Origin of the sequence: Tenacibaculum discolor, assembly GCF_003664185.1 — a bacterium.
In the GTDB taxonomy this organism is placed as follows: domain Bacteria; phylum Bacteroidota; class Bacteroidia; order Flavobacteriales; family Flavobacteriaceae; genus Polaribacter; species Polaribacter discolor.
The window spans coordinates 1-57,671 of the sequence record NZ_RCCS01000004.1; the positions used below are offsets into that span (position 1 = coordinate 1).

General features: G+C 31.3%; 60 protein-coding genes, 1 tRNA gene and 1 pseudogene (1 of these 62 running past the window's edge). 28 read left to right on the forward strand and 34 right to left on the reverse strand.

The window, feature by feature from the left end; genetic code table 11:
- Positions 1-426: 426 nt before the first annotated feature.
- Both C8N27_RS00345 and C8N27_RS00350 read right to left on the reverse strand, forming a co-directional pair.
- Complete coding sequence (locus C8N27_RS00345; RefSeq protein WP_121145696.1) at positions 427-1,491, reverse strand: PA0069 family radical SAM protein; 1,065 nt, start codon at positions 1,489-1,491, stop codon at positions 427-429.
- A gap of 176 nt (positions 1,492-1,667) precedes the next feature.
- The gene (locus C8N27_RS00350) at positions 1,668-4,418 is read right to left on the reverse strand and encodes a S8 family serine peptidase (RefSeq protein WP_167444703.1); all 2,751 of its coding nucleotides are present in this window, start codon (positions 4,416-4,418) and stop codon (positions 1,668-1,670) included.
- A 146-nt stretch (positions 4,419-4,564) separates the two neighbouring features.
- Here C8N27_RS00350 and C8N27_RS00355 point away from each other — a divergent pair, with 146 nt between their 5' ends.
- Positions 4,565-5,404 (forward strand): M57 family metalloprotease, encoded by an 840-nt coding sequence (locus C8N27_RS00355; RefSeq protein ID WP_121145701.1) that lies wholly within the window; start codon positions 4,565-4,567, stop codon positions 5,402-5,404.
- A gap of 59 nt (positions 5,405-5,463) precedes the next feature.
- Here C8N27_RS00355 and aroC read toward each other — a convergent pair whose 3' ends face one another.
- Positions 5,464-6,525 carry a chorismate synthase gene (gene aroC, locus C8N27_RS00360; protein WP_099215397.1) on the reverse strand — a complete coding sequence of 354 codons (1,062 nt, stop codon included), beginning with the start codon at positions 6,523-6,525 and terminating at the stop codon, positions 5,464-5,466.
- A 295-nt stretch (positions 6,526-6,820) separates the two neighbouring features.
- Here aroC and C8N27_RS00365 point away from each other — a divergent pair.
- Positions 6,821-6,905, forward strand: a tRNA-Ser gene (locus tag C8N27_RS00365).
- Positions 6,906-7,021: 116 nt separating this feature from the next.
- Here the strand turns inward: C8N27_RS00365 and C8N27_RS00370 are convergent.
- From C8N27_RS00370 to C8N27_RS00390, 5 genes are all read right to left on the reverse strand, one after another.
- On the reverse strand, positions 7,022-7,594 hold the full coding sequence (locus C8N27_RS00370) for a phosphatase PAP2 family protein (protein ID WP_237270834.1): 573 nt from the start codon (positions 7,592-7,594) through the stop codon (positions 7,022-7,024).
- 2 nt (positions 7,595-7,596) lie between these two features.
- On the reverse strand, positions 7,597-8,646 hold the full coding sequence (locus C8N27_RS00375; protein ID WP_121145703.1) for a peptidylprolyl isomerase: 1,050 nt from the start codon (positions 8,644-8,646) through the stop codon (positions 7,597-7,599).
- An 87-nt stretch (positions 8,647-8,733) separates the two neighbouring features.
- On the reverse strand, positions 8,734-9,459 hold the full coding sequence (locus C8N27_RS00380; protein WP_121145705.1) for a BamJ family beta-barrel-assembly machinery protein: 726 nt from the start codon (positions 9,457-9,459) through the stop codon (positions 8,734-8,736).
- A complete protein-coding gene (gene gldI, locus C8N27_RS00385; protein WP_121145707.1) occupies positions 9,456-9,995 on the reverse strand; it encodes a gliding motility-associated peptidyl-prolyl isomerase GldI in 540 nt (179 codons plus the stop codon). The genes C8N27_RS00380 and gldI overlap by 4 nt, the downstream gene beginning before the upstream one ends.
- Positions 9,985-11,013, reverse strand: coding sequence for a DHH family phosphoesterase (locus C8N27_RS00390; protein WP_099215393.1), 1,029 nt, complete (start codon positions 11,011-11,013; stop codon positions 9,985-9,987). The genes gldI and C8N27_RS00390 overlap by 11 nt, the downstream gene beginning before the upstream one ends.
- A 90-nt stretch (positions 11,014-11,103) precedes the next feature.
- Here C8N27_RS00390 and C8N27_RS00395 point away from each other — a divergent pair, with 90 nt between their 5' ends.
- The 4 genes from C8N27_RS00395 to C8N27_RS00410 all read left to right on the forward strand — a co-directional run bounded on the left by C8N27_RS00395 (position 11,104) and on the right by C8N27_RS00410 (position 14,297).
- Positions 11,104-12,102 carry an alkaline phosphatase D family protein gene (locus tag C8N27_RS00395; protein ID WP_121145709.1) on the forward strand — a complete coding sequence of 333 codons (999 nt, stop codon included), beginning with the start codon at positions 11,104-11,106 and terminating at the stop codon, positions 12,100-12,102.
- A gap of 108 nt (positions 12,103-12,210) precedes the next feature.
- Positions 12,211-12,630 carry a nucleoside-diphosphate kinase gene (locus tag C8N27_RS00400; protein ID WP_028892988.1) on the forward strand — a complete coding sequence of 140 codons (420 nt, stop codon included), beginning with the start codon at positions 12,211-12,213 and terminating at the stop codon, positions 12,628-12,630.
- Positions 12,631-12,888: 258 nt separating this feature from the next.
- Positions 12,889-13,296, forward strand: a complete 408-nt coding sequence (locus C8N27_RS00405) for a hypothetical protein (protein ID WP_099215391.1) — start codon at positions 12,889-12,891, stop codon at positions 13,294-13,296.
- A gap of 176 nt (positions 13,297-13,472) precedes the next feature.
- Positions 13,473-14,297, forward strand: coding sequence for an alpha/beta hydrolase (locus tag C8N27_RS00410; RefSeq protein WP_121146290.1), 825 nt, complete (start codon positions 13,473-13,475; stop codon positions 14,295-14,297).
- 185 nt (positions 14,298-14,482) lie between these two features.
- Here the strand turns inward: C8N27_RS00410 and C8N27_RS00415 are convergent, their stop codons facing one another.
- Positions 14,483-14,782, reverse strand: a complete 300-nt coding sequence (locus tag C8N27_RS00415) for a DciA family protein (protein ID WP_099215390.1) — start codon at positions 14,780-14,782, stop codon at positions 14,483-14,485.
- Between the two features lie 37 nt (positions 14,783-14,819).
- Positions 14,820-15,899: a DNA replication/repair protein RecF gene (recF, locus tag C8N27_RS00420; RefSeq protein WP_121145711.1), complete on the reverse strand. Its 1,080-nt coding sequence runs from the start codon at positions 15,897-15,899 to the stop codon at positions 14,820-14,822.
- Positions 15,900-16,013: 114 nt separating this feature from the next.
- On the opposite strand from recF, the gene C8N27_RS00425 reads away from it, so the two are divergent.
- From C8N27_RS00425 to C8N27_RS00470, 10 genes are all read left to right on the forward strand, one after another.
- Positions 16,014-16,796 carry a tetratricopeptide repeat protein gene (locus C8N27_RS00425; RefSeq protein WP_121145713.1) on the forward strand — a complete coding sequence of 261 codons (783 nt, stop codon included), beginning with the start codon at positions 16,014-16,016 and terminating at the stop codon, positions 16,794-16,796.
- Positions 16,796-17,302, forward strand: coding sequence for a 6,7-dimethyl-8-ribityllumazine synthase (gene ribH / locus C8N27_RS00430; protein WP_121145715.1), 507 nt, complete (start codon positions 16,796-16,798; stop codon positions 17,300-17,302). Before C8N27_RS00425 ends, ribH begins: the two co-directional genes overlap by 1 nt.
- Positions 17,303-17,479: 177 nt before the next feature.
- Entirely contained in the window at positions 17,480-17,758 is a 279-nt protein-coding gene (locus C8N27_RS00435) for a riboflavin synthase subunit beta (RefSeq protein WP_121145717.1), read from the forward strand.
- A 4-nt stretch (positions 17,759-17,762) separates the two neighbouring features.
- Positions 17,763-19,616, forward strand: a complete 1,854-nt coding sequence (mutL, locus tag C8N27_RS00440) for a DNA mismatch repair endonuclease MutL (RefSeq protein WP_121145719.1) — start codon at positions 17,763-17,765, stop codon at positions 19,614-19,616.
- An 8-nt stretch (positions 19,617-19,624) separates the two neighbouring features.
- Positions 19,625-20,362, forward strand: coding sequence for a rhomboid family intramembrane serine protease (locus C8N27_RS00445; RefSeq protein WP_099215384.1), 738 nt, complete (start codon positions 19,625-19,627; stop codon positions 20,360-20,362).
- A gap of 41 nt (positions 20,363-20,403) precedes the next feature.
- Positions 20,404-21,264, forward strand: coding sequence for a rhomboid family intramembrane serine protease (locus tag C8N27_RS00450; protein ID WP_099215383.1), 861 nt, complete (start codon positions 20,404-20,406; stop codon positions 21,262-21,264).
- On the forward strand, positions 21,265-22,278 hold the full coding sequence (locus C8N27_RS00455) for an endonuclease/exonuclease/phosphatase family protein (protein WP_121145721.1): 1,014 nt from the start codon (positions 21,265-21,267) through the stop codon (positions 22,276-22,278). It begins immediately after the preceding gene.
- 55 nt (positions 22,279-22,333) lie between these two features.
- Positions 22,334-23,476, forward strand: a complete 1,143-nt coding sequence (locus C8N27_RS00460) for a geranylgeranyl reductase family protein (RefSeq protein WP_099215381.1) — start codon at positions 22,334-22,336, stop codon at positions 23,474-23,476.
- Positions 23,477-23,631: 155 nt separating this feature from the next.
- Positions 23,632-24,357: an aspartyl/asparaginyl beta-hydroxylase domain-containing protein gene (locus C8N27_RS00465; protein WP_099215380.1), complete on the forward strand. Its 726-nt coding sequence runs from the start codon at positions 23,632-23,634 to the stop codon at positions 24,355-24,357.
- 19 nt (positions 24,358-24,376) lie between these two features.
- The gene (locus C8N27_RS00470) at positions 24,377-25,375 is read left to right on the forward strand and encodes an SAM-dependent methyltransferase (protein ID WP_121145723.1); all 999 of its coding nucleotides are present in this window, start codon (positions 24,377-24,379) and stop codon (positions 25,373-25,375) included.
- Here C8N27_RS00470 and C8N27_RS00475 read toward each other — a convergent pair.
- The 5 genes from C8N27_RS00475 to C8N27_RS00495 form a co-directional block, all read right to left on the reverse strand.
- Positions 25,372-25,914: a hypothetical protein gene (locus tag C8N27_RS00475; RefSeq protein WP_121145725.1), complete on the reverse strand. Its 543-nt coding sequence runs from the start codon at positions 25,912-25,914 to the stop codon at positions 25,372-25,374. The genes C8N27_RS00470 and C8N27_RS00475 overlap by 4 nt on opposite strands.
- 162 nt (positions 25,915-26,076) lie before the next feature.
- Positions 26,077-26,496 (reverse strand): hypothetical protein, encoded by a 420-nt coding sequence (locus C8N27_RS00480; protein ID WP_099215377.1) that lies wholly within the window; start codon positions 26,494-26,496, stop codon positions 26,077-26,079.
- 36 nt (positions 26,497-26,532) lie between these two features.
- Positions 26,533-26,874: a zinc ribbon domain-containing protein gene (locus tag C8N27_RS00485; protein WP_099215376.1), complete on the reverse strand. Its 342-nt coding sequence runs from the start codon at positions 26,872-26,874 to the stop codon at positions 26,533-26,535.
- Between the two features lie 109 nt (positions 26,875-26,983).
- Positions 26,984-27,628 carry a response regulator gene (locus tag C8N27_RS00490; RefSeq protein ID WP_121145727.1) on the reverse strand — a complete coding sequence of 215 codons (645 nt, stop codon included), beginning with the start codon at positions 27,626-27,628 and terminating at the stop codon, positions 26,984-26,986.
- A gap of 3 nt (positions 27,629-27,631) precedes the next feature.
- Positions 27,632-29,422: an ATP-binding protein gene (locus tag C8N27_RS00495; protein ID WP_167444704.1), complete on the reverse strand. Its 1,791-nt coding sequence runs from the start codon at positions 29,420-29,422 to the stop codon at positions 27,632-27,634.
- 310 nt (positions 29,423-29,732) lie between these two features.
- Between C8N27_RS00495 and C8N27_RS00500 the strand changes: the two genes are divergently transcribed.
- The 5 genes from C8N27_RS00500 (at position 29,733) to C8N27_RS00520 (ending at position 32,442) form a co-directional block, all read left to right on the forward strand.
- Complete coding sequence (locus tag C8N27_RS00500; protein ID WP_099215373.1) at positions 29,733-29,966, forward strand: thioredoxin domain-containing protein; 234 nt, start codon at positions 29,733-29,735, stop codon at positions 29,964-29,966.
- A 66-nt stretch (positions 29,967-30,032) separates the two neighbouring features.
- Positions 30,033-30,296, forward strand: coding sequence for a DUF2024 family protein (locus C8N27_RS00505; protein ID WP_121145731.1), 264 nt, complete (start codon positions 30,033-30,035; stop codon positions 30,294-30,296).
- The gene (locus C8N27_RS00510) at positions 30,296-30,898 is read left to right on the forward strand and encodes a MarR family winged helix-turn-helix transcriptional regulator (RefSeq protein ID WP_121145733.1); all 603 of its coding nucleotides are present in this window, start codon (positions 30,296-30,298) and stop codon (positions 30,896-30,898) included. Before C8N27_RS00505 ends, C8N27_RS00510 begins: the two co-directional genes overlap by 1 nt.
- Positions 30,899-30,989: 91 nt before the next feature.
- A complete protein-coding gene (locus C8N27_RS00515) occupies positions 30,990-31,715 on the forward strand; it encodes an AAA family ATPase (RefSeq protein ID WP_121145735.1) in 726 nt (241 codons plus the stop codon).
- Positions 31,708-32,442: a YggS family pyridoxal phosphate-dependent enzyme gene (locus C8N27_RS00520; protein ID WP_121145737.1), complete on the forward strand. Its 735-nt coding sequence runs from the start codon at positions 31,708-31,710 to the stop codon at positions 32,440-32,442. Before C8N27_RS00515 ends, C8N27_RS00520 begins: the two co-directional genes overlap by 8 nt.
- Here the strand turns inward: C8N27_RS00520 and C8N27_RS00525 are convergent.
- The 4 genes from C8N27_RS00525 to C8N27_RS00540 are packed head-to-tail and all read right to left on the reverse strand — an operon-like array spanning position 32,439 to position 35,379.
- Positions 32,439-34,073 (reverse strand): ABC transporter substrate-binding protein, encoded by a 1,635-nt coding sequence (locus C8N27_RS00525; protein ID WP_394342530.1) that lies wholly within the window; start codon positions 34,071-34,073, stop codon positions 32,439-32,441. The genes C8N27_RS00520 and C8N27_RS00525 overlap by 4 nt on opposite strands.
- Entirely contained in the window at positions 34,030-34,542 is a 513-nt protein-coding gene (locus tag C8N27_RS00530) for a DUF4442 domain-containing protein (protein ID WP_099215368.1), read from the reverse strand. The genes C8N27_RS00525 and C8N27_RS00530 overlap by 44 nt, the downstream gene beginning before the upstream one ends.
- A gap of 19 nt (positions 34,543-34,561) precedes the next feature.
- The gene (locus C8N27_RS00535; RefSeq protein WP_121145739.1) at positions 34,562-34,882 is read right to left on the reverse strand and encodes an antibiotic biosynthesis monooxygenase family protein; all 321 of its coding nucleotides are present in this window, start codon (positions 34,880-34,882) and stop codon (positions 34,562-34,564) included.
- Positions 34,879-35,379, reverse strand: coding sequence for a GNAT family N-acetyltransferase (locus tag C8N27_RS00540; RefSeq protein ID WP_121145741.1), 501 nt, complete (start codon positions 35,377-35,379; stop codon positions 34,879-34,881). The genes C8N27_RS00535 and C8N27_RS00540 overlap by 4 nt, the downstream gene beginning before the upstream one ends.
- Before the next feature lie 127 nt (positions 35,380-35,506).
- On the opposite strand from C8N27_RS00540, the gene mtaB reads away from it, so the two are divergent.
- From mtaB to C8N27_RS00560, 4 genes are read left to right on the forward strand one after another with little or no spacing between them, the layout of a single operon-like run.
- Positions 35,507-36,841, forward strand: coding sequence for a tRNA (N(6)-L-threonylcarbamoyladenosine(37)-C(2))-methylthiotransferase MtaB (mtaB, locus tag C8N27_RS00545; protein ID WP_121145743.1), 1,335 nt, complete (start codon positions 35,507-35,509; stop codon positions 36,839-36,841).
- Positions 36,842-36,877: 36 nt separating this feature from the next.
- Entirely contained in the window at positions 36,878-37,624 is a 747-nt protein-coding gene (locus tag C8N27_RS00550) for a DUF6438 domain-containing protein (protein WP_121145745.1), read from the forward strand.
- The gene (locus tag C8N27_RS00555) at positions 37,624-38,289 is read left to right on the forward strand and encodes a lipase family protein (protein ID WP_099215363.1); all 666 of its coding nucleotides are present in this window, start codon (positions 37,624-37,626) and stop codon (positions 38,287-38,289) included. The genes C8N27_RS00550 and C8N27_RS00555 overlap by 1 nt, the downstream gene beginning before the upstream one ends.
- Positions 38,290-38,324: 35 nt before the next feature.
- Positions 38,325-39,227 (forward strand): lytic transglycosylase domain-containing protein, encoded by a 903-nt coding sequence (locus tag C8N27_RS00560; protein WP_099215404.1) that lies wholly within the window; start codon positions 38,325-38,327, stop codon positions 39,225-39,227.
- A gap of 269 nt (positions 39,228-39,496) precedes the next feature.
- Here the strand turns inward: C8N27_RS00560 and folE are convergent, their stop codons facing one another.
- The 7 genes from folE to nadC all read right to left on the reverse strand — a co-directional run bounded on the left by folE (position 39,497) and on the right by nadC (position 46,426).
- Positions 39,497-40,165: a GTP cyclohydrolase I FolE gene (folE, locus tag C8N27_RS00565; protein WP_394342531.1), complete on the reverse strand. Its 669-nt coding sequence runs from the start codon at positions 40,163-40,165 to the stop codon at positions 39,497-39,499.
- A 71-nt stretch (positions 40,166-40,236) separates the two neighbouring features.
- Positions 40,237-41,601, reverse strand: coding sequence for a histidine--tRNA ligase (hisS, locus tag C8N27_RS00570; protein ID WP_121145747.1), 1,365 nt, complete (start codon positions 41,599-41,601; stop codon positions 40,237-40,239).
- A 116-nt stretch (positions 41,602-41,717) separates the two neighbouring features.
- Entirely contained in the window at positions 41,718-42,653 is a 936-nt protein-coding gene (locus C8N27_RS00575) for a YihY/virulence factor BrkB family protein (RefSeq protein WP_099215354.1), read from the reverse strand.
- Positions 42,654-42,725: 72 nt separating this feature from the next.
- Positions 42,726-42,926 carry a four helix bundle protein gene (locus tag C8N27_RS00580; RefSeq protein WP_121145749.1) on the reverse strand — a complete coding sequence of 67 codons (201 nt, stop codon included), beginning with the start codon at positions 42,924-42,926 and terminating at the stop codon, positions 42,726-42,728.
- On the reverse strand, positions 42,877-43,446 hold the full coding sequence (locus C8N27_RS00585) for a pentapeptide repeat-containing protein (RefSeq protein WP_121145751.1): 570 nt from the start codon (positions 43,444-43,446) through the stop codon (positions 42,877-42,879). Before C8N27_RS00585 ends, C8N27_RS00580 begins: the two co-directional genes overlap by 50 nt.
- Positions 43,447-45,549, reverse strand: a complete 2,103-nt coding sequence (locus C8N27_RS00590) for a M3 family metallopeptidase (RefSeq protein WP_121145753.1) — start codon at positions 45,547-45,549, stop codon at positions 43,447-43,449. It lies immediately after the preceding gene.
- A gap of 16 nt (positions 45,550-45,565) precedes the next feature.
- The gene (nadC, locus tag C8N27_RS00595) at positions 45,566-46,426 is read right to left on the reverse strand and encodes a carboxylating nicotinate-nucleotide diphosphorylase (protein ID WP_121145756.1); all 861 of its coding nucleotides are present in this window, start codon (positions 46,424-46,426) and stop codon (positions 45,566-45,568) included.
- Between the two features lie 362 nt (positions 46,427-46,788).
- On the opposite strand from nadC, the gene C8N27_RS00600 reads away from it, so the two are divergent.
- The 3 genes from C8N27_RS00600 to C8N27_RS00615 all read left to right on the forward strand — a co-directional run bounded on the left by C8N27_RS00600 (position 46,789) and on the right by C8N27_RS00615 (position 50,562).
- On the forward strand, positions 46,789-47,376 hold the full coding sequence (locus tag C8N27_RS00600; RefSeq protein WP_121145758.1) for a 2OG-Fe(II) oxygenase: 588 nt from the start codon (positions 46,789-46,791) through the stop codon (positions 47,374-47,376).
- Between the two features lie 716 nt (positions 47,377-48,092).
- The gene (locus C8N27_RS00610; protein WP_121145762.1) at positions 48,093-49,871 is read left to right on the forward strand and encodes an ATP-binding protein; all 1,779 of its coding nucleotides are present in this window, start codon (positions 48,093-48,095) and stop codon (positions 49,869-49,871) included.
- Between the two features lie 148 nt (positions 49,872-50,019).
- Entirely contained in the window at positions 50,020-50,562 is a 543-nt protein-coding gene (locus tag C8N27_RS00615; RefSeq protein WP_121145764.1) for a zinc ribbon domain-containing protein, read from the forward strand.
- 229 nt (positions 50,563-50,791) lie between these two features.
- Here C8N27_RS00615 and C8N27_RS00620 read toward each other — a convergent pair whose 3' ends face one another.
- The 8 genes and pseudogenes from C8N27_RS00620 to C8N27_RS00655 form a co-directional block, all read right to left on the reverse strand.
- Positions 50,792-51,433, reverse strand: a complete 642-nt coding sequence (locus C8N27_RS00620; protein ID WP_027885438.1) for a DUF6266 family protein — start codon at positions 51,431-51,433, stop codon at positions 50,792-50,794.
- Positions 51,434-51,521: 88 nt separating this feature from the next.
- Positions 51,522-51,995, reverse strand: coding sequence for a DUF6943 family protein (locus tag C8N27_RS00625; RefSeq protein ID WP_099215426.1), 474 nt, complete (start codon positions 51,993-51,995; stop codon positions 51,522-51,524).
- Between the two features lie 246 nt (positions 51,996-52,241).
- Positions 52,242-52,397: pseudogene (locus C8N27_RS16185) on the reverse strand (helix-turn-helix domain-containing protein); the annotation flags it as partial.
- Between the two features lie 1,008 nt (positions 52,398-53,405).
- Positions 53,406-54,653 carry a S41 family peptidase gene (locus C8N27_RS00635; RefSeq protein ID WP_121145766.1) on the reverse strand — a complete coding sequence of 416 codons (1,248 nt, stop codon included), beginning with the start codon at positions 54,651-54,653 and terminating at the stop codon, positions 53,406-53,408.
- A gap of 4 nt (positions 54,654-54,657) precedes the next feature.
- Complete coding sequence (locus C8N27_RS00640; protein WP_099215428.1) at positions 54,658-55,785, reverse strand: serine hydrolase domain-containing protein; 1,128 nt, start codon at positions 55,783-55,785, stop codon at positions 54,658-54,660.
- 50 nt (positions 55,786-55,835) lie between these two features.
- Complete coding sequence (locus C8N27_RS00645) at positions 55,836-56,441, reverse strand: hypothetical protein (protein WP_121145768.1); 606 nt, start codon at positions 56,439-56,441, stop codon at positions 55,836-55,838.
- Between the two features lie 31 nt (positions 56,442-56,472).
- Entirely contained in the window at positions 56,473-57,117 is a 645-nt protein-coding gene (locus tag C8N27_RS00650) for a hypothetical protein (RefSeq protein WP_099215422.1), read from the reverse strand.
- A gap of 120 nt (positions 57,118-57,237) precedes the next feature.
- On the reverse strand, positions 57,238-57,671 hold the 3' portion of the coding sequence (locus C8N27_RS00655; RefSeq protein ID WP_099215421.1) for an alpha/beta fold hydrolase. 541 nt of this gene lie beyond the right edge of the window; 434 of the gene's 975 nt are visible here — the last part of the coding sequence; its start codon lies off the right edge, out of view; its stop codon occupies positions 57,238-57,240.

A 57,671-nucleotide genomic window follows, 5' to 3' on the forward strand; every position in this document is an offset into this window, starting at 1 on the left:
CCGTTTGCGGGTGCAAATATAGATACCTTTTTCCATTCAACAAGCACTTTTCCAACCTTTTTTTTAAACTATTTTTTAATACGCTATACACTAATCAGTTACATACAAAAGTTTTTTATACCATACACATCTCCTTCCTTTTCCCCTTATATTTATGACTATTATACTCCTTCTAATATGGAGAAAGTTTACCTTTTTATACTACTATATACAATCTAATTGTTCGCGTTAGGGATTGAAGCGGCATCCTTTTGTTTAGGGTGCCTTTAGCAACCTAAACAAAAGATACAGCGGAAAGCCCGACACTTTATTATGTTATAGCGCAGCGAAAACAAACAATAAAGTGAAACGCCTACTCCAACAAATCACATCATTTGAAATACATTATATATATATTGTAGGAAAAATGGTTTTACAATATCTTATTTAAAATAGTGATGTTTGATTGGTTTGATATTTATCAAATTTGGTAAAATCTAAATGAGGAAGTTTTTTATCCTTTAAATACAGTTTTTTTGCCAACTTAAACTGCATGTCTATTTGTTCTGCTATCTTACCTTCTCCTCGCATTCTACTTACGTAACGAGAATCATTTAATGAACCGCCATGACAATCTTCTATTTGATGTAAAATTTTGTCCGCTCTATCAGGATATGTTTTTCTTACCCAATTGGTAAAAATTTCTCCTATCGCTCCATTTAAACGTACTATTGTATATGCAACTGAGGTTGCACCTAACTCACTTACCTTTTTTACTAATGGTAATATTTCGTGACTATTAATTGAAGGGATGATTGGTGCCATCATTACATTTACTGGTATATTATTCTCTGACAGGGTTTTGACTGTTTCTAATCTTTTTTTGATGGTCGCTGTTCTTGGCTCTACTACCCTTCTTGTTTCTTCTGATAGTGATGTGATAGATATACTTACCCTTAATAAATTTAAAGCTGCCATTTCTTTTAAAATATCTAAATCACGAAGAATTAATGCATTTTTTGTTATCATGCTTACCGGGTGCTTTAATTTTAATAGTACTTGCAGCATTTTTCGGGTAATTTCAAGTTTCTTTTCTATCGGTTGATAACAGTCTGTATTTCCAGAAAACATAATATTTTGTGGTTGCCAATTACGACTTCGTAGTTTTTTCTCTAATAGTTCTGGTGCATTTGCTTTGTACAATATTTTACGTTCGAAATCTAACCCTGCAGAATACCCCCAATATTCATGTGTGTTTCGCGCATAACAATAAATACATCCGTGCTCACAACCTTGATATGGATTCATTGAATATGAAAACCCAATATCTGGACTTGTCACTTTATTAAGAATTGTTTTAGGATAAATTTCTAAATATGTTGTTTTATTATTGTCTGCTGATTCGTTTTCAGCTTCGCAATAGTTTAAGAAATCATCCAACACTTCGTGTTGATGTTGTGTAAATTTATTGTGTGTGTTGTGTTGTGCACCACGTCCTTTAATGTAGTCCATAATCATATCTAAATAAAACGTTATAAAATTGTCTTTAGAATGACTTTATCGAGAACAGGTTCGTATAAACTTCTCGATACAATTTCGATAGGGTTCCGAAATCATCCGAAGTGACTTTGTAAAATTACAAAAAGTAACACAAAGGTTTTAGTGTTCTTAAATATTATTTATAGCTGTTAAGGTTTTACTAGTATTTTCTTTACCGCTACCTGTTGTCCATCTTTTAGTATACGCACAAACAATAAACCTGTTTTAAAATTTGGTATAGGAATGGTTTGCCTTATTTTTTGAATTTTGTTTGTATAAATTATTCTTCCTGTAACATCTACAATTTCTATACCTAAGTTGTTTCCTCTTGAATACACAAACATTCCTTCTGATGCTATTACTGGGTTTGGATATATTTTTAAGGTATTATCAAAAGGAAAATCAATTTTTATACTATCTGTATAAATTTCTGTTCCATCATCAAGGGTAATTTTAGCTCTATATTCGTTTTTTCCTCCTTTAACACTGATATCATCCGTTTGGAGTTCTTGAACATTGAGAGCTGTAAAAGTTTGAATAATTTCAGTTTCTCCATTGAGTGTTTTTTCAAAAACAACTGAAGCTACATTCGTCAAAGTACTCAAGCTTAATCGAACATCTACTACATTTTCATTTTTCACAAAGGCTAAAAAATTCTTATAATAACAGTTTACTCCTTGCGAATTGTAATTTATTGTTTGCCCTTTAACTCCTTGTTCTCCATTAAAAACTGGTGTTACTGATATATAAGGTGTTTTAAATGTACTTTTTGGAATTACAACATTCGTTTCGTTTACTATTGAATTTGTATACATATAAGTATCATCCAGCAGTTGCACATTATATGCTGTTGCATTCGGAACTGGCTCCCAGCTAAATTGAATACTTTCATCACAGTTAAAATCGACAATTGGTGTAATAATATCTGAAATTATAAATTCTTCTGAATTATAATATGTTCCATTTACTAAAGCCCTTAATTGAATGACTCCGTTAACTTCTGGAGTATTCCAAAGTAAGTATGGTTTTGTAACATTTGTAGCGTTTGCAATTTCTATCCAACTTCCTTTATTAATAGAGTATTCAATCTTACTTACTGGAAAACCCAAGTTATTTGTCCATCGTACATATTTATCTGTTACAGTTGGTAACTTGTCATCTTTATTAGGATAGTTCCATGTAAAAATATTTTTAGATTGATAAAAATAAGCGATCGAAAATGACTGTATTGGTGTTGCTAACGAATTTGCCTTTACCTTTATATTATATGTACCTGTTTCTGGATTGTCAATCGTAATTAATTCTACATTATTTAAGTGGTCTTCTCCATATACAGCTTCTTTTTCTAGCGAATTTTTGGATGGTGAAGCGTCTAAAATCCAAGGTAACCATGAATTTGCACCATTATTCACTTCTAAATCTAGATCGTTTACCAACGCTTTATTGTCATTAACATTAGCAGGAACATCGTTCCAAACTAATGCTATTCTTATTTCTTTTGAGCCTGTATTTATAGGGATTGAATATTCTTTAACTTCATTACTTGAAATTTCATCATTAATATATGTTCCTTTTTCTAAAATCTCCAGACTTTGATAACTGTTCACATTACCATAGCCACTTTTAAAGTCTATTCCTTTTGGACCGATATCATCAGCTCCAGCAATTAATACAGATTTTAATAATGCCGAAGAAGGAAATTTGTTTGTTTTCTCTTTGTATTTATGTTGTAGTAGCGTTGCTACCCCTGAAACTATCGCAGCAGCATCCGATGTTCCGTCTGGTCCATGAGCCACTAATTCAGGTTTTACTCTACCATCATAAGTAGGTCCTTTTGAACTTCTTGTATTTACTACTAGTTCTTTATTAACTCCTCCAACAACTAAAACATTTTTAGCCATTTTATAGTTTCCTGTCATATTAGCATATCCTTCTATTCCTTGGTAAGTTCCTTCATTAGATGCTACTTCTCCTGTATTACCTGAAGAAAATACATGAAGTAATTCAGGTACATCAATTGTGCTTTGATCATATGCATTCGCTTCAGCTCCATAAAAATTTTCTATTTCTGTTCCGTAAGAATGGTTTTGAACAAATATATTATTGTCAACATAGTAAGTATCTTTATCAGGTAATAGTGTACTAAAGTCTGAAGATGATAAATTACTATGATAAGCAACTCCTTTCGAATTATAAGCACTATTCCCAGCACCTCCAATTGTAGTAGCCATTAAAGTTGCATGACTAGAAACATCTTCTGCTTCATTTCCGTAAAGTTTTATTCTATTTCTTAAGTCTATATCGTTAACATCAAACAACAATTCTTTTACAGAAACAGTTAATCCCTCACCATTAATTGTTTTAAAATCATTTTGAAGTTTGTTTATATTATTTACGCTTAAATCTATTTTTTCAATCGGTATTTTTTCTGGACGAGGAGCTAGTTGAGTATCCAAATAAACTACCTGGTACATAGAGGCTATTTTATTTATTTCTGTTGGAGATACATTAAGCGTTAAAACATCCTTGTACCTATGCGTTACTTTAATATTTACATTCTTTTCTTCCGCTTCTTTCAAGAATAGTTTTGAGTTTACTGTTTTTACTACAATCCTGACTTCTTTATTCTTTTTATTTAACAACTGTGACAATCTATATGACAGCTTCCATTTATTATTTATCTCAAATAACTCCCCTTTAAAAGAAATCTCTTTCGTTTTTTCTTTTTTAGTTATTATTAGAAAGTTTTTATCTAATCTCCGTATTACATCTACTTCTTTATCGTTGGAAATCAGATCTTTTTTATTAATTAGATAATATTTTTTTTTCAATACTTTTTCCTGAAATATTTTTGGCTCTATTTTTTTTACATAATTAGGAAAATCAACTTGCGAGTACATATTCAATGTTAAAAATACTCCGCTAATAAAAAGAAAAAACAATCTCATAAAAATACATTATTAACACAAATAAAACACTTTTTTTGCATATTTCATTATAAAAACATACTTTCGTTAAAATTTTTTAATAAAATCCTTTCAAAAAAATGAAAAATTTAAATTCACAACTATTAAGCCTTTTGGCTTTTGCAGTTATTTTGTTTACTGCATGTAACTCTTCAGAAGAGACTATTCCAAACAACGAAACTAGCGAGATTACTCCTGAAATAGTTTCAAAACTACAAGCTGCTTATTTTGAAACTTCTTCAGCTAAAGTAACTACTTTTATGGGAGAAAAAGGTGTGGCTGTAGAAGACATGTTCTTTACTTTTGCTCAAATTGATGAGTTAGGTGAAGGTTCTAACATTCCAAACACTGAACATTACAGAACTACTAACTTAGTAACAGGTTTACCAAGAGTTATTACTGTAAGTGTTTCTCCTGATTTAGGAACTTTAGGTTCGGATGCTTTAGATAAAACTATTGTTATGTTAAACAACTTAGGTTCTCAATTAACTTACCAAAGAGTTTCTTATGGTGGTAAAGGTAAATCTAAGGCTGATATTGAAGTTAATGAGTTTTACGAATTAGAAAGTGGTGGTTTCATCACATTAGGTAGAGCTGCTGGTTTCCCAACTAGAAGAGGAGATCCTGCTAAAGGTTTTGGTATTAACAGTAGATGGTTTGAATTATCTATTGCACCTACTTCTAGCGAGCTTGCTGGTACTATGGCTCATGAAATTGGACACTGTATTGGTTTTCGTCATACTGATTATCAAACACGTGAAAGCTGTGGACAAAATGTTAATGAAGGTAGTGCTGGTGTAGGAGCTATTCATATTGCTGGTACTCCAACTGGATCTGACAATACTTCTATTATGCAATCTTGTGGACCTGCTACTACATTTAACAATAATGATAAAAATGCAATGTTAACTCTTTACTAGACATTTATATTTTTATGATATTTAAAAGCCCAGATACATGTATCTGGGCTTTTTATTTTTTAAACTTTTCTAGTTTTATTCATTAACCAAAAATCTGCGAGCACTAAAGCTGTTAACGCTTCAACAATAGGTACTGCTCTTGGTACTACGCAAGGATCATGTCGTCCTTTTCCATGTATTTCTGTAGCTTCACCTTTCGAGTTTGTCGTAGCTTGATTTTGCATTATCGTTGCTACGGGTTTAAAAGCTACTCTAAAGTAAATATCCATTCCGTTAGAGATTCCTCCTTGAATACCTCCTGATAAATTAGATTGCGTTGTTCCGTCTGGATTGAAAATGTCATTGTGCTCTGAACCTTGCATTTTTGCTCCACAAAAACCACTTCCAAATTCAAAACCTTTTACTGCATTAATAGAAAGCATTGCTTTTCCTAGTTCTGCATGTAACTTATGAAAAATAGGTTCTCCTAACCCTACAGGTACATTCTGAGCTACGCAGGTTATTGTTCCTCCAATAGTATCTCCAGCTTTGCGTATTTCTTGAATTTTAGCTATCATTTTTTCCGCTGATACTTCATCAGGACAACGGACTATATTACTTTCTGTTTTAGTAAAGTCTAAATCTTGATACGGTTTCATCATGAAAACATCCCCTACTGATGATGTAAATGCATTGATATTAATATGATTGATTAATTGCTTGGCTAAAGCTCCTGCCACAACCCAATTAGCTGTTTCTCTTGCTGATGTTCTTCCACCACCTCTGTAATCTCTTATTCCGTATTTTTTATCATATGTATAATCGGCATGTGAAGGACGGTACACATCTGTATTATGATTATAGTCTTTACTTTTTTGATTTGTATTTTTAATCATAAAACCTATTGATGCCCCAGTTGTTACTCCTTCAAAAATACCTGATAAAAACTCAACTGTGTCTGGCTCTTTACGTTGTGTTACAATTTTAGATTGTCCTGGTTTACGACGATCTAATTCTTGCTGAACAGCATCAAAATCAACTTTCATTCCTGCAGGGAATCCATCTATTACACCCCCAATTGCAATTCCATGAGATTCACCAAACGTAGTTAGCTTTAAAGTATTTCCGAATGAATTAAACATATCTTATTATTTAATAGAACGAAGGTAGAATTTATTTACTAAAAACGATAATTTTCATTCTTATAATTACAGGTTAACTTGTTATTATAACCCTTTATTTAAGTCTACTCACTTTTATCTTTATTTTTTTACTCTTGTATTTCACACCAAACTTATTGATAGCAAAAGTGTTACGTTTCATAACTTTTTTAATGCTTAAATTTTATTAAAAAAAGTAGTAAAAAACTTTTTTAGAATTGAAAAAAGGTCATATATTTGCACCCGCAATCAGGGAATACATCTGATGAGGCGCTCAGGAGAAATGGCAGAGTGGTCGAATGCGGCGGTCTTGAAAACCGTTGTCTGTAACAGGACCGGGGGTTCGAATCCCTCTTTCTCCGCAAATCCGAAGCTTTCGCTTCGGATTTTTTTTTAGGGGATTAAAGAAAAAAAGCTTACAAAACTGTAAGCTTTTTTTAGTTTATTAGAAGCACTATGCTTCCTTATGTATATGAAACTACCACTTTCTTACCCCTAGCCTCTTTTCTAATGCTAAGTATGCAAAATAAAACAATGTTCCTAAAATTATTCCTGAAACATATCCTGTTGTAACATCAACGGGAAAATGTACTCCTAAATATATTCTACTATATCCAAAAATTAAAGGAAACAAAATCATTAAATAAATCAACTTAAAATGTTTTCTCAATAACAAAATCATAAAAGTAGTTATTGTAGTAGATAATGAAGCATGACCAGACCAAAAGCTGTATCCTCTAGGCTTATATGTAAAATTCCTTAAATACTCTTTTAAACCTTCTGTATTGCAAGGTCTAATTCTTTCTGTAGTGTTTTTAATTAAATTTGTGAATTGATCAGAAAAAGCAACAATAATTGCTACAAATAATACTGTAAACAATCCTTTCTTCCATCCAAACTGTTTAAACACTAAAAACAGCACAAAAGCAAACAAAGGTGTCCAAGTAAATTGATTCGTTATTGTTAACCAAAAACCATCCCATTGTTCGCTTCCTAAATTGTTAAGATAAATTAAAAGCTCTTTATCTTTCTGTATAATATTTTCTATCAAAACTACTTTCCTACTTTTAAAACTTCTATTTCAAAAATTAAATCTGACTTTGGAGGGATTGGACCTACTCTACGATCGCCATACCCTAAATAAGAAGGTATAAACAATCGTACTTTATCTCCTTCTCTCATTGTCTTCACACCTTCTTTCCATCCTGCTATTAACGGAAAGTTTTCATCATCAACAGTAAAAACAAAAGCCTCACCTTTATCTAAACTAGAATCAATTTTTCTTCCATCTGCTAAATACAACGTATAATGTGCTGTAGTTGGCAATGCTGGATTTACTTTTTTACCATTTCCTTTTTGTAAAGATAAAATTTTCAATCCTGAATCGGTTGTAACCGCATCATTAATTCCTTGCTCTTCTTGGTATCTTTGTTTTAATTCTTCTAATTTTTTCTTCCTCTCTTCTTCTTTCTTTTCAACGTTTGCTAGTTCTTGTTCAAAAACTACTGGCGCATCAAATTTAGAGGCATCCTCTCCTATCCTTAAAATTTCTATATGCTTTATATAATCATTTTTTTGAATAGTATCCACTATAGCTTGACCTTGTAAAACACGTCCAAAAACAGAGTGTCCACCATCTAACCAAGGTGTAGCTTTATGTGTTATAAAAAACTGACTCGAATTTGTAACAGGTCTTGAGTAATTTGCCATAGACAACACTCCAGGCCCATCATGTTTATACAATAAGTTACCTTCATCATCCATAGGAAATTCATCTGCAAACGTATAACCCGCATCTCCTGAACCAGTTCCTGTTCTATCTCCACCTTGTATCATAAAGTCTTTAATTACCCTATGAAACTTAGTTCCATCATAAAACGGTATTCCCTTTAAAGAATCAATCATTTTAGGATGAGTTCCTTCACTTAATGCTACAAAGTTTGCTACCGTCATTGGTACTTTGTCATAAAAAAACTTTACCAAAATATCACCTCTATTAGTTTGGATATCTGCATATAATCCGTTTTCTAAACTAGGGTATTTAGCTGATTTACATGATACAAACACTATCAATGTAACAAGTACTATTTTAAATAATTTCATTTACTTCAATTTATTTTCTCCTATAAACAATTAATTAGGTTAACAACAAGTGCTAACCTAATTAATTATCAACTATTTAAGTTTTATTTATTTTACCTCTAATAACTCTACCTCAAAAACTAGAGTTGAAAAAGGTTTAATATGTTGACCTCTTTGTTGTGGACCATAAGCCAACTCTTGAGGAATAAAGAACTTATATTTTGCTCCTGGTTTCATTAACTGTAAACCTTCTGTCCATCCTTTAATTACTTGTCCTACTCCAAATTCAGCAGGCTCTCCTTTTTCCACAGAACTATCAAAAACAGTTCCATCAATTAAAGTTCCATGGTAATGAACTTTAACTCTAGAGCTAGCCGTAGGAGCATCTCCTTCACCTTCTTTTAAAACAACATACTGCAAACCACTTTCAGTAGTTTTTACTCCATCTTTAGCTTTATTTGCAGCTAAAAATTCCTCACCTGCTTTTTTATTATCTCCAAACTCAGCTTCTGCTTTTTTAGCTTGTTCTTCTTGCATTTGTTTCATTTTTTCTTGTTGCTTCTTCTGAAAAAATACTCTTAAGATATTATTTATGTCTTTTGACTCTACTAATAAGTTTGTAGAATCCATTCCATTTTTAAAACCTTGTACAAACAAATCTTGATCCATTTCGTCAAAGTTTGTTTTAATTTTATTAGCCATATCTAAACCTAGAGCATAACTTACAGAATCTACTTCTGTTGCTAATGAACTTTTTTGTTTAAACTGACCGTTACTGCATGAAACAATTGATAAACCTACAACTGTAGCTGCTAAAATGTTGGTTAATTTCATTCTTCTTTTTTTGATTTTATATCGATTAATGTTACTGTACTTTGTATTGGCTGATTTACAGCTATTTTATTTCCATCTCCTGTTACTCCAAAAGCTCTATACGATGGAATGACAAATGTAATAGTTTCTCCTTTTTTCATCAACTTTATTCCATCTTGTAATGCAGGAATAAAATCTTCTTTATCTACTTTATAACTTCTCTCCTTTGTTTCATAAAGAACATCTCCATTAAGGTCAGTTATATTGTATGACAACATTACCAAATCTTCAACTTGTGGAGAATTTGAATTTAAAGTATCTTTAGTTACATAAGTATACCAAAAACCATTAGGCGAACTTTTATATTCTCTAACAGTATCTTTAGTTACCCATTCTTCTAAACGTTGTTTTTCTAAAGCATTTAGTTTTTTATTCTCTTTGAGAACTTCTTTATAAAAATTTGTTGTACCGTGTTGCTTTGGTCTTCTCGCCTGTGGCTCTTTACAAGATACCATTACCAAAACCAAAAGAACAAAAAGTGTTATTTTATGCTTCATACGAATTTTCTAACTCTTGTTGGTATGTAGGTAATAACGACTTAAATCTCTCTATCGTATTTTCCATATTATCATCACTTCTACCTCCTGCTGCATTATCATGTCCTCCTCCATTAAAATAGTTGCGAGCAAACTGGTTTACAGAAAACTTCCCTTTTGAGCGGAAAGATATTTTTACAATCCCCTGTTCTTCATCTTCTATAAAAATAGCTGCAAATACAATTCCTTTCAAAGATAACGCATAATTCACAACTCCTTCTGTGTCTCCTTTTTCGTAGTGAAATTGTTTTTTCTCTTCTTCAGTTAAAGTGATAAAAGCTGTTTTGTATTCTGGTAAAACTTTCATATTACTCAAAGCTTGCCCTAATAACAATAACCTATTGTAAGAGTTTGCATCATGAACATTGCTATGAATTCTATCATTTTCAGCTCCTTTATCTATTAAATCTGCAATAACTCTATGAGTAGTACTAGTTGTAGACCTAAAACGGAAAGAACCTGTATCGGTCATAATACCTGTATATAAACAAGTAGCTATATTTTCATCTATCAAATCAACATCTCCCATCATTTCAATAAAGTTGTATACCATTTGACATGTTGAAGACATAGATGTATCAGAATACATATACATAAAATCATCTGGTTGTTGATGATGATCTATCAAAGCAAAATCATTCTCATATTGCTCTAACGTGTTTTGCATATCATTTCCAACTCTGTGCAATGCATTAAAGTCTAATAAAAAAATAATATCAGACTTCGATAAGGCTTTGACGGATTGTTTGTTTTGACGATCAAAACGTTTTACGGTTTTTGACCCAGGAACCCAATGTAAAAAATCAGGGTACTCGTTTGGCATTAACACCTGAGTAGTGTGTCCTTTTTTATCTAAATAATGTTTCAATCCTAACGTCGAACCTATTGCATCTCCATCAGGATTTCTATGCCCAATTATCACAACATTTCTAGGTTCTGACAAGAATTCTTGCAGTTCTGTAAAGTGTTTCAAAATCATAAAAGGCGAATATACAAATTAATGCTATATTAACCTTTTTATGTATTTTTTTTTGTTCCTTCACTCAAAAATAAAATTACAATCACCTTTATGAAATTTACTAATTCATTTATATTATTAGTAGCCTTTTCTCTATCCTCTTTTAGCCAAGAAACATTTACAATTGCTTTTGGTTCTTGTAACAATCAGAGACTTAACAATCCTTTTTGGGAAGATATTCTATCTCTTAGTCCAGATATATGGATATGGGGAGGAGACAACATTTATGCAGACACCAACAATATGCGTAAAATGAAACGTATGTATAAAACTCAAAAAAAGGTTAAAGGGTATAAAGAGTTAACCTCTAAAATTCCAATTCTTGCTACATGGGACGATCATGATTATGGTAAAAATGATGGAGGCATAGAATTTAAAATGAAAGATGAAAGTCAACAATTATTTTTAGATTTTTTAGGCGTACCCAAAAACTCTTCTAGAAGAAAACAAAAAGGTGTTTATCACTCAAAAACTTTTAAAACAGAAAATGGTAGTGTTAAAGTTGTTGTTTTAGATACTCGTTATTTTAGAACTTCGCTTACCAAAGGAACAAACGAGCAACGTTTTAAACCTAATAAATATAATGAGGGTAATATTTTAGGAGAAACTCAATGGAAGTGGCTTAACAATGAGCTAATAAACTCTAACGCAACCTTCACTATAATAGTTAGTAGTATTCAAATACTATCTAAAGAACACGGATTTGAAAAATGGGCAAACTTTCCTCATGAAGTAGACAAATTATTCAGTTTGATTCAAAAATCAACAAATACAAATGTAATTCTTCTTTCTGGTGATCGACATATTTCCGAATTTTCTAAGACTATCATTGACGGAGTAAAGTATCCAATTATTGATTTTACTTCAAGCGGATTAACACATGCCTCTTCTTCATTTACCTCTGAAAAAAACAACTTCAGAATTGGTAATGTAGTTAACTCTTTAAGCTATGGCACGTTACTTTTAGATTTAAAAACTAAAAAAGTTAGTTTTCAAATGCGAGGCAAAAACGGGGTTATCTTACAAGAAATCAACCAAATATATCCTTAACTTGCTAATAACATTAAAAAGTGTATTTTTGCGCCGATTTATGCGAAGTTAGCATAAGCAACAACAATTAAGGAATTTATCATTTACTGATATTTATTACATTTAATAATGGCAACAAATAGAACTTTTACAATGATTAAACCAGATGCTGTAGAAAACGGACATACTGGTGCAATTTTAGAAAAAATTAATGCTGCAGGTTTCAGAATCGTAGCTATGAAAAAAACACAGATGACTAAGCGTGATGCTGAGACTTTTTATGGAGTACACAGTGAGCGTCCTTTCTTTGGTGAATTAGTTGAGTTTATGACTCGCGGACCAATCATCGCTGCTATCTTAGAAAAAGACAACGCTGTTGAAGATTTTAGAACTTTAATCGGTGCTACAAACCCAGCTGAAGCTGCTGAAGGAACTATCCGTCAGTTATATGCTACTTCTATTGGTGAAAATGCAGTACATGGTTCTGATTCTGATGAAAACGCAGCTATCGAAGGTGCTTTCCACTTTTCTGGTAGAGAAATGTTTTAATTCTTAGAAAGAAAAAACTTTATATATTGAACTCGTTACATAATTGTAACGAGTTTTTTTTGTTTAATACTCTATATATAACACTTAGCTTTTATTCTAAAAACAATCATTCCTTCCATTAAGAAAGTATAAAACAAACACTTAACATTTAATCTTTCTTTTATCCAGCAACTTCCTTTTAAAAAGCTTTTATATTACCTAGTTTTGCCTTCCGCTTAAAAAAGCAGAAAAATAATTCTACAACTTAAAATTAAAAAAATGGCAAAAGATCAAGACCCAAAAGAAGCAATTCAACAAACAAAAAAAGTAGTATCAGGAGGTATAGTTGGCTGGCTAACAAAACTATTCTTAGGTAAAAGTTTTGTTGATGAAACAAACGACATACTTGAAGCTTCTGAAGCTCAAATTGATTTAGTTGGTAAACAACAAAGATTAATTACAGAAGGAATACCTGCTAAAGCTAAAGTTTCTCTAGTACAAGACACAGGATCATTAGTGAATTTCGATCCTATTATTCTGTTAAGCCTTCATGTTGAGTCAGCATCTGGTGAAAACTTTGATATTAGCACCACAACGCAAGTATCTAAACTATCTATACCTAAAGTTGGAGAAACAATTAATATCAAATATGATCCTAATGAAAAATCATCAATCGTTATTGTTTAGCTTCAACTCAATAGAGAAATAACAATAAAAAACTCGTTGCTTAATTGTAGCGAGTTTTTTATTTTTAATTTAGCTTGAGTCTCACTTTAATTTACAATAACTTCGCTAACGGTGAATATAAATCATTAAAACGGATTCATATTCTTAAAAAAGTTATCAAACATATAAAGAAAACTATGAGAAGTCTGACATTTGTAATTTTATATATTCTTTCAGGAGTACAAACGACATTTGGACAGAATGAAACAGATATTATAATGAGAAGTAAGTTTGTTATTAAATCTAATATTTTAGATGAAGAAAGAACCTGTTTAATAAGCCTTCCTGATTCATACAATGAATCATCTGAAGTTGATAAAAGATATCCAGTTATAATATTATTGGATGGAAATACTCATTTTAAAATAGCATCTGGAATATTACATTTTATGAGTTCTAATAGGAATCAAAACAATTTAATGCCTGAAAGTATTATTATAGCCATAGAGAATGTTGACCGTGAACGGGATTTTACTGTTACAAAAATTAAGACCAAACGACCTAATAATATGGGAGGTGGGAGGATCTTTTTGAATTTCATTGAGAAAGAACTATTACCTTATATTGATAAAAAATACAAGACAAAACCTTTTAGAACTCTCATTGGACACTCTTTAGGAGGACTACTTACACTAAATTCCTACATGGATAAAAATAGTGTATTCAATGCTTACATTTCTATAGACCCAAGTATTTGGTGGAATGAGGAGATGATGAAAAATAAGGTTGATGCTATTTCTTCAATATCATTAGACAAAAAACTTTATATCGCTACTGCCAATCAAGGAGAGGCTAATTACAAAAGAAATAAACAAAGACACGACTCTATTTATACTTTAATAAAAAAGAAATCAGATAAACCGCTAAATATCGAAATAGAATATTTTGAAAATGAAAACCATCGCTCTGTACCATTAATAGCTCTGTATCAAGGGTTAAAATACCTTAACCAAGAGGAGTGATTTCGAAGCTAGCAATATCAAAAAATACGTTTAGTAACACCGTGTATAATTCATTGCTAGTATTCACCTAATTACGAAAATTCTCACGGATTTTCTATTCGATTTGTATTTACTAAAATTAGCTACTGAAACACATAATAAAATCATACACAAAACGTTAACGAAGTTATTAACCATTTTAAAACCTAAACTAACATCAACTTTTTAACGAGTTCCTCTCCTATTTCCTCATTAATCATACGTATAATCTTATCTTTTCCATAGCTTAATTCTTCTCTCAATACAGAAGAAGATAAACGAACAATTAAGGTTCCGTTTTGTAATTTTACCTCACTTGTATAAGAAGCTACTCCCGCACCCATCAGTTTTTCCCAAGCTTCGTCAATATGAATTTTTTGAAACCCCTTTTTTAGTTTATTGTTCTCTTGGATAAAACTTCCCATCAAGTCTTTTAATGAAAAACTATCATTTTCTCTTTTAGCCATTAGTTTTATTTTTTTTCTTACTTAAACAGTAACAACATTATAACTTAAAAATCTGATATTCTTGGTTACTCTTTTTTATCACCTCTTCTGTTCTATCAGCATGCGTATCAGTAATAAAAATTTGTCCAAATTCATCACTATTTACTAAATCAACGATTTGAGCAACTCGATTTTCATCTAACTTATCAAAAATATCATCCAATAATAAAATTGGAGTAACGTTTGATTGCTTTTTAATAAACTCAAACTGTGCTAACTTTAATGCTATTAAATACGATTTTTGCTGTCCTTGTGAACCAAATTTTTTAATAGGATGTTCCTCTATTTCAAAATTTAAATCATCTTTATGAATTCCAACAGATGTATACTGTAGCATCTTATCTTTCTCTAAATTTTGTTGCAACAAAACTTCTAAAGACACATCGTGTAGCTGACTTTTATAACGCAAATTTACTTCTTCATTTGCTCCAGAAATAATTTTATGCTTATCATTAAAAATAGGCACAAACTCTTCTAAAAAAGTTTTTCTTTTGTTATAAATAACCGTTCCATACTCAATTAGTTGCTCATCGTATACTTTTAAATTTAACGCATCAAATGTTCTATTTGCAGCAAAATACTTCAACAATGCATTTCGCTGACTCACAGTTTTAGTATACGAAATTAAAGTTTGTAAGTATTTCTTGTCTTGTTGAGAAATTACTCCGTCAATAAATTTACGACGAGTTTCGCTTCCTTCAACAATTAAATCCCTATCCGCAGGAGAAATAATCACCAACGGCAACTGTCCTATATGTTCAGAAAACTTTTCATAGGCTTTCCCGTTACGTTTCAATACTTTTTTTTGACCTCTTTTTAAAGAGCAAATAATTTTTTCTTGTCGATTATTTAATAAATAATCTCCTTCTACCATAAAAAAGTCTTGACCATGACGAATATTCTGTCCAGCTATCGAATTAAAGTAACTTTTAGCAAATGACAGATAATAAATTGCATCTAACACATTGGTTTTTCCAATACCATTATTTCCCACAAAGCAGTTAATTTTCTTTTGAAAATCAAAAGTTTGCGATTCAATATTCTTAAAATTAACCAAAGATAGTTTTTGCAAATACATGAATAAGCCTTGTTACTATAAAGAAAGCGCAAATTATCGAAAATTTACGAAAAAACGACTTTTAAAATCCAATTAAAAAAACTATTTTTGTCGCCACTAATTTTTTAAGCAACTATGGCTACATACAAGAAAAGAGGTTACAAACCTAAGAAAGAAAAGGTTACAAAAGAAGTAGAAGAAACATTTGATGAAACACAAAGTACTACAGCTGAAGTATTTAACACTTTAGATGATACTGCGAACAAATCAGAGGAATGGATTGAAAAAAATAGCAAGCCATTATTTTACGGATTAGTAGCTGTTGCAGCTTTAATTTTAGTGTACTTAGCTTACAATAAATTTCTTGCTGAGCCAACACAACAAGAAGCTTCTAACGAACTAGCTTATCCTCGTACTTTCTTTGAAAAAGCAAGTACATCTGCAGGTGCTATTGCTGACTCATTGTACACATTAGGCTTAGAGGGCGGTGATGGTAAATATGGTTTTATTGATATTGCTGATCAATTTGGAGGAACAAAAGCAGGAAACTTAGCAAACTACTATGCAGGTATTTCTTACTTAAAAATGAAAAAATACGAAGAAGCTATCGAGTATTTAAGTGATTTTAGTTCTGACGATGAGTTATTAGGACCTACTGCTTTAGGAGCTATTGGTGATGCTTTTGCTGATATTAACCAGCCTGAAGATGCTTTAGATTACTATCAAAAAGCAGCTAACAAAAAAGACAATCAATTTACTACTCCTCTATTTTTATTCAAAGCAGCTCAAGTTGCAATGAACTTAAAAGAGTATGGTAAAGCTGAAAAATTTTATACAACCATTAAAGAAAAATACGCTGATTCTGATCAAGGAAGAGATATTGAAAAATATATCAACAGTGCAAAATACGCTCAATAATGGCAACAACAAATTTATCTTATTACGATAAAGCAACAATCCCAAATGCGAAACCTTTTCGATTTGGGATTGTTGTTTCAGAATGGAATCCTGAAATCACTAAAAACCTTCACAAAGGTGCTATTGAAACTTTACTAGATTGTGGAGCTACTGAAGAAAACATCGTCTCATGGGATGTTCCTGGTAGTTTCGAATTAGTATATGGATGCAAAAAAATGATCGAAACACAAAAACTTGACGCTATCATAGCCATTGGGAATGTGATTCAAGGTGAAACCAAACATTTCGATTTTGTATGTGAAGGTGTAACACAAGGAATTGTAGACTTAAACATTAAATACGATGTTCCTGTGATCTTCTGTGTATTGACTGATAACACTAAGCAACAATCTATTGATCGTTCGGGCGGTAAATTAGGAAATAAAGGAATTGAATGTGCAGTAGCAGCTGTTAAAATGGCAGCAATTAAAAATCAAGAACGTCCATCAAGTTCATTAGGTTTTTAATTTATTCTCTTTTAGATAAACATTATTAAAAAGCGTCTAGGTTGCACAATCTAGACGCTTTTTAACTTTAATTTATACACTTTTTTTGACCACCTCTCTATAATTCAGTAACTTTGGAACTCGTCTTATTTGGTGTGATTTTTGTTCCACTTAAGCTATTAAAGAAGCAACAATTTTATGGGATTTATCAAAAGAGAAAATAAAAAGTTCGATTACAAACCTCGTTATTATAAAGGGGACAGTAATCCTTATCAAGTAAAACATAAATTTGATGAGTATAGAACTACTGTTGGAAAAAGAAAAAGTTTAAAGGGAAAGTTTAATGCTGCTTTTGACGAGTTTAAAGATTCTGGTTATAAACTGAATAAAACTATAGTAGTTATAGCCTTGGTTTTAACACTAATATTTTTATTTATTATTGATTTTGACCTTTCAATCTTTTTCCCAAAAAAATAATTAAATGTCAGATATTATACAGTTACTACCTGATCATGTTGCTAATCAAATTGCTGCTGGAGAAGTCGTTCAACGCCCTGCTTCTGTAGTAAAAGAGTTGATTGAAAACTCTATTGATGCTGGCGCTACTTCTATTACCCTATTGTTAAAAGATGCTGGAAAAACTTTAATCCAAGTAATTGACGACGGTAAAGGAATGAGTGCTACCGATGCCCGTTTAAGTTTTGAACGTCATGCTACTTCAAAAATTAAAGATGCACAAGATTTATTCAACCTAAACACCAAAGGATTTCGTGGTGAAGCTTTAGCCTCTATTGCTGCAATTGCACATGTTGAGCTAAAAACAAAGCAAGAAGATGATGAGTTAGGTACACAAATAAAAATTGAAGGTAGTGAAATAACTTCTCAAGAAGTAATTACAACTGCTAAGGGTACCAGTATTGCTGTTAAAAACTTATTTTTTAACATTCCTGCTCGTCGTAACTTTTTAAAATCCGACACTGTTGAAACTCGCCATATTGTTGATGAATTTCAACGTGTAGCTCTAGCACACCCAAACATTTCTTTTTTATTACATCATAATAACAACGAAGTTTATCATTTAAAGAAAAGTAATTTACGTAAACGTATTGTAGCTATTTTTGGAACTAAAATGAATGAAAAACTTGTTCCTATTAATGAGCAAACCGATATTATTACTGTTAATGGGTTTGTAGCTAAACCAGAGTTTGCTAAGAAAAAACGTGGTGAACAATTCTTTTTTGTGAATGATCGTTTTATAAAAAGCTCGTACTTAAATCATGCTGTAGTAAATGCTTTTGAAGGTTTATTAGAAAGTGGTTCACATCCTTCATATTTTTTATATTTAGAAGTACCTGCTAACACGATTGACATTAACATTCATCCAACAAAAACAGAAATTAAGTTTGATAACGAAAAAGCGTTATATGCTATTTTACGTGCTACAGTTAAACATAGTTTAGGGCAATACAATGTAGCTCCTGTTTTGGATTTTGATAGAGACTCTACTTTAGATACTCCTTACGATTATAGTAAAAAAAGTAACTCTTCAGTTCCTCCAATAACTGTAGATCCTACATTTAACCCTTTTAAAACTGAAACTAGTTATAAAGAGCCTTCTAATACAAGTAGTTCACCAAAAAGTAGTACAACACACAGTTATCAATCCAACTTTAAAAAAGATACTGGAAGTTGGGAAGCTTTATATACAAATACCGAAACTATTGAGCCTGTTCAACAAGAACAGCTTTTTGAACCTGAGCAAGAAACCGAGACTGGAAAAACCTTCCAGATTCAAAAAAAATACTTGTTGAGTTCTATAAAATCAGGAGTCGTATTAATTCACCAATCTTTAGCACATCAACGTGTATTGTATGAAGAATTTTTGGAGAATATTACTGTTAAAGAAGCAAGCAGTCAACAACTGCTGTTTCCTGTAAATATTTCTTTTTCTTCGTCTGATATAGAAATGATATATAGCATAAAGTCTGATTTAGAGAGTGCTGGCTTTATGTTTGATGAGTTCACCAAAGAAAGTGTAGTAATTGCAGGAATTCCAACCTCAATAAGTGAAAGTCAAATCACACTTATTTTAGAGCAGTTATTAGATGATATTAAACTTGAAGTACCTGACACTAGCTTTAGTCACTTTGATGTGATGGCTAAATCATTTGCTAAATCACTAGCTATAAAAACAGGAACTTCATTAAGCCCAAAAGAGCAAGAAAATTTAGTAAACAACTTGTTTTCTTGTAAAGAACCTAATATTTCACCATTTGGTAAGCCTACGTTTAAAACATTAGCTTTAAATGAAATAGATGCCATTTTTAATAAATAAAAAGTAATATGCCTAGATTAACGCAAGCCATAAAGCATTTAATAATCATTAACGTGATTCTATTTTTTGCTCCTCAGCTATTAAATTTAGATTCTACTGATATTTTAACCAATCTATTTGCTTTGCATTATCCTAAAAATGAACATTTTGGGGTTTGGCAATACATTACACACATGTTTATGCATGGTGGTCCTGCTCATTTACTTTTTAATATGTATGGTTTGTGGGCTTTCGGTACTCCGCTTGAGCAAATGTGGGGACGAAATAAATTTTTATTCTTTTATTTTTCTGCGGGGATTGGTGCGGGTTTAATTTACACTTTTGCAAATTATTATCAATTTAATGGAATTTATGAACAACTAGTTGGCATGGGAGTTTCTCCTGCTGAAATTCAAAATATTTTAAGTTCAGGACAGTATAACGATAGTTTAATTACTTTATCAAATAAAACTATGAGTGAATTTTATAGTTTATACCACACTCCTGCCGTTGGTGCCTCAGGTGCTATTTATGGAATTTTAGTTGCGTTTGGATTAACTTATCCTGATGCAAAATTAGCGTTGATTTTCTTCCCTGTTCCTATTGCTGCCAAATACTTTATTCCTTTGATTATTTTAAGTGATTTATTCTTTGGTATGACAAGCTATTCTATTGGTAACATTGCACATTTCGCTCATATTGGTGGTGCTATAATAGGTTTTATTATTGCATGGTATTGGAAAAAAAATCAATTTAAATTTCGTTAATTTAGTAACTTAACTTGTCTTTATTCAAGAAGTCATAAAACATGAATATACTCGATAACTTAAAATATAGATTTAAACATGCAGGAATTGTTGAGCAATTAATTTACGTAAACTTAGCTGTTTTCTTACTTGTTTTTGTTACCAATACTTTTGGATTTCTTTTTCAATCTAAAACTAACTTTTTAGTAGAATGGCTTGCGTTACCTGCCAACTTTGATGATTTTATTGTTAAACCATGGACTATTATTACCTATGGTTTTTTACACACTAGTTTTTTACACATTCTATTCAATCTGATTGCTTTATTTTATATTGGGCATTTATTTCAACAATATTTTACTCCTAAGCAGTTACTTAGTTTTTATTTATTAGGAACTCTCTTTGGAGGTATTATTTTCATAGCTAGCTATAATTTTTTCCCTGCCTTACAAGATGTAGCACATAATAGTGTTTTATTAGGTGCTTCGGCAGGTATCTCTGCCATCTTTATTGGTATTGCTACCTATATACCTAATTACGAATTAAAGTTTCCGCTAATAGGCTTTGTAAAACTGTGGGTATTGGCTTGTATTTGGATTGCTATTGATATTATTCAAATTCCTGCTGGTAATGCTGGCGGACATTTAGCACACCTTGGAGGTGCATTATTAGGTTTTTTCTACGTTCGTAGTGCTAGTAACAAGGAACTGGATATTTTTAAATCGATAAACAAACTTTTTTCTAAAAGAGAAAGAAAACTCAAAACAGTTTATAAATCTGGTAATAAAACACCTAAACCAAACGTTGATAAAACAAGAAACCAAGAAGAAGTAGATGCTATTTTAGATAAAATTAGTAAATCTGGGTACGACACGTTAAGTAAAAGTGAAAAAGAGTTTTTATTTAAACAAGGAAAAAATTAGATGAAAAAGTTTTCGATAGCTAATAAGTTTTTATTCTTTATCAATTCAGTTTTTGCAGCTGTTTTATTGCTATCATATGTACTTCCGTACGTATCTCCGCAAACAATTCCCTTTCTCTCTGTTTTTGGGTTGTTTGTTCCATTTTTAGTTATCGTTAACATTGGTTTCTTTGTGTATTGGCTTATTAAAATGCATAAAAATGCTTTTTTACCACTACTTGTTTTAGCTTTAGGATGGTTTATTTCTACTCCACTGGTTAAATTTTCTAACAAAGAAGTAATCTTAAATGATGATTTAAAAATAATGAGTTATAATGTTCATTTATTTAATCATTACAAGCATGAAGATGATGTAACTACCGAACAGAAAATTTACGAATTCATCAACAATGAAAATCCAGATGTTATTGCTATACAGGAGTTTTATAATTCAAAAATGTTAGATATAAAACTTCCATACAAATACATAAAAACAAAAACGAAAACGAATAAATTTGGGCTAGCTATTTACTCTAAGCACCCAATCATAAATTCCGGTTCTCTTGATTTTAAACAAAGTGCTAACAACACTATTTTTGCTGATATTCTTGTTGAAAATGACACTATTCGTGTATACAATGTACATTTGGAATCATTAAAACTAAATCCGAAAAAAGAAAATTTTGGAGAAAAAAGTTCAGAGCGTTTATTTAAACGTTTAGAAAATGGTTTTGTTAAACAAGTAAGTCAGGTTGAATTAATCCAACAACATGAGTATTCTTGGAAAGGCAAAAAAATTGTTTGTGGCGACTTTAATAACACAGCTTATTCTTGGGCGTATAAACAATTGGCTACTGATAAAAAAGATGCTTTTATTGAATGTGGAATTGGTTTAGGTAAATCTTTCCGATACATCTACCCTATGCGTATCGACTTTGTTTTAACAGATAAAGAAGCTACCATTAACCAATTTAAAACTTACGGAAACATAAAACTTTCAGACCACTACCCTGTTATGGCTCGTTTGCATTGGTAATTTTGTTTTTAATTCGGTATAAAAGTGTATTTTTAACCGATTTAAAAACTAACCTATGAAACAACATTACGATGTTGCTGTTATTGGCAGCGGACCATCAGGAGCTTCAACAGCTTTTTATTTAGCACAAAAAGGTATTTCAACTGTTATTATTGAAAAAGAAACTTTACCTCGCTATAAAACATGCGGAGGTGGTTTTGTTTTTAGAGGACGTAAAAATCTACCTTTTGATATTAAGGAGGTAGTTGAAAAAGAGTTCCATACTGTTGATATTTATCTTGGAGAAAAACTTCATTTTAAAACGCATAGAGAAAAACCAACTATTTCTATGATTATGCGTGATTCTTTTGACAATCTAATTACTCAAAAAGCAAAAGAATTTGGAGCTACGTTATTAGAAAATCATAAATTAAAAGGATTATCTTTTTCTGATGATATTATTACTCTAGAAACTTCTCAGGGGAATTTTACTGCTAATTTTGTTATTGCTGCAGACGGAGCTTTAAGTCCAACCGCAAAAATGGCTGGATGGAAAGAAGATACTCGTAAATTAATTCCTGCTTTAGAATATGAAGTAGAGGTTTCTGATGAAGACTTTGAACGTTTATCTAAAGAAGTTCGTTTTGATATTGATGCAATTCCTTATGGTTATGCATGGAATTTTCCAAAGAAGAAGCATTTATCTATTGGAGTTGCTTCCGCTAGAAGAACTAAAATTAACTTAAAAGAACACTATCAACAATATTTGAAAACTTTAAATATTACAAATATTGTTAACGAATCTCAACATGGATTTCAGATTCCTGTTTCTCCTCGTACAGACGGATTTGTTAAAAACAATGTGTTTTTAATTGGTGATGCTGCTGGCTTTGCTGATCCTATTACTGCAGAAGGAATTTCTAATGCTATTTACAGTGGTAAATTGGCTGCTGAAGCTATAATTGAGAGTAAAAAAGAGCCTGAATTAGCTGCAAAATTATACCTAGAAAAAATATCTGAAAACCTACTTCCTGAAATAAAAACTGGTTTATGGCTTTCTAAGTGGTTTTACGAACAAAAAAGTATTCGAAATATTGTGTTAAAAAAATACGGTCAACAGTTTAGCGAAGCTATGGCTGATGTTTTTCACGGGGATAGAAGTTATCCTAAAGACATTAAAAAAACAATTACGAAACGAATTAAAGATTTAGTTTCTTAAAAATAAAGAGCAGCCCCAAAAAGGTTGCTTTTTTTATTTTTAATATTCTTTCATTTATACTTAAAAAGTTAGCACTTATTCTCAAAAAATATTTTGTCTGCTTTTTTTACTTTAACTTGCTGTAAAACTATTGCATCTCTAAATTTTACATTCTAGTGAAAGAAATTAAAACTACTACATCTTTAAAACTTCCTTTTCTGTTTGATGCAGATAAACTATTGCATGATTATTCTCTAGTTGTAAATCAACATTGGATTCCTCATTTTAACAAATCTGGATATGAAGGTGAGTGGAAAGCTATTCCTTTATATACTAATAATGGTGACACTTCTAACATTTTTGCTTTTCAAAATGATAATGGTACTATCCAGGAAACTCCCATAATGAATAATTGTAATTATTTTAGAGAGGTCATTAACTCTTTTCAATGCCCTATTTTATCTGCTCGCTTGCTTCGTTTGAATGTTGGTGCAGAAATAAAACCTCATCGTGATTACAAACTGGGTTATGAAGATGGCAACTTTCGCTTACATATTCCGATTATTACAAATAACAAGGTTGAATTTATTTTAAATGATAAACAACTGAATATGTTACCTGGTGAATGTTGGTATACGAATGTAAATTACGTACATTCTGTTGCCAACAAAGGAAATAAAGATCGTGTACACTTAGTTATTGATGCAGAAAGGAACGAGTGGTCAGATTCTTTGTTCTTTTCACTTGCTCCAAAAGATAGCTTTCAACCTATACAAGAAGAAATTGACTCACCAGAAACAATACGTCTTATCTTAAACGAACTAAAGCGTAACAATGAGCCTGCTTCAGAAAAACTTATTATGGAAATGGAACAGAAGTTATTAAAACTTACATCAAAATAAACTACTCTTATAATAGCTTATGATAAATTTTAAAAAAGAGTTACTACATATTACCTCTCAATTCTTTGAGGAAACGTCTGATTATTCTTCTGCTTTAAAAGAGTATAAACAATTACTCTTTAGAATTTCAAATGAAGATATAAATAATGTAGAACATCGAAATAATGTTCAACTTGAAAATGGTGTAGCGATAGGCACTTTATGGGCTGCAAATTGTCTTGATGATTTGGTAAGAACCTATAAGTTTATTAGAGGAATTGAGGTTGCTATTCAAGAGAAAATCTATCAAAAAGACTCACTACATATTCTTTATGCTGGTACTGGCCCTTTTGCTTCGCTTATGCTTCCTTTTATATTAAGGTATGCTGATTTGAATATAACATACACCCTTTTAGAGGTAAATCCTCTAAGTTTTGAAGTTTTGAAAAGTACAATTAAAAAGCTAGGTTTTGAAACTAACAATATCAACTTTATAAATCAAGACGCTACAAAATATCAATTCCCTAAAAACTTTTCTCCTGATATTATTGTGAGTGAAACTATGCAACGTGCATTGGATAGTGAGCAACAAGTTTCTGTTTTTTATAACTTAATGAAACAATCTAATTCAGATACTGTTTTTATTCCTGAGAAAATTACGTTAGCTATTGGTACAAGCTCTTCTGAAAATATTAAACCCTACATTCAACAAAAATACTATCGCGAACATCACAAAGTATTTGAGGTTAGTAAAAAAGGCATGAACTCGAATGATTGGTTATTTGAAAAGACTTCTAACAAATTAGGTTTTACTGAAAAGTATACAGTTTTAAAAGAAGAAGAACTTTCTACAGCTAGTGAAATTGTGGTGATGACAGAAATTACAATTTATAAAAATGAGAAACTTATTATAAATGAAAGTGGCTTAACTATTCCTAAATACATTAAGGATGTTTCCGACAATAAAAAAGAGCCTCTAACCATTAAGTCTCAATATATAATTGATACTGATCCTAAACTTGATTTAAAAATTGTTTAAGCAAACTTCAAGTTTACTCCTTTTTTCTCAGCATATTTCTTTGCTGCCTCGTCTAGTTCTAAGTTTTTTTCTTTAAACTCTTCTAGGCTCTTAGCTTTAAACTCTTTGATTAACTGATTAATTTCTTGTTGAGATTTTCCCTCATCATACATATATGCCATTTCTGCATAGTCCTTTTTATAAAAGTCTATACAAAACTCAAATAATTCAATTGAAGCATTTATTAACTCTTTTGAATCTTCATTTACCTCTAAATTCTGAATATCTCTTAAACTTCTTTCAAGGTCTGGTATGGTGACTTTATGAAGATATTGAGAATATGTTGCTGCATATTCTTCTCCATCATTATCATAGTACTTTAGATATTCATTTTTTTGTAATTCTTTAAGTTGCTCAAAATACCCTATACCATAATTAGCCATCAATAGATTGGCTTTTAGTACTGTTTTTTCAACAACTTTTTGCGGAGTTTCTTTCTGACAACTTGCAAACATTATAAATACTACAATTACCCCTAAAATATTATTTACCCTTTTCATTTCAAATATCTTTTATCAGGTTATAAAATAAATTCTTGACGTTTATGTAAAAACATTGCAAACAAGGCTTTTTTGATTTTTTGATAGAAACCCCACACCCCTACCTTATTTAAGCCTTAGTTTACAATGTTATATTTTTTCTCTTTCTTTATTTTAGTTAGCTTATATAAAGATGAATGAAGCAACAATCATCCACACTCCTACAGCTATTCCTAATAATCCTAACTTTCCTTGTTTCGGTGCAATCTTCCCTCTCAATATTTCTGCTTTTTCTCTAGCTTCAGGATTTTTTGATAACAATAATTTGTTTATCATTCCGTATCCTAACATAAAACCTAACCCAGCTTCAACAATACTACCTGCTAAGAAAGTTCCCCACCATATTGGTGTCGTAGTTAACCAACCTATGTTTAAAATAGCTGAAATAATTCCCCAAATTCCCCAAATACAGAAGATAAGACCAATCCATCCTTGGTAAGGCTCTATTTTTTCTAATAATTCTTTAGCATTTGGTTTTTTTGATAAGATTAAAGATGGCACTGCCACAATACTTAAAAATACTAATGAGATTCCGTAAATCATGTTTAATTAAAATTTAAATGGTTTATATTGATTTTATTATTTATGAATTAAAAGTGCTGAAGAAAACATAAACAGCATTAAAAAAGTTGCGATGATAAGCCCTGAAAACATCCACCAAGGAGTTTTACTGGTTTGCTTATATTCTTTTGCTTTTCGCTGTAAATCTGGTGGCATTTGACTTTTGCTCATTTCTAATTTACAATGTCCGCAAATACTGTATGTTTTTTTGAATAATGGAAAAACAGGAATCCAAAATATATGTGCATACAGTCTATTTACTTGTATAAACAATCGTTCTGGTGTATTGCAATAATTGCAACTATGATTATTTACTGGTTGTATGTTTATTTTGGCTTCTCGCCATCCAAAAATGACCATAACTTTATTACTTATTAATTACGGTACAAAGATGCGAGAGTATCTATTGTTTAAATAGACTGAAACTAGTGAAAGTTATTACCCTGTTTTCAGGGGGTATGCTAAATTATTACTCTACAAGCCCTAGTTTTATTGCGTATTTTGTTAATCCTGCTAGGTTTTTTACGTTGAGTTTTGATATTAAATTCTTCCTGTAACTTTCAATAGTATGCTTACTTAAAAAGAGTTTATCTGCTATTTCTTGTGTAGTATATTCTTCAGCAATTAATTTAAGTACGTCTTTTTCTCTTGCCGTTAACATTACAGACGTTTCTTTTCTTTTATTAAAAACATTTTCCATGTATGCTTCCCGTACAGATTGTGAAAAGTATTTTTCACCATTAAGAATAGTTTGCACAGCTTGTAGCAATTCAGATTGTGTTGCATTTTTAGACAGGTATCCATCAACATTATTCTTAATCAATGCATCTATCATCCCTGTATCTGTATGCATACTAACAATTAATGTTTTGATGTCTGAACGTTCATTTTTTATATAATCGTTCAATGTAATACCATCTATATCTGGCATAGAAATATCACTAATAACAATATCTATATGTTGATCCGGATTTGTTTTTATGTACTTTATTACATTTTCACCATTGTTTGCCGTTAATAAGATATTGTAAACATCTTCATTATTAAAAATGTTTAACAATCCGTCTAAAAACATTTTATGGTCATCAACTAAAATAATATTATAAGTCATCATATATTAATTTAAAGGTACATCAATATCTATCACTGTTCCTCTAGTTGGAAAAGAGTTAATTAAAATATTTCCCTTAATTGTTTTTAATCTATCTTTTAAATTTTGAAACCCAAGTCCGTACCTTACTTTTTCTTGATCAAACCCAACACCATCATCTTCAAAAAGTAATTGTATTATATTATTAAATACGGAAAGTTGAATATCTATTTGTGTTGCCTTGGCATGCTTTAATGCATTAGTCAATAATTCTTGAATTATTTTATAAAGTTCTACTTTCAAGTTCTCATCTATTTGATCCACCTCATCTGCCGGATGAATTTGTAGCGTTATTCGTTCTTTAGATAGCTCTTTAACATTGTTTATATACTCTGTTATAATTGTTGTAAAAGCGGAATCTTTAAACTTTTTAGGCATTAAATTATGAGACAATTCTCTTACCTGATTATACGTTTCATCTACTTGTTTAATAAGACTTTCTTGTTCTAATTTACTCTTATTAGATAGTTGCAATTTTATGGTTGCTAAGTTCCCTCCAATACTGTCATGTAACTCTCTAGCAATACGCTTTCTTTCATTATTCTGCCCTTCCAGTGAAGCTTTTACCAACTTTAACTCTTGATCTTTAAGTAACGTAGTTATTTTTTGTTGGTTTACTTCTTCTAAAGTCTTATTAAGTTTACTTTGTGTTTGAAGCTTTTGATAGTAAACATATAATAGAGCAAGTACAGGTATTAATACAATAAGAAAGACTATTAAAATATACGCTTTCATTGTTTTTTGTCGCTCTATTTCTTGTTTTTGCTCTAGTGTTTTATACTGTACTTCCAGCTCATTGACTTGCTGTTTATTTTGACTTACTAAAATTTCATTGTTAACACGGTTTAATTGTGTCATTAAAGCATGTGCGTTTTTATAATCTCCTGTTTCAGCATAAGCATTTTGAAGACCTAAAATAGCTCTTCTTTCTATTTCTAAATTTCTCCACTGAATAGAGTTTATATATACTGTAGATAATATAGTTTTGGCATTTTCATAGTCTTTCTCTTTTAAATAAAAATTACCTACTACATTCCCTGCTTTAGCATATAAGGTATAGAAGCCTCTGGATAACGATTCATTAAAAACATTATAACAAAGATCTAATGCCTCATCTATTTTACCTTCTTTTTGTAATATTCTACCAAGCCATAAGTCAGTTTTCAATGCTTCTTTTACAAAGCCTTCTGCTACATAAAATAATCTTGCTTTCTCATAGTTTTCCTTTGCTTTTTCAAACTCTTTTCTTGTGTAATAAATAAAACCTAGCTCAAAAATAGCATCGTGCTTTAGCTTTTCGTTTGGAGCATTTTCAATACATTCTTCTAAAATTGCTTTTCCTTCTTCTTCATTTCCTCTAACATATTTTACTATTCCTAGTCCTATTCTATTTTTGATAAACAACTCATCATTCAACTCACTATTTGAATGTTCTATTCCTTTAAAAAACCACTTCAAAGCCTCGTCAAAAAGTCCTTTTTCTAACTTTCCTTCAGCAACTATACTTGAAACCTTTGATAAATGACTTTCTTTGTCTATTAATTTATTCTTAGTTGTTTCTGTATACAGTTTATTCCCATAGTATATTATAGAATCTAAGTTTCCTTTTTCTCTATGAAATTCTATAAGATCAAATGTGGCGTCATATTTAGCTTTAAAATTTTCTGCAGTATTAATTTTAAAAAAAAGAGAATCGTTAGGTATTGTAGGGTTTACTCCAAAAGCTTTAAACCCTTGCACACCTTCCGACTGTGACATTGCTTTAAAAGTAAAAAACAAAAGGACTGTGATTATAACTTGTTTTACAAATAACAACCTTGTTCCTTTTTTTAAGTAACCTATTCTCATCTCAATTATTAAATCTTTTCTCTAAACAATTAGAACCGCTAAAATTACATAACATTTTTATTTCTTAATTAACTATTAGCGATTTTATTCTTTACCATACAACCTTATAAAAGAAACAAAACTCTTTTGTTAGTACTTCATTTTAAAATTTATTCTTGATAATTTTTATTAGTTAGGAAACCTAACTATATTTGTAATGAAATTTAAAATCTATATAATTATGAGTAAATCTATTTTTTATCACGCAGGTTGCCCTGTTTGTGTTAGTGCAGAACAAGACATTATAAATCTAATTGGTTTAGACAATGTTGAAGTAGTTCACTTCGGTGAAGACAAAAATCGAATTTTAGAAGCAGAAAATGCTGGTGTAAAATCTGTCCCTGCTTTGGTAACTCCTACTGGCAATGTACTTCATATTAATTTTGGAGCTTCAATGGAAGAAGTGAAAGGATAATTTTTTTGCTCTACAAAGTTAGGAGTCCTAATTTTGTAGAGCTTTTAATATTTTAAATTATATAAAATGGAAGTAGCTGTTTGGGATACTTATGTAACTAAGAAAGATGGTAAAATAATGCATTTTGATATTATTGCACCTTCTAACAATAAAGACACTACCATAATTTTTAATTATGGTAAAGAATATTTAAGAACTAAAGGTCTAGAAAACCTAGAAATATCTTCAAAAGAATGTGTATTTTGCCATATTGAAATACTCAAACCCGAATGGGAAGACTCTATACATAAAAAAGGGTATTTTATATACGAAATGGAAAACTGTAATTAATGAAATCTCCTTTTGACTTAAATCAGCAAAACACTAAAATTGAAAGTAAAATAGTTGTGGCTTTAGAGCGAATTTCTGAGGCTTTCAGAGTACTTCTTTGGAGCGAAAGTAAGGAGAACTCTTTAAGCCCTATCCAAATTCAAATTCTAATTTTTTTACTATTTCACTCTAAAGAAAAATGCAAAGTGAGTTATTTAGCTGAAGAGTTCAATATGACTAAAGCTACCATTAGTGATAGTATTAGAGTTTTATTAAAAAAAGAATTAATTCAAAAGTTTCATAACCCTAGCGATACTAGAAGTTATATTATTGGTTTAACCAATCAAGGAAAACAAATAGCAGAGAAATCAGCTAATTTTACACTTAATATAGAGCAACCTTTAAGTTCATTACCTGAAGACCAGAAGAAAGATATACTAGCAGGGCTTTTAAAAGTAATATACCAACTAAATAAAGCAGGAGTTATAACTATTCAAAGAATGTGCTTTACTTGCTCTTATTACCAAAATGAAGACAACGAACATTTTTGTAAACTTTTACAATCTAAATTGGCTTCTAAAGAGTTGAGAATTGATTGTCCTGAACATGAATTTAAGAGTTAATATTTTAAAGTACTCCCCTAACCTCTTAACTGTATGTTAAAAGGTTTATTTTATTACCTACAACCTTTTATTTTTGACAAAAAATAACAAAATGGCTATACATAACTTGATTCTTCAGACGAAAGAAATAACCATAGAACTAGATGAAGTTCATCTTAGTAATGAAAACAAAAATACGCTACAGCAACTACTAAAAGAATTTAAACACGTAGCTGTTTTGAATCAATACAAACTCCCCGTTGATAATAAAATCTTATTATTCGGACATACTGGTTGTGGTAAAACTACCACCGCTAGAGCTATTGCCAAAAAGCTTGATAAAAAAATTATCATACTTAATTTGGGTAGCATTGTTTCTTCAAAACTAGGAGAAACAGCTAAAAATATTTCCGAAGTTTTTAAAAAAGCTACAAGAGAAAGCGCTGTCTTATTTTTAGATGAATTTGATTACATCGGTAAAGCTCGAGATTACGACAGCAAAGACTCTAGCGAGATGAAACGATTGGTTAATACTGTAATTCAATTAATAGATCAATTACCTAACGATGTTTTATTAATTGCTGCTACCAATCACTCTAGTGTTATAGATACCGCACTTTTAAGACGTTTTCAGTTAAAACTTAAATTCGAAGCACCTAGTGAATCAGACTTAGACAGCTATTACGAAACGTTATTACAACAATTCCCAGAAGAGTTTAGAAAAGTAAATCGTGTGTACGATATATCGTATGCAGAAGCAAAAGACATTACTTTTAGAGCTGTAAAAAATAAAATTATTGAAAAAGAAGAACTGAACAATCAATTCATAAATGGATAATATTCAAAACAACCTTAGCATTATTCATCAAAGAATACAATTTGCTTGTAAGAAAGCTAACAGAAACCCAAAAGATGTTCGATTGTTACTAGCTACAAAAACAGTAAATACTGATAAAATAAATTTTGCTTTAGAACAAGGTGAAACTCTTGTGGGTGAAAATAAAGTACAAGAATTAAAGCAAAAATGTAATGCAATAAAGCACTTACAACCTGAAGTACATTTTATAGGTCATTTACAAAGTAACAAGATTAAAGAAGTTATAAAATGGGCTAGTTGTATTGAATCTATCGATCGTTTATCAGTTGCTGAAAAATTACATCAACGGTTGATTTTTGAAGAAAAAGAAATTGATGTATACATACAAGTAAACACCTCTTTTGAAGAAAGTAAATTCGGAGCCAATCCAGAGGAAACTATTGAGCTTGTAAAAGAAATATCTAAGTTTAAAAACATTCATATAAAGGGATTAATGACCATTGGTTTACTAAGCTCAGAATCCGATGAAGTTCGAAAATGTTTTCGCCTTTTAAAACAGCTTCAAGAAAAAATCAAGGCACTACAAATTCCTAATGTAGCTATGGAAGAACTCTCCATGGGAATGAGTGGTGATTTAGAAATCGCTATTGAAGAAGGTGCTACTATTGTACGAGTTGGAACAGCTATTTTTGGAGAACGTATCTACCCTGATAGCTATTACTGGAACGAAACAAAAAGTAACGCTTAGTTTTTCTGTACTCTTTTTAAATTCAATAAATCAATAGGGTTAATTCCTAAACCTGAAACATTCTTTTGTGTAAAGCGGATTACCTCATCATAATATAATGGTACAATTGGAGCCTCAGCAATAATAATACTATCCATTTTTTGGTATAGCCTATAACGCTTTTTTACATTTACTTCTTTAATGGATTGTTCATACAACCTATCAAAAAAATCATTTTTAAAGTGTGTATAATTAGGGCCGTTTGGTGTAAAGTTTTTGCTATAAAATAACGACACATAATTTTCTGCATCAGGATAATCAGCTATCCAACTTGCTCTAAAAATAGGCAACTTACCATTTGCTTTTCCTTGGCGTAATGTTGAAGGCGGTATCACATCTACTTTAGTCACTATTCCTATTTTTTGTAATTCACGTTGAATAAACTCACACAAATCTAAATAGTTGCTGTTCGTTGTAATTGCTATTTGCGGATTCTCATCTCCTGTCTCTTCTTTGTATTGTGCTACCAACTTCTTTGCTTCTTCAGGTTTGTATGAATATCCTTGTTGATTATTGAATGAAGGCAATCCTTTCGGGATGAACCCACTTGTGGCAGGGCTACCGATTCCGTTTCTCAAAAATTTAATCATCTTCTCCCTATCAAACCCCCAATTTATAGCTTGTCGTATCAATTTCGATTTCGTTGGGTACTCTTCTTCTCCATCTAAATAAATCCCTAAATATTCTGTGTTTAAATACGCCCCTGTTTTCATATTGATTTTAGAAACATATTTCTCTTTTAAGGTTCCGTCTGTGGTTAGAATATCATCTTTATACGAAGCATCTAAACTTTTCATAAAATCGATATTTCCTTGAATAAACTGTAAAAACTCACTTTGCTTATCTGGTAAAAAAGTAATAGCTACTGCTTCTAAATACGGAAGTTGATTTCCTTTTTCATCTTCTTCAAAAAATAGTGGATTTTTTCTCAATACCAACTTGGTATTTTCTACCCAAAGTTTAAAATGAAAAGGACCAGTTCCTATCGGGTTTGCTCTAAACTCATTTCCAAAATAATCAACCGCTTCTTTTGGAACTACAGAGCAATACTTCATTGCTAACAACCCTAAAAAAGGTGGAAAAGGTTGCTTTAAATTGATTGTAAAAACAGAATCACTCTCTGCTTTGAAATTAGCAACATTTTGTAATACCCAACCTCCTGGAGACGCCACATTCTTATCAAGTAATCGATTAAAAGAATATTCAAAATCTTTGGCTATTACATTTCTTGTAGAGTCTTTTCCAAACAGTTCGTGTTTGTGAAATAATACATCATTCCTTAAATGAAACTGATAGGTTTTTCCATCTTCAGAAATTGTCCAATTCTTAGCTATTGAAGGTTGTACTTGTAAACTATCATCCAACTCTACCAATCCATTATACAATTGATTTACAGCCCAAATATTTCGTTGGTCTTTTGCAAAAGCAGGATCTAATGAAGTAATATTTGAATGCTCGTTATAGCGAAAAACTTGTTTATCAGTAAAATTACTTTTTTCTTTTTTACAAGAAGTTATAACTAATAAAGCTATAAGAACTAATAAAAAATTATGTATTCTTTCGTCTATTTTTATAGTACGTTTTATCTGCAATGTATATGGTTTTATCAATTTTTGTAAAAACAGTAGATTTATCTTTACTTACTATTTCTAGCTCTTTAATTAAATCTATTTTTTTTTCTACTTCTATTCTCTTCTTTATTTCTTCAATTTCATCAGTAGAAAAAATAAAATCTATAAAACCATCTTCATAAACAGGTTTTATAAACTTAATAGATGAACTTTTATCCCAAACAACATAATCATTTCCTAAAATATTAATTAATTGAATCATATAAATTGGATCAGTTGCTGAAAATAAACTTCCACCAAATATAGATCCTACATAATTCTTGTTTTTATAACTAACAGGAATTTTCACTTTCACATTCAATAAGTCATCAGATACATATATTATTTTTCCTGTAGACCTTTTGTACATTGGAGATAAGTTAAACCCATACTTAAATATGGTACTTTTCTTAAAAAACTTACTTAAAAATTTATTTAGTGCTGCGTACATAAATTTACTACCTTATCTATTAACCTTTATCAAATCCATACTCTCTTTCTACTTTGCTTATTCGAAGTTGATATTTTTTATACCATCTCTCTCTTCCTATATTTCTAGCTTCAGTATGCTCTATGTTATTTTTCCATTTTAAGATAGCATCCAAACTTTCCCAATAAGAAACCGTAATCCCCACATCACTTCTCGCTGATTCTATTCCTAAGTACCCTTCTTGTTCTTTAGCTAAATTGTCCATTTTTTCAGCCATTTCATAATATCCTTCTGTATCATCTGAAAGAGTTGTGCTAAAAATTACTGCGTAATACGGAGGTTTTAAATTATCTACTATCATAAAATTAGTTCATATTTTGTTTCTGGTAAGCCAATATCGTCACTTATAAATTTCTCTATCGCAACAAAGTTAAATCGTTCTAATATTTTAGTGGAAGCTATATTTTCATCCACCACACACCCAATAAGTTTTTTCATCCCTACCGATTTACAGTACTGTATTAATCCTTCACAAAGCTCTGTTGCAAAGCCATTACCCCAGTATCGTTCTATAAACCGATATCCTATTTCATCATTTCCCTCTTCATCTTTTACCAAAGCAACCGTACCTACAAATTCATTGTCTGATTTACGTTCTATGGCATATATCCAAAAATCATTTTTTTTATTAGTGTATCGTGCTATCAGCTGTTTTAAATCCTCTTTACTTTCTTCTAAATTTTTAGGTTCTCCAGTTGCATATTGCAATACTTTAGGGTTACTTTCTAACTCATAAAAAGGTTCTATATCAACAACTTGAAGCTTTCGAATAAGTAATCTTTTCGTTTCAAAAATCATGAATATTATCGTACTTTTGCAAACCCAAAACTGCTTTAAGCAGTAGTAGATTAAATAAACTATACGAACTTCTAAAAAATTAAAGACTTGTACAAGGCTTTTGTTTTTTATTTAGGACAGAGAAAAGATGAATGTAGATAAGAAAGTAGCTTTTTACACATTAGGTTGTAAATTAAATTTTTCGGAAACTTCAACCATTGCTAGAAACTTTGTAAATGAAGGGTTTGAGCGTGTTGAGTTTGAAGAAAAAGCAGATATATATGTAATTAACACCTGTTCGGTAACAGACAATGCTGATAAACGTTTTAAAAGTATTGTAAAGTCTGCCTTAAAGAAAAATGAAGAGGCTTTTGTTATTGGTGTAGGTTGTTATGCACAATTAAAACCTGAAGAATTAGCTGCTGTTGATGGTGTAGACTTAGTATTGGGTGCTACTGAAAAGTTTAATGTAACTAGCTATATCAACGACTTAACCAAAAATGATATTGGTGAAGTACATTCTTGTGAAATTGAAGATGCCGATTTTTATGTAGGTTCTTATTCTATTGGAGATCGTACTCGTGCTTTCTTAAAAGTGCAAGATGGTTGCGATTATAAGTGTACTTATTGTACCATTCCGTTAGCACGTGGAATTTCACGAAGTGATACGTTAGAAAACGTATTAAAAAACGCTAAAGAAATTTCTGAGAAAGGAATTAAAGAAATTGTTTTAACAGGAGTAAATATTGGTGACTACGGAAAAGGAGAATTCGGTAATAAAAAACACGAACATACTTTTTTAGAGTTGGTACAAGCACTTGATAAAGTTGAGGGAATTAATCGTTTACGAATCTCTTCTATTGAACCTAATTTATTAAAAGATGAAACGATTGATTTTGTTTCAAACTCAAACATATTTGTTCCACATTTTCACATTCCACTACAATCTGGTAGTGATGAACTGTTAAAGAAAATGAAACGTCGTTATTTACGTAAAGTATATACTGATAGAGTTTCTAAGATTAAAGAAGTAATGCCTAACGCTTGTATTGGTGTAGATGTTATTGTTGGTTTTCCTGGTGAAACAGATGAATTATTTTTAGAAACCTACAACTATTTAGCAGACTTAGATATTTCTTACTTACACGTTTTCACTTATTCTGAAAGACCAAACACAGAAGCTGTTGAAATGGACGGTGTAGTACCTAAGAAAACACGTGCAAAACGTAGTAAAATGCTACGCGGATTATCTGTAAAAAAACGTAGAGCTTTTTATGAAAGTCAGTTAGGTAATACCTTAACAGTTTTATTTGAAAGTGAAAATAAAGAAGGATATATCCACGGTTTTACAGAAAACTATGTAAAAGTTAAGGCTCCTTGGAATCCTGAACTAGTAAATACATTACACACAGTTACGTTAACAAAAATTGATGAAGATGGTTTAGTTCGTTTTGATTTTGTGGATGCTGGAGTTATTGCTTAACTTGTCAACTAGTTCACACAATCAAAAAACTCATTTATGAAGTACCTATTATACTCTTTTTTAGCCTTAGGAATCTCTTGTGGTATTCCTAAAAAAAGTTCTGAAACCAAATTAACAGAGCCAATAGAAAAAGAAACAATTATTGAAGAAGAAGTTATAAAACCTATAGCTTCTCAAAATGAGTTAATTATTGTTCTTAAAAACGCTAAAAGTATTGATGATGTAAAATCACTTATAAAAAATAGCGGCTTAACTTGGAGTAAAATGGCTTATGAAACAGATGCTTCAAAAATAGGTATTGTTGAAGTTCCTGAAGGCAAGCGTGATTTTTGGATTGATAAACTACAGGAAAGCGGAGAGTTTAGATTAGTTGATGCCAACTCAGAAGAAAAATTAACTAACATCATTTCCGAAGAAAAAAATAACCTTTTAAGAATTATCAAAACTCCTTGTTTTGGTGACTGTCCTGTATATTCTGTTTCTATTGATAAAGAAGGAAATGTTCTTTACAACGGAATTGAATATGTATTAGTAAAAGGAACACAAAAATTTACACTATCAGAAAAACAACTGCAAGAGCTAAACAATAAGCTTAACAAAAAGGATTTTGCTAGTTTTAAAGATGTTTATAGCAACCCTAAAATTCCAGATTTATCTAGTACTTATATAGTTCATGATGGAAAACAAATCTTAATTCGTTTATGGAAAGATATTCCTGATGAGCTTATTGACGTACACGAATATATTGACGGTATTTTATTAGACAAAAAGTTTATTGAATAATGCCTAAAACTCACTTGTATTTTGTCCCTGGTTTAGCTGCCAATACCAAAATATTTGAGCGTATTTCTTTACCTGAAGAACATTTTGAACTGCACTTTTTAGATTGGATGCTACCAACCTCTATTAACGAAAGCATTGAAGAATATGCTCAACGAATGTGTGCTAAAATTCAACACAAAAACCCTGTGTTAATTGGAGTTTCTTTTGGAGGTATTATGGTACAGGAAATGAGTAAAATTATTGATTGTAAAAAAATAATTATAATATCAAGTGTTAAAAGCAATAAAGAGTTTCCTAAACGTTTTAAACTAGTACAAGTAACAAAAGCCTATAAACTTTTCCCTTCAAAAGTTATTTCAAATATTGAAAGTTACGAACGCTATTTTTTTAATGATTATTTAAAAAAACGAGCTGAGTTATATAAAATATACCTATCAGTTAGAAACAAAGAATATTTGCAATGGGCTATATACAACGTATTACACTGGAAACAAGAAGAATCTATTCCCGGTATAATTCACATTCACGGAAAAAAAGATGAAGTTTTTCCTATAAAATATATTAAAAATTCAATTGAAATTGAAAATGGCACGCATGTAATGATTTTGAACAAAGCAAAAACAATTTCTGAAATACTAAAAAAGGAATGTTTTTTGATGGATTAACATCATTACACAACTTGACAAAAACTAAAAGAGAAATGAACAAATCAATCCGCTTCTTATCTATCTTAACTATAGTATTTGTTGGAATTTTATTTACCAATACTATAAGCAAATCAAACGAACCAACCATTAAAAATGTAGCGGAAAGTTACGAGGTTAAAGCTCTAAAATTACCTAACGATTTAAATTTAGCAGGAGAACGAGTTCCTATTGAAAAACCTGACATTAGAGAACGAATGGACCGCGAGTTATTAGTAAACACCTATTGGCAGTCTAATGGATTGTTACTTATAAAACGTGCAAATAAATACTTTCCTATTTTAGAGCCTTTGTTAGAAAAATATGGTTTACCTGACGATTTCAAATTCTTAGCCTTAGCTGAAAGTGGTTTTATTGATGAAACATCCCATGTTGGTGCAGCTGGTATGTGGCACTTTATGAAACAAACAGGTAAAGAATATGGTTTAGAAATTAATAGTAATGTTGACGAACGTTATCATATAGAAAAATCTACTAAAGTAGCTGCTGAGTATTTAAAAAAATCGAAAGAACGTTTTGGTTCTTGGACGCTTGCCGCTGCGGCTTATAATGCGGGTAACTATGGTATTTCTAAAAGATTAGATGCTCAAGGTGTAACCAGCTATTACGATGCATTGTTACCTGATGAAACCGAGCGTTACGTTTTTAGAATCTTAGCTTTAAAAGAAATTATAACTAACCCAAAAGAATATGGTTTTGTTTTCGATCAAGAAGATTTATATACCCTTCCTGAAACCTATACTGTTAAAGTAGATACTGCTATTAGTAATATTGCCTTATTTGCTAAAAAATTCGGAATTACCTACAAAGAGCTTAAGCTACATAATTCTTGGTTACGAGAAAACAAATTAAACAACCGCAGTAGAAAACTATACGAAATTAAAATCCCAGTTAAATAGTGAAAAAAGTACTTCCTTATATATATCTATTTATAGGTATATTTATTTTAATTAATACGTTTTCTGCCTTTTTTCAAAAAAGAGAAGTGTATCGACTCCTATTCAACTTCACAACCAAAAACCAATATGTTTTCTTACTCGTTAGAGTTTTGTTTGCTTCTTGGTTTATAGTTGATGGCGTTAAAAAATTGAAACAAAATAAAACCGAATCATAATAAAAAAAGCTCATTCTTTCGAATGAGCTTTTTTATTTATTTAAACTTTATTTTCTATTGAAAATCAGTATTTAATTTTATGTAATCTAAGAATTCACGCTTGGTTTCTTTGTTTTTAAATGCTCCACCAAACTCAGCAGTAACTGTACTACTTTCAATATCTTTAATACCTCTTGAGTTAACACATAAATGTTTTGCATCTATAACACATGCAACATCTTGAGTTCCTAAAGCTTCTTGCATTGCTTGTACTACCTGCATAGTTAAACGCTCTTGTACTTGTGGGCGCTTAGCATAATACTCAACAATACGATTCATCTTAGATAAACCGATTACTTTACCATTAGAAATATACGCAACATGTGCTCTACCAATAATTGGTAATAAGTGATGCTCACATGTTGAATATACAATAATGTTTTTTTCAACTAACATTTCACCATACTTATAAGTATTGTCAAATGTTGACGCTTCTGGTTTATTTTGTGGGTTTAACCCCATAAACAACTCATTTACGAAAGCTTTTGCAACCCTTTTAGGAGTACCTTGCATGCTATCGTCAGTTAAATCCATTCCTAACGTTTCAAGAATTTCTTTAACGTTCTCTTGAATTTTTTCAATTTTTTCTTTGTCAGAAATATCGAAAGCATCCGCACGTAAAGGCGTTTTGGCCGACGTACCAATGTGGTTCTCTCCTATTTCATCTATGCTATCGTCATTCATTTTGTTGTTGTTCACTTCAAACATTTCTATCTAAAATTAGTAGGGCGCAAATTTACAACATTGTTGGTAATTTACTGCACTTTATTTATCAATTCGTCTAAAGAACAAGTAGTTTGCTCTCCCGTCGACATATTTTTAACAACAAGCGTACCATTTTCAACAGTTGTCACTACAAACTCAATTTCTCTATTTGTAGCATATTTCCACTGCTTTTTTTGCTGGTTGTTACTGCTTGCCACATCTGGATACATTTCTGACTTTATGTTGTTTTGTCTTAATGTTTTTATGGCTTTTACTTTATCTAAACTCTCGCTTTCTTCAAAATTTAAAAACAATACTTTAGGTTTTGGCAATTCTACTGCTTCAAACAATCCTAATTCTTCCATTACCAAGTAAATTCTATCTAACCCAAAAGATATTCCTACTCCAGAAACATCTTTTAAACCAAAAATACCTGTCAAGTCGTCATAACGACCTCCACCACCAATAGAACCCATTTTTACACCTTCTGGAGCTGCTACTTCATAAATAGCCCCTGTGTAATAGTTCAATCCTCTAGCTAAGGTTACATCTAATTCTAAGCTTGCTGAATCTAGCCCTAAACTTTCTACGTTATTAACTACGGTTCTCAAATCAGCTACACCTTGTAATCCTTCTTCCGAACCTTGTAACATAGCCTCTAAAGAAGCTAACTTATCTTGATTACTTCCAGAAAAATTAAATAACGGATCAACTTTTTCTATCGCTTCAGCAGAAATTCCTTTCTCCAACATCTCCTTAACTACACCGTCTTTTCCTATTTTATCTAACTTATCTAAAGCCACTGTAAAATCAATCAGTTTGTCTGATGCACCAATTACCTCAGCAATTCCTGATAAGATTTTTCGGTTGTTGATTTTGATAGTCGTACCTTTTAATCCTAACTTACTAAAAACAGTATCATATAATTGTACAAACTCAACTTCTTGCCATAACGAAGTACTTCCTACCACATCGGCATCACATTGATAAAACTCACGGAAACGTCCTTTTTGTGGTCTATCTGCTCTCCAAACTGGTTGGATTTGGTAACGTTTAAATGGAAATGTAATTTCGTTTTGGTGTTGTACTACGTAACGTGCAAACGGAACTGTTAAATCGTAACGCAATGCTTTTTCAGAAATTTTTGAAGTAACTTTTTGACTGTCTTTATCTGCCAATAAGTTTTCATCTACTTTCTTTAAATAATCACCAGAATTCAAGATTTTAAAAATCAATCTATCCCCTTCTTCACCATATTTCCCCATCAATGTAGAAGAGTTTTCAAAACTTGGTGTTTCAATAGGTTGAAATCCGAAATTTTCAAACGAATGTTTAATTGTATTGAAAATATAGTTTCTTTTTGCTACTTCTGTTGATGAAAAATCTCTTGTTCCTTTTGGGATTCCTGGTTTCATATTCTTTTAATTATCATTTATCAATTACCAGTAATCAGTTTATGATTATTGTTTATTGATAATTGTTTATTGTTCTATTTAGCCTGCAAATATCCGAAAAAATATGAAGAATAATGTTATTTAGCGGTCGCTTTATTTTTACGTTTTAAACGATAAATCGTGGCGTTTAACTCAAAACCTAAGAGTAAAATAATAGCATTTAACCATACGAACAACATTAAAATTAACAGGGTACCAATTGAGCCGTATAGTTGATTGTATTGAGCAAACTTAACTACATAAATTCCAAATAAGTAAAAGGTAAACATAGATACTACTGTAGTTAAAATAGCACCTGGAGAAAAGAATTTCACATCTTTACCTTGTTTGGTTCCGTACCTAAAGAGTAAAGATACAATGGTAAAAATCATTACTAAAAACAAGAAACCTCTTCCGTAGTAAAACAAGTCTAAATCTCCTGTGTTTAACCATCCAATTTTGTGAATTCTTGTTAAGGCTATTTGATAAAAGATAATGAGTGTTACCGTTACGATTAAGAAAAATGACATTAGCAACGATACTGCTAACGAAATAAAATAGGCTCTTAAAACATTTCTTACTTCGGTTACATGATAAGAATATTCAAACCCACCAAATATTGCATTTACACCATTGGTCATTAAAAAAATAGAGGCTAAGAAACCGAATGACAATAATCCACCGTATTGATTGTTAATAATATCTTTTATAACAAAATCTACCGCCTCAAAGGTTTTTGGTGGTAATGCTTCTTGCATTAATGAAAGTAACCCGTCTTGAAATCCATCAATCGGGATGTAAGGAATCAATGTTAAAATGAATAATAAGAATGGAAAGATTGCCATAAAGAAACTAAAAGCAATACCTCCTGCCCTTGTAGTTAATGCTCCTTTTACAATACCAATAACATACATTTCAAGTACATCGTACAAAGACATTCCTTCTAACCCCGGAATTTTAATTTTCTTTCCAAAGGCCACGAGCCAGTTAATTACTGGAATTTTCTCAAGGTTTTCTTCTATCTGTTTAGTCATTTTCTTTTTAGTTGCAAAGTGTTTCTAGTTTCAGAGTTTCAAAGATGCTAAGTTTTTTTAGTTGCATAATTTTTATCGTTTTTCTTTTAGCTTTCTTATTAAACTTGATAGCATTCTCTCTCTTGATTCCCCATAAAGTCTGTCAAAAGATTCCTTTGAAATATACTCTAAGTTTGAAGAAATTTCAAGTTGCGTTTGTAATTCAAACAACGAGGCTACCACATTACTCCACCACAATACCATATTTATACAATAGTCCTGCAATATTTTCATTAGAAAACTTTGCTTTTTTAACCCTATTATTTTCAGGATCAATTGCAAAATTAGTAGCAGTTGTAAAATCTGCTTTTTCTAAATTCGTCCGATCAAAAATTGCTCCTTTTAAATCACAATCTTTAAAGAGACCTCTACTTAAGTCAGCTTCAACAAAATCTACTTCTTGCAAATTACAACTTATAAATTTTGTAGTGGGAATTTTTAATTGGTAAAAAGAAGATAAGTTTAGCTGGCAGTTATGAAAGCTCATTTCTAGCAAAAAGTTGTTGCATTCATTAAACTTTACCCCAACCATTTTACAATTTTCAAAAGTGCAATCTTTAAAAAAAGTGTGGTTTACCACTGTATTACTAAAATTACAGTTGATAAACTCACACTCTAAAAATTCAATATTTGAAGCATGTACGTTCTCGAAATTGCAATTCTCGAACGTACAGCTGTCATATTCTCCTTTGTTGATTTTTGTTACTGTAAAATCAACCTTTGTAAATGTTTCGTTGTCAAAGAAATCATTCATTTATTGTAACCCTCTTGCTTTTAGCATTGGTTCTGCCTGTGGATCTCTTCCTGCAAAAACACGATACATTTCTGCATAATCCATCGTGTTTCCTTTCGATAAGATTTGCTCTCTAAACTTCTGACCGTTTTCTCTAGTTAACAATCCGTTGTTTTTAAACCAATCGTACGCATCGTGACTTAACATTTCTGTCCATAAATACGAGTAATATCCTGCTCCATATCCTCCACTAAAAATATGTGCAAAATATGTTGAACGATATCTTGGTGGTACCTCATCAATCTTTAACTTCATTTTAGCCAAAGCTTCTTCTTCAAATTTAGCTACATCTTCAATTGTAGTATCTGCTGAAATAGTGTGCCATTGCATATCTAAATTAGAAGATGCTAAATTTTCTATAATTGAATATCCTTGATTGAACGTTCCTGCATCTTTAATTTTTTGTAATAATGCATCAGGAATTACTTCTCCTGTTTTATAATGCAATGCATAGTTGTTTAATACCTCTGGATGTGTTGCCCAGTTTTCGTTAAACTGCGACGGGAACTCTACAAAATCTCTTGCTGTACTTGTTCCTGAAATTGATGCATATTTTTGATTTCCGAATAAACCGTGTAACGCATGTCCAAACTCATGGAAGGTAGTTTCTACATTATCAAAACTAATTAATGCTGGTTCTCCTTCTGCTGGTTTTGGATAGTTACAAACGTTATAGATTACTGGCTTTTGTCCTCTTAATTTAGATTGCTTTACAAAAGCACTCATCCACGCTCCTCCTCTTTTACTATCTCTTGCAAAGAAGTCTCCGTAGAACAATCCTAACTTACTACCGTCTTCTTCAAAGATTTCATACACTACCACATCTGGATGATAGGTAGGGATGTCGGTGCGCTTTTTAAAGGTAATTCCGTATAATTTTGTTGCCGCATAAAATACTCCTTTTTCTAACACGTTGGTTAACTCAAAGTATGGTTTTACCTCATCTTCATTTAAGTTGTACTTAGACTTACGTACTTTTTCAGCAAAATGATTCCAATCGTATGGAGCTAAAGTAAAGTCGTTTCCTTCTTTGTTAATTTCTGCTTGAATTTCTTTCGTTTCAGCAGCTACTTTTTCTAATGAACCAGGAATTAATCCGTTGAACATTTCAAAAACTTTATCTGGTGTAGAAGCCATTGTTCCTTGTAAGCTCCAACTAGCAAAGTTGTCAAAACCTAAAATTTGTGCTTTCTTAGCACGTAACGAAGCCATTTTCTTTACTAAATCGCTTGTATCGTACTCACCCGCATCTGCTCTGTGAATAGATTTTTCAAACAATTGTTTACGAACTTCTCTATTTTCTAAAGTTTGTAATAAAGGTTGTTGGGTAGTATTGATTAATTGGATTTCGTACTTTCCGTCTTTCTCTAATCCTTTAATTGTTTCTTCTGAAAGTCCTTTTAACTGTTCTTTATCTGTAACCGTTAAACCTCCTTTTTTGCTAGCATCTAATAACTTTTTTCCGAAGTCGTTAGATAAGCTTGCTAACTCTGCATTAATTTCTTTTAACTCGTTTTTCTTTTCTTCAGATAAGTTAGCACCTGCTTTAACGAACTTTTTATATTGCTCTTTTACCAAGTGTTTAGACTCTGCATCTAAATCTAAGTTGTCTAAATTATCGTGTACCGCTTTTATTTTTTCAAACAACTTGGTGTTTAATAAAATTTCATCGTTGTGTTTAGAAAACTTTGGAGCTAATTCTTTTTGATTGTCTTTAATTGTATCGTTCGTATGTGCACCTGCTAAAGCATAAAAAACTGCCTCAACATTATCTAACGTTTTGCTACTTTCTTCAAAAGCTATAATTGTATTTTCAAATGTTGGAGCTTCTGTATTTGCTATAATTTTAGCAATTTCTTCATTTTGAACTTCCATACCTTTTAAAATTGCAGGCATAAAGTGTTCGTTTTTTATTTTGGTAAAATCAGGTGCACCATAAGGTAAACTGCTTTTTACTAATAATGGGTTTTCTACCATGTTTGAAGTGGTTTCTTTTTTAGTTTGCTCTGTTTTACACGACATAGCTACTACTAGCGTTGCTATGAGTAATAGTTGTTTTTTCATGATGTAGTAAGTTATATTAATCGACTGCTTTTAAGCTTAAATCCATATTATATACTGAATGTGTTAAGGCTCCAGACGAAATAAAATCAACACCACACTCTGCATACTCTCTAATAGTCTTTTCGTTAATTCCTCCAGAAGATTCTGTTAAACAAGTATCTCCTATCATTGCTACCGCCTTTCGGGTATCTTCATAGTTAAAATTATCTATCAAAATTCTATACACCCCTTCGTTTTGTAAAATTTCTTCAATTTCTTCTAAACTGCGTGCTTCCACAATAATTTTAATATCTAGTCCTTTTTCCGCTAGGTATTTCTTAGTCTTGGTTATTGCTTGTGTTATTCCACCTGCAAAATCGATATGATTATCTTTAATCATTACCATATCGTATAAGGCAAATCGATGGTTTTCTCCACCCCCTATTTTTACTGCCCATTTTTCTAAAGCACGGATTCCTGGTGTTGTTTTACGAGTGTCTAACACCTTAGTTTTTGTTCCTTCTAACAGATCTGCAAAAAACTTGGTTTTGGTTGCTATAGCACTCATACGTTGCATGGCATTTAGCACCAAACGTTCTGCCATTAATATGGATTGTGATTTTCCTGATACGTAAAAAACAATATCTCCATACTTTACTTTTTCTCCATCATTTATTAAGGTTTCTACTTCTAATTCTGGGTCAACATAATTAAACACCATTTTAGCAAATTCTACCCCAGCAATTACTCCTTCGTCTTTTACTAATAGCTTTGCTTTACCTTTTGCATCGGCAGGAATACATGATAATGAGGTATGATCTCCGTCTCCTATATCTTCTCTAATAGCATTGGCTATAATTAAATCTAACTCTTTATTAAATTGTTCTTTTGAAATCATAGTTTTGAATTATTGACGTAAAAATACAACTATTTTTAGTTCTCCGTTTTTAGTTATTGGTTTATTGTTTGATAATTTTTATCACTCCTTTGCTAACAAAGTTCTACAACTTCTACAGTTTTTTTCTAATGTTTAATAGCTTTATAATTATTAAAATGATTCTTGTTTTTGGGGCTAATAGGGTTGCCTTTATTAAAAAAAACTGAGAGCTATTACTTACTATTTAACACTCTTGGTTAAAATACTTGCTTTTACGGTATGCTTTATATGGTTATTGACTGTTTTTTTATACTTTGCTGTTAAAAACCTAATTTTTATAACGAGAAACTTACTTTTTCTTCGCTTTTAACTACTTAAATACTATGGCAATAAACTATCCTTTTGGTCTTCCGTTGAAACATAATTTTGCTGAATTTGTGCATTATAATGGGTTATTTCTTCCGCATGAAACGGAACGAATTCTTAATTTATGGGATGATAATGAAAAAATTAAAGCTACGCTGAGCGGAGCAGATACTTATGATGATGAGCTTCGAAAAAGTGATGTGATGTTTATTGATAATACTCCTGAAAACGAATGGATTTACAACCGATTGGCTGGTTTGGCTATTAAGTGTAATAACGAACGGTATTGGTTTGATTTATTGGGGTTTCATAATTGTTTGCAATTGGCTAGCTATACTGAGGGTGATTTTTTTGATTGGCATTTAGATTTTGGTGCTGGTGAAATTTCTGATAGAAAGTTGAGTATTTCTATGCAGTTATCTGACCCAGATGAGTATGAAGGTGGTGATTTACAGTTTATGTTTAATCAGAAAATTGTAAGTGCTCCTAGAGAGAAAGGTACCATCATTGTTTTTCCTTCTTTTATGATGCATCGTGTTACTCCTATTACCAAAGGGGTTCGTAAATCTATTGTTGGTTGGGTTGCAGGACCTCCGTATAGGTAGTGGTTAGTTTTTAGTTTTTAGTTCTTAGTTTTTAATGCTTAGTTGTTAATTCTTGGGAGTTAGCGATTTATTTCTATGCAAAGTTCTTATGATGTTACGGCAGTTGCCTTTGATAAAAAGGTCTGTGCCGTAGTGTTAACGGAGCATGCCGTGATGTTAGCGACCCGTGCCGCGGTGTCTGCGGAGCATGCCGTGATATTAGCGACCCATGCCGTGGTGTCTGCGGAGCATGCCGTGATATCAGCGACCCGTGCCGCAGTGTCTGCGGAGCATGCCGTGATATCAGCGACCCGTGCCGTAGTGTCTTCGGAGCACGCCGTGATATCAGCGACCCGTGCCGCGGTGTCTGCGGAGCATGCCGTGATATTAGCGACCCGTGCCGTAGTGTCTTCGGAGCATGCCGTGATATTAGCGACCCGTGCCGTAGTGTCTTCGGAGCATGCCGTGATATCAGCGACCCATGCCGCGGTGTCTGCGGAGCACGCCGTGATATCAGCGACCTTGACTACTACATCTAAAATCGTTAATGACACCTAAAACTACTTTTATTACTTTAATAATTGAGCTTATGGGATTCCGTAAGAAAATTAAATTATTATTATTAAGTTCGTAGGAATATAAACAAACATAAAATACAATCATAAACCTACCAAAATGGTTGTATAACGATGTATTATACATCTATATAAACAAGTTGGCGGTAATTAAAAAAACACATGAGTCTTAAAGTAAATATTAGTCAAAAACATAAATCAGTTGAACCACCATGTTCGTTTGAGTTACCTGTATTCTCTGTTTTAACGGGTAAGAATGGAAGTGGTAAAACTCATCTGTTGGAAGCTATGGCAAACAAGCAAAAATCTACAGTAGAAGTTAATGGCTCAACAACACAAAATATAAGGTATATTCCATTCAACGGTTTAAATCCTAAAATCCAAGAAAATTGTGACCCAAATACTATTTCTCAACATATCAAAGATGTTTGGACAAGATTTACCGGCCATTTGCAAAATGCAAAAAGAAGAAATAGAAATAACATAGGTGAAATTAACCGTCTTTTTAATGATGTTAATGCCACCAACTTTTTGAACAAAACAATCAAGGACAGCGGAAAGAATTATGAGGAATTAACAGAGGACGATTTTGCTGATAGTTTTGATATTTCATTTATGGGGCAAAATGATTTTTTCACTGCTCAATTCGCTTTAATTTTTAAAAATTACCACAAAAGACAAGAAGAAAATAATATAAACGAATATTATCAATCAAAAGGTAAACCAATTACTAAACCTGTTTTGACAGAAGAGGAGTTTATAAAGAAATATGGTGAGCCACCTTGGGATTTTGTGAATAAAATTTTAGATGAAACTACGATTCCATATCAAGTAAACAATCCATTAAACGATAGACTTGATTCAAGTTTTACATTCAAATTAAAAGATAAAGTTCATGGATTTGAAATAAGTTCAGCTGATTTATCTACAGGTGAAAAGGTCTTAATGTCTTTGGCTTTAGCGATTTATAACACAGGTGGCGATTTAGGAAAACCAGATGTTCTACTAATTGATGAACCTGATGCTGGTTTACATCCTTCTATGTCAAAAATGATGGTAAGAATTCTTAAGGAAAATATTGTAGAGCAAAATAAAATTCCTACCGTAATATCTACTCATTCACCAACTACTGTAATTTCCAGTGAAGGTTTGTCAATATATCAGCTTATTAGAGGGAATAATAGTCCTACTAAAATACCAGTTCAAGAAGCAGTCGAAATTCTTTCGTCAGATATACCATTCTTGAGAATATCAACTGAAAAAAGAAGACAGGTGTTCGTTGAAAGTAAATATGACGTAACCTATTATGAACTTTTAATGAATATTTATGGACGTCTAGTTTCCTTTGCTTCTGAACCTATATTCATTCCTGCTCGTACTTCTAATGGTTCAAATTGCACAGATGTTATTGAAGTGGTGAAAAATTTATACTCAAACGGTAATGACCAAATTTATGGGATAATTGATTGGGATTTATCTAATACTTCCGCTGACCGAATAATAGTATTAGGTAAAAATGATAGATATGCTATCGAAAATTACTTATTAGACCCACTTCTTATGGGATTATTGACTATCCGTGAAAACAAAATTCCAATTACTGATTTCACAGGATTAAGCATTTCGACATATTCACAGGTGATAAGTTTAACTCAATCTGATGCTCAAATTATAATTGATAAAGTTTTGAATGATTTAAATCTACAATCTGCTAATAGAATTAAGTATAAGACATTTAATGGATGGGAATTGGAAATAACAAAAGAGTTTAATCAACATCAAGGTCACGATTTAGAAACTTTATATAAATCAAAATTTCCGTTTTTAAACTCTTATCAAAGAGAAGACGCATTAAAAAAGGATGTCATTGAAAAAGTAATTAATGACCATCCAAACTATGCACCTATTGAATTGAGTGACATTATAATGAAAATAAAATAACTACCGCCAACAACGTATATAAAAAATAGCGGTTCTTGTGCCTAAACGAAAGATAAATAATAAAATAAAGGTCAGTAATAAACCGATAAGTTAGTGCATAAAAACCCGCTACTTTTCATATACAAGACCGTTAGCAAAAATTAGATAAATGAGCATAAATATTCCTGATAAAATATACAAACTATTAGTTCTAATTGGATTAATAATAGCTGGATACTCAACAATCTCTATCACTAATTTATACTCGGACTATTCTTTAAGAATATCAGAATTAAGTAGCGAAGAAATATCTACAAAAGGTAAATTACTATCAGATGTTTATGACAACATAAAACTCCGTCTTTCTATTTCTTCAGTAGTTGGAACAATAATTTTCTTTGCTGGTTTAATAGGATGGTATAGGGATAAAAAACACATAAAACAAACCGATAGAACTTATGAATCATGTCAAAGTTGTGGTAAAACTTTTTCAAGTATAAGAAATTATGGAACAAACAAAGACGGTACGCACAATCTTGGGCTTTGTATTGAATGTTATGACAATGGAGAATTTACCAATCCGAACCTAAAACTGACTGATTTAATTGAAGAAGCATATGATAAGGGCTATGAAGATAAAAACACTTGGGTTTATGAAAAACTTGAAAAAAGATTAAAGGGTTTAGATAGATGGAAGTCGCATGAATATTAACAACGTTTGCTAACAAGGTGTATAATTAATTGCGGCTGAATTTCCTCTGCGAAAATTAAAAAACCCTTATTTATAAGGGGTTTTAGTTAAAAAGGCAACAATAAGGCAACAAATATTTGATTATAAGAACTAATCAAAGGAAAGAAATAATAGATAAAATTAAGAACTTATTAAACGATAAAAATAAAACCGTTCGTGTAGAACGGTTTTATAATTTAAACATCAACCGTTAATTAGCTGTTCCAGAGCCTAAATAAACGCTGTTTGAGACGATACTACCATCAGCAGTAATAAATGCCATAAAAAGCTCAACAGTATCACCTGCATAGGTACTTGGAATTGTAATGATTTGAGATCCTACAGTTCTATCAGCACCATCAAGAATATACATTGATTCTTTTTTACTTGGATTGTAAACTAAAATCATTGCTTTATCAGTTGCATTTGCATTACCTTCAGCAGAGTTATCATCCCAAGTAAATTCTACTTGTCCCGCAGTTGCTAAATCTGTTGCAGGGTTCAATGCTCCAGATAGATTACCTCTACTTAATAAAGCTAAAGAATAATCTACAGTAAAGTTTGGTGCAGCTCCTGTAATCGCATTATTCAATACATAAGACATTGCTGCATTAAACTCTGTTTTTTGCACAGCATAAGATTTATACCCTTTCTTAATAAAACCTAAATTCGGTTGAAGATACTCCAAAGTAACAGTAAACTTGTTTCTTTGGTTAACTTGTCCTTCTGTTCGTGGATTTGCCACATTTGAAGGCTTAATTCTCAAATAGTCAATACCTTTCCAAGAAGCACCAACTACGTTTCCTACTTTACCTGATACACCGCCCAGGATTCCTTGTGAAATAACACCCATTGTATATAAAATTTAAAATTAATACTTGTTCGAAGTTGGTACGGACTTGGTACGGTCTTTAACCAACACAAGTAATTTATGGCGAATACTATGCTAATAGATTGATTTGGTTTTTGTTGCCCTTTGTTGCCCGATTTTGCTTTTTAGAAAATAGATTTTGTATGTATGACACCTTTAAATCTGCCATTTTTGAAATTACTTTTTGAAGTTGAGCTTCTTTTTTACAAATTGCTGACACTATATTAATATGCTTTTGTAACTCAAATTCATCATTTAACAACGAGGTGTAACTATTATTTAAGGTGTTTCTACAATCATCTATTGAGATAAACGGAATAACACTCCCTTTTAAATAATAAGCATAAAAACCGCCTATTTGCAACATCATTGATAAATGGTAAAGGGTTTGTTTATCTTCCTCGGTTGATGTAGATACAACAAAACAATTAGGACAAGGATTTATTAAAGGCTTTCCGCTGTTTTGCCCTTTGTTCAGGATAAAAAAATGAGGTTGCGAGTAGATTCTTCCGATTTGGTGTGTTTTCAGTTCAAAAGTTGACATAGCTATCCAATTTAAAATTGCTTCGCTACGCTTCGCACCATTATTTTTTTAAAAGAAAAACAATAAAAAAAGAAAGCCTAATACTCTTGTGGCGTGGATAAGGCTGTCAAGGTTTTTGGATAAAAGTTTTTTTAGATTAATTGTTTAATGATTGTGAAAAATGCTTTTGAAAAAAGTTTTATTCAAAACCCGTAGGGCTTGACCTTTATAGCCTTGCGCGTTGGCTGTGGTAGCCACATATATTTGCTACCTTTTTTTATTTATTGACTGTTCTTCTAAAACATCTAAAATATCTTGTTTTTTGTATAAGATTCTGTTGCCCATACGAATTGGGTTTAAAATACCGTGTTTATTCCAAGAGTGTATTGTTACCAAACTGATTCTTAAATATTCGGCGACTTCTTGTCTTGTTAGTTATTCATCATTTTTTGATTTTGATAGTTCTTTATTGTAATCTTCAATTTTAACAATAATTTATCTGCTACCTTATCCGCTAATTCATCAACTGTGACTTCTGTAATTTGGATTGTTTTTGTAATCATATTGAAATGTATTTAATTTATTGAACAACACTTTTTGGGGCATAAACTCTTAAAAAAATAGGTTTTTGATAAGTTGTGCGATGGATGAAGCGATTGTATAGGTAGCGTTTTAAATAGTTGTTTGATATAACAGCATTTAAACAAGCTACTTATACAGGACTATAAGTCAATAGCTTTCTGTTTTTTTGAGGAACGAGAAAAAGCAATATGCTATGGCGTATTACTAAATTTTATTAACCTATTTTTTTATAACCGCTGACTTGGGTGGTGGGGAAAAGTGGACTATTATATTTGTTAACGAAATGAAACAAACAAAGACTTGAGGAAAGGAATACTTGGACTTAACGATAGTTTTGTGCAGCTTGAATGAGATAACGAATATTATTAACAATTAACGTAAACCTTAAAATGTACAGATGTTTTATGTTAGTTCAAAATGTTGTTATATGTTCGGATGTGAGCATTGGAATAGCGGATATTTTACATAATACCAGTTATAGCTACAAAATGCATTTACACTGCGTTAGCAAACCTTTGAAAAGTGCCGTTTGCTACTATAACTTGTATTATGTAAACATAGCTTTGGGTAGTTTTTGGTGTGCGCATTGGCAACAGCTCTTTGCTTTTTTGTTATACTAATAAAAAGCATTAGCCAATTAAACAAAATAAGCAATGTGCTGTGTGAGGGTTGGCAATCAAAAACTACAAGCGCGTTGGATAGCGGAACAAAACAAAAGACAGAGGATTTTGAGCTTTAACAAGGCTCAAGCTAAGGCAAGCGAAAAAACTGGGTTTTGTTTTGTGGGGACTAATTTAGCTTTATCCAATAGGAATAATAAATAAAATTCATACCACATTAAAACAATTACTACAGATTTTTTATTAAGGTTTGTAGAATATTATCATTCCCCATTATAATATCAGACCAGTTGTAAAATAATTTTATATTTGGCTGAAGTGCAGCATTTAGTTGATCTGATAGACGAAATATCCTTTTGGAATAAGTAATTACTAATTTTGAATTAGGTAAAGTAAAACTATCCATATCTTGATAACCATTTGGGTTAGATCCTGTAGGTTCACCAACAATTTTAGCATTTAACAATTGTTTGAACAACGCTGCATTACTTGTTGCAGCCGAAAAGGTTTTGTTACTTGTTAATACAAAAACACCATTTTTCCAATCTATTGAATCTGCAAGGTTTAGTGCATACGCAAGAACAACACCAACATATAAGTCACCTCCTCCATTATTGCGCATATCAATAAGAACTTGTTTAATTTCGTTTTTAGCAATATAGTTCACCAATGTTTCACCAAAAACTTGCATTTTTTCAAAGGTTGGATAGCTTTCAAAATTGATATATAAGGCTTCGGTATTTTTAATCGGTGTAAACCATAAATAAGGAAAACTAGGATTGTTTGGCTTTGTAATTTCTGCAACGCCTGTTGTTAAATGAATAAAATCTGATGCTTTGTTTGATGCGTTTTTATCTACTGCTTTAAGTGTTACTTTTATTTCTTGTTTTTTATCGTCTAGAAAGGTAAATACGGCTTTGTGCTCTTTTTTAGTTATATGAAGTGCATATAGTAATTCGGATATATTCAAATATTCCCCAGTTCTTACTTTTTGAGAATATTGGTTTTCTACAAATTGTGCAACTTCCGACACTTTTGCTGAAACCTCATCAATGGGAATATCATCTATGGCTGTTAATGATAATTTTAATAAGTTACTATGTTTGCTGCTTACTTTTACCACACGCCATTTACCATCAATAAAATTAACTTCAATAGGGAAACGATGCAAAGGCATATTTCGCAATGATACAGAAGTATGACCATCATTAATACGCCTTGTTAAACGCATTAATTTTAAAATGATTTCAAAATCACTTAATGACTCAACATTGTTGTAAATCTTTTGCCACTCATTTGTAAAATCATCTTTAGTAATTGAATGGTAAATATCTATATGTTTTTGTGTTAAAGATGTTTTATAAATTTCAAGATCATCTTTCCAATTAATTTTGTCTGATGATTGTGCGAATAATGTATTAAACACCGAAACAACAAAAATTGATAAACAAATTATTCCTGTTTGAAATGAGTTCATATAACTAGTTGTTTTCTATTATTTTAAGTATGCTATATACCAAATTAAGTGTATTTTTTGAAACCTCTAATTGATTTAAAGACCCTGTAATGTAGGTGTCTAACTGAGTACAATACCATAAAAATGACGCTGTACTTCCTGTGTGACCAATTAGTTGTAAGTTTGAATCTGTATCGTATAGGGTATTAAAAGATAGCTTTCGTATGCCAAATCCGTACTCCATTCCTAGGGTTTCATTAGTCCAATGTTGCATTTCTAAGCGAGTTTCATTTTTTACAATTTCATCTTCATTAAACGCTTTTAAAAAACGTATTAAATCTTGGGTAGTTGACACCAAACCGCCACCACCCCAATCTGCGCTTAAACTTTGAATTGATGACAGCTCCAAATCACCAACATAGAACTCTGCCACAGGTAATTTATTCTTAAGAGGTTTAGATTTTAAATTGACATAAGATCCATCCATCCCTAAAGGTTGAAAAATATGTTTCTTTAAAAACGCATCGTATGATAGACCGCTTACTTTTTCTATAATCAAAGCTAAAAGCACATACTCCGTATCTGTATAATGATAACCTTTTCCAGGATTGAAATGAGGCTTCATTTTTTCTTTAGTAAACTCAATCATTTCTTTAGGTAACCAAATCTTATTGGTATCTGCCAATAATTGATTGATAATATTTGGGCTACCATCAATAGTATCATCAGTAAAATAGTCAGGTAACCCAGAAGTATGTTGTAATAAATGAGTTATAGTAATCGCTTTTGAAAACTCTTTACCATCTATAACGTGAAGATTATACGTCAATGAATCTGGTAAGTATTTTGCGATGCTATCTTCAAAATTTAATTTCTTTTGATCTTTTAAAATACCTATGGCTGTTGCTGTTAACATCTTGGTGACACTGGCGGTATAAAAAGGACTCTGTATAGAAATAGAATCTTCTTTGCTTTTAGCCAATTGTATGTCTATTCCTCGAGTTTCAGAATACACATGCATCAAACCACTTTTTATGTTCTCGTTTTGTAGTTCATCTTTCAATAATAGCGCAATTTCCTTCCTAATGTCTTGCTGACCAAAAGCACCTATTGAGATAAAAATTAATAGACCAAGTATTTTACTTTGTTTCATAATCATTTAATTATTATAGTCTTAACATTTCTATAAAGTTAATTTTATTTTTAAAACCAACTGAAACCTAAACCTATATTGAATGTTACCGCATCTCTATGAACATCTCCATCTAAAAAGGTTCTACCCATTACTATTTTGGATTGCACATTCAACGCAAAGTTTTTCTTTTTGTAAAACTCATATCCTGTACTTGCCATTACTGCACACCCAAAATTCCAATCGTCATTAACATTATCTTTAATGTCGTAAAGTGCGGGTGAATCTATAGCTAAACCTATACCTCCGTGAATCCACCAACGGTCTTTTACCCAATATTGAACTGAGGGAATAAAACCGCCAAAATGTCTGTCATTATCCTGAAATTCGTATATATTTCCTGGCATAGATAACGTTACTGCCAACTTATCGTTGAGCATATAGCCAAATTTTAATTCAGGAAAACTGATGGCTCCTTGAGATTTATCAAAGGTTTGAATGCCTTGGCTGTCTTCTACACCAATTATACCACCACCTAGACTAAATTCAAAGATAAAACCTTCTCGTTTTGAAGTTTCTTCAATAATCGAATTGCTTTGTGCAAACCCTACTATTGATGTTAGCATTAATGCCATAAAGGCTATTTTTAATCGGATTTGTGTCTTAATTGTTTTCATAATTGTTCGTTTTTTGATTGATTTAATTTTTTTAAAATTTAAAACCTATATAAAGGTTGGGTTCAAAAAGGAAATAGTTTTTCCATTTATTATCTAATTGTTTAAATGCATCAGGTGTATTGGTGTCAAAAACCCAAATTTGAGAATGAACCTGAGGCTCAATAAAAAATCTTTTATTCTTACCAAATGCAAAATGATAACCAAGATGGAATGAATTGTAAAGTTTAAAACCGTTTGCTATTTTTTTGTTATCTAAATCTAAATAGGTTTTGTATTGCGGTAATACTTCTACTGAAGCAAACAGTCCTTTCCAAAGCATACGTTGATAAGATACTCCAATTCCCGTTTCACGTAGATAACCAGGATAAAATTCAGTTTCAGTATCTATTTTATCAAGAAGGCCATCCCACCATTGAATACCCATTGGTTGAAACAAACGCCAAGTGGCTAACTTAATTCCAACAATATTTTTAGCGTCTAATTCTTTTTTTATATGCAATTCATAATGTTGCGTATTGGTTCTTTCACCACCTTTACCAATATTGCCTAAAATAATGGCTGGAAAGCTGACTCTGTATTTAAAATCAGAATCCTTATTTTTTAAAGTTTCGTTGTTACTTTGTGCAAAAACATTTAGTGTACAAAGTGTTAAGCAGATGAATACTAGTTTTTTCATTTTGATGTGTTTTAATTGTTCGTTTTTTGATTTATAATTTGATGTTGCAAAGATTCATTGAATTTTAAGGGCAATCGTTTTGAATTATAATTTGATACCTTTTTACTTATAGTTTAATATTTAATTGTAATTTCCTTTAAGTAGAACTTTAAGAATTAGCTCTTGCATAGTATTGGATGCTTCCATTGGTATTTGATGACCTACATCTTTAAACCTATAAATTTCCTTTTCTTTAGATTTTATACTCTTAAAGAACTTTTTGGATAACTTATAATAAGCTGTATAGTCTTTATCTCCATAAAAAATAATCGTTCTACATTGTAGTAAAGGTTTATTTTTTAGTTGGTTTATCTCATAAAGTTGGCTATATAATAAACCCCATTGAGTGTACCATTGTTCAAAAAACGCTAAGTATTGGCTAAAGGCATTATCACTAATTGGTTGTCCTTGAAACTCAGATAGCCATTTGAATTGAATGGCCATATCTTGTGCGTTATGATATGGTATATTTATAGCTTTTAACTGCTTGACCGCTTCTTGGTTTTTAATTTTTC

Excerpts from the sequence above, each read along its gene's own strand:
- C8N27_RS00485 (WP_099215376.1), bottom strand. The coding sequence starts at position 26,874 with ATGGTCATTTTTGGATGGCGAGAAGCCAAAATAAACATACAACCAGTA.
- gldI (WP_121145707.1), bottom strand. The coding sequence starts at position 9,995 with ATGAAGCATAAAATAACACTTTTTGTTCTTTTGGTTTTGGTAATGGTA.
- C8N27_RS00645 (WP_121145768.1), bottom strand. The coding sequence starts at position 56,441 with ATGAAAACAATTAAGACACAAATCCGATTAAAAATAGCCTTTATGGCA.
- C8N27_RS00455 (WP_121145721.1), top strand. The coding sequence starts at position 21,265 with ATGAAAAAGTTTTCGATAGCTAATAAGTTTTTATTCTTTATCAATTCA.
- C8N27_RS00520 (WP_121145737.1), top strand. The coding sequence starts at position 31,708 with ATGGATAATATTCAAAACAACCTTAGCATTATTCATCAAAGAATACAA.
- C8N27_RS00445 (WP_099215384.1), top strand. The coding sequence starts at position 19,625 with ATGCCTAGATTAACGCAAGCCATAAAGCATTTAATAATCATTAACGTG.
- C8N27_RS00515 (WP_121145735.1), top strand. The coding sequence starts at position 30,990 with ATGGCTATACATAACTTGATTCTTCAGACGAAAGAAATAACCATAGAA.
- C8N27_RS00535 (WP_121145739.1), bottom strand. The coding sequence starts at position 34,882 with ATGATAGTAGATAATTTAAAACCTCCGTATTACGCAGTAATTTTTAGC.
- ribH (WP_121145715.1), top strand. The coding sequence starts at position 16,796 with ATGGCAACAACAAATTTATCTTATTACGATAAAGCAACAATCCCAAAT.
- C8N27_RS00480 (WP_099215377.1), bottom strand. The coding sequence starts at position 26,496 with ATGATTTACGGAATCTCATTAGTATTTTTAAGTATTGTGGCAGTGCCA.
- C8N27_RS00505 (WP_121145731.1), top strand. The coding sequence starts at position 30,033 with ATGGAAGTAGCTGTTTGGGATACTTATGTAACTAAGAAAGATGGTAAA.
- C8N27_RS00600 (WP_121145758.1), top strand. The coding sequence starts at position 46,789 with ATGGCAATAAACTATCCTTTTGGTCTTCCGTTGAAACATAATTTTGCT.
- C8N27_RS00355 (WP_121145701.1), top strand. The coding sequence starts at position 4,565 with ATGAAAAATTTAAATTCACAACTATTAAGCCTTTTGGCTTTTGCAGTT.
- C8N27_RS00410 (WP_121146290.1), top strand. The coding sequence starts at position 13,473 with ATGAGAAGTCTGACATTTGTAATTTTATATATTCTTTCAGGAGTACAA.
- C8N27_RS00470 (WP_121145723.1), top strand. The coding sequence starts at position 24,377 with ATGATAAATTTTAAAAAAGAGTTACTACATATTACCTCTCAATTCTTT.
- C8N27_RS00635 (WP_121145766.1), bottom strand. The coding sequence starts at position 54,653 with ATGAACTCATTTCAAACAGGAATAATTTGTTTATCAATTTTTGTTGTT.
- mutL (WP_121145719.1), top strand. The coding sequence starts at position 17,763 with ATGTCAGATATTATACAGTTACTACCTGATCATGTTGCTAATCAAATT.
- C8N27_RS00380 (WP_121145705.1), bottom strand. The coding sequence starts at position 9,459 with ATGAAATTAACCAACATTTTAGCAGCTACAGTTGTAGGTTTATCAATT.
- hisS (WP_121145747.1), bottom strand. The coding sequence starts at position 41,601 with ATGAAACCAGGAATCCCAAAAGGAACAAGAGATTTTTCATCAACAGAA.
- C8N27_RS00450 (WP_099215383.1), top strand. The coding sequence starts at position 20,404 with ATGAATATACTCGATAACTTAAAATATAGATTTAAACATGCAGGAATT.
- C8N27_RS00620 (WP_027885438.1), bottom strand. The coding sequence starts at position 51,433 with ATGGGTGTTATTTCACAAGGAATCCTGGGCGGTGTATCAGGTAAAGTA.
- C8N27_RS00590 (WP_121145753.1), bottom strand. The coding sequence starts at position 45,549 with ATGAAAAAACAACTATTACTCATAGCAACGCTAGTAGTAGCTATGTCG.
- nadC (WP_121145756.1), bottom strand. The coding sequence starts at position 46,426 with ATGATTTCAAAAGAACAATTTAATAAAGAGTTAGATTTAATTATAGCC.
- C8N27_RS00415 (WP_099215390.1), bottom strand. The coding sequence starts at position 14,782 with ATGGCTAAAAGAGAAAATGATAGTTTTTCATTAAAAGACTTGATGGGA.
- C8N27_RS00500 (WP_099215373.1), top strand. The coding sequence starts at position 29,733 with ATGAGTAAATCTATTTTTTATCACGCAGGTTGCCCTGTTTGTGTTAGT.
- aroC (WP_099215397.1), bottom strand. The coding sequence starts at position 6,525 with ATGTTTAATTCATTCGGAAATACTTTAAAGCTAACTACGTTTGGTGAA.
- C8N27_RS00390 (WP_099215393.1), bottom strand. The coding sequence starts at position 11,013 with ATGATTTTGAAACACTTTACAGAACTGCAAGAATTCTTGTCAGAACCT.
- C8N27_RS00640 (WP_099215428.1), bottom strand. The coding sequence starts at position 55,785 with ATGAAACAAAGTAAAATACTTGGTCTATTAATTTTTATCTCAATAGGT.
- C8N27_RS00405 (WP_099215391.1), top strand. The coding sequence starts at position 12,889 with ATGGCAAAAGATCAAGACCCAAAAGAAGCAATTCAACAAACAAAAAAA.
- C8N27_RS00560 (WP_099215404.1), top strand. The coding sequence starts at position 38,325 with ATGAACAAATCAATCCGCTTCTTATCTATCTTAACTATAGTATTTGTT.
- C8N27_RS00650 (WP_099215422.1), bottom strand. The coding sequence starts at position 57,117 with ATGAAAAAACTAGTATTCATCTGCTTAACACTTTGTACACTAAATGTT.
- C8N27_RS00510 (WP_121145733.1), top strand. The coding sequence starts at position 30,296 with ATGAAATCTCCTTTTGACTTAAATCAGCAAAACACTAAAATTGAAAGT.
- recF (WP_121145711.1), bottom strand. The coding sequence starts at position 15,899 with ATGTATTTGCAAAAACTATCTTTGGTTAATTTTAAGAATATTGAATCG.
- C8N27_RS00435 (WP_121145717.1), top strand. The coding sequence starts at position 17,480 with ATGGGATTTATCAAAAGAGAAAATAAAAAGTTCGATTACAAACCTCGT.
- mtaB (WP_121145743.1), top strand. The coding sequence starts at position 35,507 with ATGAATGTAGATAAGAAAGTAGCTTTTTACACATTAGGTTGTAAATTA.
- C8N27_RS00495 (WP_167444704.1), bottom strand. The coding sequence starts at position 29,422 with ATGTCACAGTCGGAAGGTGTGCAAGGGTTTAAAGCTTTTGGAGTAAAC.
- C8N27_RS00395 (WP_121145709.1), top strand. The coding sequence starts at position 11,104 with ATGAAATTTACTAATTCATTTATATTATTAGTAGCCTTTTCTCTATCC.
- C8N27_RS00400 (WP_028892988.1), top strand. The coding sequence starts at position 12,211 with ATGGCAACAAATAGAACTTTTACAATGATTAAACCAGATGCTGTAGAA.
- C8N27_RS00350 (WP_167444703.1), bottom strand. The coding sequence starts at position 4,418 with ATGTACTCGCAAGTTGATTTTCCTAATTATGTAAAAAAAATAGAGCCA.
- C8N27_RS00580 (WP_121145749.1), bottom strand. The coding sequence starts at position 42,926 with ATGAAAATATTGCAGGACTATTGTATAAATATGGTATTGTGGTGGAGT.
- C8N27_RS00375 (WP_121145703.1), bottom strand. The coding sequence starts at position 8,646 with ATGAAATTATTTAAAATAGTACTTGTTACATTGATAGTGTTTGTATCA.
- C8N27_RS00615 (WP_121145764.1), top strand. The coding sequence starts at position 50,020 with ATGAGCATAAATATTCCTGATAAAATATACAAACTATTAGTTCTAATT.
- C8N27_RS00460 (WP_099215381.1), top strand. The coding sequence starts at position 22,334 with ATGAAACAACATTACGATGTTGCTGTTATTGGCAGCGGACCATCAGGA.
- C8N27_RS00475 (WP_121145725.1), bottom strand. The coding sequence starts at position 25,914 with ATGAAAAGGGTAAATAATATTTTAGGGGTAATTGTAGTATTTATAATG.
- C8N27_RS00555 (WP_099215363.1), top strand. The coding sequence starts at position 37,624 with ATGCCTAAAACTCACTTGTATTTTGTCCCTGGTTTAGCTGCCAATACC.
- C8N27_RS00345 (WP_121145696.1), bottom strand. The coding sequence starts at position 1,491 with ATGGACTACATTAAAGGACGTGGTGCACAACACAACACACACAATAAA.
- folE (WP_394342531.1), bottom strand. The coding sequence starts at position 40,165 with ATGAATGACGATAGCATAGATGAAATAGGAGAGAACCACATTGGTACG.
- C8N27_RS00575 (WP_099215354.1), bottom strand. The coding sequence starts at position 42,653 with ATGACTAAACAGATAGAAGAAAACCTTGAGAAAATTCCAGTAATTAAC.
- C8N27_RS00540 (WP_121145741.1), bottom strand. The coding sequence starts at position 35,379 with ATGATTTTTGAAACGAAAAGATTACTTATTCGAAAGCTTCAAGTTGTT.
- C8N27_RS00610 (WP_121145762.1), top strand. The coding sequence starts at position 48,093 with ATGAGTCTTAAAGTAAATATTAGTCAAAAACATAAATCAGTTGAACCA.
- C8N27_RS00550 (WP_121145745.1), top strand. The coding sequence starts at position 36,878 with ATGAAGTACCTATTATACTCTTTTTTAGCCTTAGGAATCTCTTGTGGT.
- C8N27_RS00585 (WP_121145751.1), bottom strand. The coding sequence starts at position 43,446 with ATGAATGATTTCTTTGACAACGAAACATTTACAAAGGTTGATTTTACA.
- C8N27_RS00490 (WP_121145727.1), bottom strand. The coding sequence starts at position 27,628 with ATGATGACTTATAATATTATTTTAGTTGATGACCATAAAATGTTTTTA.
- C8N27_RS00530 (WP_099215368.1), bottom strand. The coding sequence starts at position 34,542 with ATGTACGCAGCACTAAATAAATTTTTAAGTAAGTTTTTTAAGAAAAGT.
- C8N27_RS00625 (WP_099215426.1), bottom strand. The coding sequence starts at position 51,995 with ATGTCAACTTTTGAACTGAAAACACACCAAATCGGAAGAATCTACTCG.
- C8N27_RS00425 (WP_121145713.1), top strand. The coding sequence starts at position 16,014 with ATGGCTACATACAAGAAAAGAGGTTACAAACCTAAGAAAGAAAAGGTT.